Source organism: Endozoicomonas sp. GU-1, from assembly GCF_027366395.1.
Taxonomy (GTDB): domain Bacteria; phylum Pseudomonadota; class Gammaproteobacteria; order Pseudomonadales; family Endozoicomonadaceae; genus Endozoicomonas.
This window is the reverse complement of record NZ_CP114771.1, coordinates 3056585-3114255: the sequence shown is the minus strand read 5'-3', so window position 1 is coordinate 3114255 and position 57671 is coordinate 3056585. Positions and strand designations below refer to the sequence as shown.

The window sequence follows — 57671 nt, the reverse complement described above, 5'->3', positions numbered from 1 at the left end:
TGGGGGTGAGACGACGCAAGACCAAAATCCGGGAACCAGTAAAGAATCGCCTGGTACTGCTGCCTCAACTTTGCAATCGACCAGTTCTGCAACACCAACGTCAACACCAACACCAACACCAACACCAAGGCAATCAAGCTCTCAGCTGAAAAATACACATACTACGTCGCAGGCTCCGACAACTTCAGAATTGCCTAGCTCTGCAACTCAAATGACAGCGCTGCCAAGTCCCGGGCCGACCAGCTCACTGGCTTCTTCGCCGTCTTCAGCAGTTTCACAATCAGACAGTTCTGCAACACCGTCGCCATTGCTATCAAGATCAAGTTCACAGCAGGAAAGGTCACTCACCACTTCGTTGTCTCCCACAACTTCAGAATTGCCCAGCTCTGCAACTCAAATGACAGCGCAGCCAAGTTCCGGGCCGACCAGCTCACTGGCTTCTTCGCCGACTTCGGCAGTTTCACCATTGACCAGTTCTGCAACGCCATCGCCATTGCTATCAAGATCAAGTTCACAGCAGGAAAGGTCACTCACCACTTCGTTGTCTCCCACAACTTCAGAATTGCCCAGCTCTGCAACTCAAATGACAGCGCAGCCAAGTTCCAGGCCGACCAGCTCACTGGCTTCTTCGCCGTCTTCAGCAGTTTCACAATCAGACAGTTCTGCAACACCGTCGCCATTGCTATCAAGATCAAGTTCACAGCAGGAAAGGTCACTCACCACTTCGTTGTCTCCCACAACTTCAGAATTGCCCAGCTCTGCAACTCAAATGACAACGCTGCCAAGTTCCGGGCCGACCAGCTCACTGGCTTCTTCGTCGGCTTCGACAGTTTCACCATTGACCGGTTCTGCAACGCCATCGCCAGTGCTATCAAGATCAAGTTCACAGCAGGAAAGGTCACTCACCACTTCGCTGTCTCCCACAACTTCAGAATTGCCCAGTTCTGCAACTCAAATGACAGCGCTGCCAAGTTCCGGGCCGACCAGCTCACTGGCTTCTTCGCCTGCTTCGACAGTTTCACCATTGACCGGTTCTGTAACGCCATCGCCAGTGCTATCAAGATCAAGTTCACAGCAGGAAAGGACACTCACCACTTCGTTGTCTCCCACAACTTCAGAATTGCCCAGCTCTGCAACTCAAATGACAGCGCTGCCAAGTTCCGGGCCGACCAGCTCACTGGCTTCTTCGTCGGCTTCGACAGTTTCACCATTGACCGGTTCTGCAACGCCATCGCCAGTGCTATCAAGATCAAGTTCACAGCAGGAAAGGTCACTCACCACTTCGTTGTCTCCCACAACTTCAGAATTGCCCAGCTCTGCAACTCAAATGACAACGCTGCCAAGTTCCGGCCCGACCAGCTCGCTGGCTTCTTTGCCATCTTCGGCATTTTCACAATCAGCCAGTACTGCAATGCCAGCGCCGTCAAGTTCTAAGCTAGCCAGCTCATTGGCTTCTTCGTCGTCTCCGACGACTTCACAATTGGCCAGTTCTGCAACGCCTACGGCAAAGTTATCAAGCTCACAGGTGAAAAGTGCAGTTATTTCGTCGTCATCACCGATAATCTCAGAGTTGACCAGCTCTGCAACGCCATCGTCATCGCTCTCAAGTTCCCAGCTGCCCAGTTCTCCTGCTTTATCGCCAACACTAACAACTTCAGAATCGTCGAGTTCAGCTGTTTCGCCTTCAATTTTCTCAACATCACCACCGACCACTCTAACCATACCGCCGGGTTGCAGGGGGGCAGAGATTCCTGTTGGAAGTAAGGCTGACCTGGCCAAAATCGGGAAGAAAGAGGAGCCGTGCTATCCACCCAATGGTAAGTATAAACAGATCGCTAATATTGATGCTGGCAAAAACCATTCACCTATCCCGGAATTCACTGGTGAATACAACGGTAACGGCAAGAGCATTAGCAACCTGAATAACTGCCTCTTCCAGCAGGTGGAAAAAGGGGGAATAGTACGTAACGTGGTGGTTACAAAAGCTCGTGTAGATATAAAAGTCCCGGAATTTACCGGTAATAAGGGCGTAATCGCCTGTGAAGCCAGCAAAGCTCTGCTGAAAAATAACACCGTGGAACATTCTAAGTTCAAGTTGGAAGGAAGAGGCGGCTCGGGAAATATTGGAATGCTGGCGGGAGAGATCAAAGACAACTCAAAACTGGAAGGCAACCAAGTCAAGCACTCGAAAATGAGCGCATCAATAAGTGGAGCTTATAATTATAATGTAGGAATATTAACCGGAAAGGCCATAGGATCCGCTTCCCTGGACAATAATTCGATTGACAATTGCACTATCATCACGGGAAGTGACAAATGGAAAGATTCGAATAGTAATCGTTACACTGGCACTGGCTTGATGGCTGGTAAAATGGAGAATAAAGTCACTGTCAAAAACTCGAAACTTACCAATAACAAGCTGATCGACAACACGCGATTTGTCTACGCCGGTGGTGTTGCGGGGCAGGCGATAGGCCGCACAAAAATTAAAATTAAGGGTACTTATGCCTTCAATAACGAAATACTTTCCAAGGAAAGAGCGGAGAGTAAACAAGTCCCAAAGATTGCGGTAGTTGTTGCCTCAGCGAGGCGTTGCGATATTAGCAATACTACTGTTATCAAAAACCATCTTGAGTTAAATGGGTATTCCACCGCAAGTGACGGACCCGCTTCGGGAATCGTAACAGCAAAATGTAAGCAAAGCACGATCCAACATACTCTGGCCGAACATAGTCAATTGGACTCCAAAGGTCGGGCAGCTGTTGCCACTGCATATCTTGATCATGGGTGCACGATCCATAACACCACTGCCAGAAATGTGACAATTAAAGCTTGGAACAAATACTATAGAGAATCTGCTGCGGCGATTGCTGTGGCCGAGTTAGGAAAAGACGCGGGCTCCAAAAATGAGATTAGCCAGACAACCGCTATCGATTGTCAGATATCAGCAGTTCACGAAACGGATGGTTATAGTTATGCCGCAGTGGGCACTGGCTATGGAGATGAAAGTGGCAATGTGCGCATCATCGATACCACTGCCTGCAACACTACCATCAAGGGTGCTCACGCTGGCATAGCCGCTGGCCAAAAGGCTCGTTCATCTACTAGCACCCGTGCCTGTAACACCACAATCAACAACAACCAGCCGAAAAATCTTGATTGCCCTAAGGCAAACTGCCCAAGGCAAATTACTGACGCGCCACCCACACAACTCACCACGGCCACCACAACTGGCAGCAATAAAACAACAACTGACTTTTTTAATCCATCTCCGGAAACACGGGTCAACAGCACTGCAACCACGGCTACCAAGCGCAGCCCTTATTACCCGAACTACTCATCGAGCGCAAAATCATCGTTATCGGTGAGTCTGTCAAGTCCACAACTGGCAAGTACACTTACTTCGTCGTCTCAGACCATTTCAGGGTCGGCCAGTTCTGCAACGCCAACTTCAGCGCTACCCGACTCACAGCTGGAAAGTGCGTTAAATTCCTCAACGGCTTCGGCAATGTCAGAATCAACCGGTGTGACGACGTCATTACCAATGACGCCAGGTTCAAAGACGGAAAGTGTACTGACTTCGTCGTTGGCTCCGACAATTTCAGCGTCAGCCAGCTCTGCAACGCCAACTTCAGCACTACCAGGTTCACAGTTGGAAAGTGCATTAACTTCCTCGACGGCTCCGTCAATTTCAGCATTGACCCGTTCTGTAAGGCCATCAATGTTAAGTTCACAGCTGGCCAGTCCAACTTCAGCTGGCGACGGCCAGACAACAGCTGAGGTGTTAGCTCCGTCTCTGGAAGCACGGGGCAATAGCACTGTAACCCGGGCTACTACAGACAGCTCTGACTATCTGAACTACTTATCGAGCGCAAAATCACCGTTATCGGTGGGTCTGTCAAGTCCACAACTGGCAAGTACACTTACTTCGTCGTCTCAGACCATTTCAGGGTCGGCCAGTTCTGCAACGCCAACTTCAGCGCTACCCGACTCACAGCTGGAAAGTGCGTTAAATTCCTCAACGGCTTCGGCAATGTCAGAATCAACCGGTGTGACGACGTCATTACCAATGACGCCAGGTTCAAAGACGGAAAGTGCACTGACTTCGTCGTTGGCTCCAACCATTTCAGCGTCAGCCAGCTCTGCAACGCCAGCTTCAGCACTACCAGGTTCACAGCTGGAAAGTGCATTAACTTCCTCGACGGCTCCGTCAATTTCAGCATTGACCCGTTCTGCAAGGCCATCACTGTCAAGTTCACAGCTGGCCAGTCCACCGGCTTCTTCATCGGTTAACATAACCGATAACGTCGATACTTCATCCCTCCTTCTTAACACCGACGAAGTGGATGCCGGCATTCCGTTACCTACCCTGGCCGGAGGGGTTGTAGCGGGCATTCTCACCGGTGGCGTTGTGCTGTATACCTGCTACGAGTGGTACCAGGGCTATAAGGCAGGGTTAAGGGGCAAAAAGTTAGCCCTGCGGCCCATTACCCGGATCAAAGATGCGATTTGCTGCCATTCACCAGCTATGGGGAAAAAAGCGGATAGCATGGAACTGGTTTCTTTGCGGTCGATTGATGTCTGACAGTGAATCCAGAACCGGCAGCCCGCCATCAAACGCCAGACTAATGCGGATAAACATTGAAAGCATACACGCATCCCGTCTGGTACGAGCATAGCACCCGTCCGGGCGACCCCATGGTGAGGGTGGCAAAAATTAAGGATAAACATTCCGTTTTGTGAGGTGAGTCTATTCTCGGACTGCCTCCTGATTATCCAACGGTTGACGTTGCAGTGGGATGATGCGGTTGAACTTCCCATTCGGGTAATGTCTTTCTCCAATCCTTAAGTTTCAACGGATCCCAGACATTGATTTTCCAGTACACTTTATTGCTTATCCATAAACAGAGTTTCATAACGTTGATCATGAAGTTTTTGAGTTTGGCTTTAAAGCCTTCCCAGCGAGCACGACGGCTGGCGTATTGCTCATAGGCTTCGCCTGTTTTGGCTAAATCTGCCCTGCTTGCCGTTGCCAGCTTTCTGCCAAGTTTGGCACCAACCACCAGAAAGTTATTCAACGAGCGGTAATAGGGAAGTGATGTGGCGGCATCTCCGGCGATGCAGATAAGCTTGCCGGATGGCGTGACATGGTGAACTTGACGGGCATGAAAAATAGACAGGGTATGGGGCGTCAATTCTTCAGTGTCAGCAATGAGGGTTTCCTGGCAGTATTGCTGCTTTATCGCCTGCCAGTTTTTTATTTTTTCTTTCAGGCTACCCCTTACTTTACTGTCGGAGAGCTTTGCCGCATGGCCAAGGTTGTAGCCAGACAGACTCTCGAACTCTTCTTTTGAAATAAAAAAGTCGATGGTGACCTCATTGGTCTGTTCATTGAGTGGGCGAATTCTCTCTTCGACCGGTGATAACATCAATTTGAAGGTTGCATAAACATAGCGGGAAAGATTGAGCCAGCCACTGGCCAGCTTTTTCGTTGGGCCCTTGACCTGGTATTTTACCCTGACTCGATATTGCAGGTCTTTTTTTGAGGTAAACTCACTGTCTTCATCGGTTGATGACAGTTCGGAGAAGAGAATATCTTCTCCCTGGTAGCCGGGGTTATCGGCCATTGTCAGTAACGCTTTTCTACTTTTTGAATGTGCGCCATCGGCACAGACAAGGGCATCAAACAGGGCTTCTCCTGAGGTAAACGTTACTTTACCATCGCCAATGGCAACCACTTCATAATCACTGCCAGCGTGCAGGGTAATGCCCATTTGTTGGGCAATTGACTTCAAATCGGTTTCAAGCTCTTTACAACTGATATGACCATGCTGCCTGCGGATTTTATCTCTAAGCTGCGCCATTCCCGGTGTTAACACCGGATGGTCATAACTCTTCAGTGATCTGAAGCATTGATCGTCAATGTGAACTGTGTGATTTCGAGCGTATTCTGCTCTCTTTTCAAACATTTCTATATCCGTATCAGGCTGGCCTGCCTTCAGTTGCAATGCATTGTAAAGGGCAACAGGGCCCATGCCCACGTAGGCTACTTTGAGGGCTCGATGATTCAGAGGCTGGCCTGTCCCTGGTATTTGTTCACTGGACTTTTTCCTGTTGTTCGCTAACTCCTGTGACACCGCTATTTCAGGTGCTGGTAAAAATAAACCCGGATAGCGCTCATCCACGCCTGATGTAGCTTCCCTGATCATGACTTCTCAGCTCCTTCTGTGAAATAACTATTTGATAAAACTGAATTATCTGTTTTGGATTATGAAGTACGATGGTTCATAAAATCGAACTGTTAAAGATTGGACACTTTTTTTAGAAAAACGTTCGTTTTAATTTTTCCCATTCAATCGATAGACATCATTTTCTTCAATTGAGAACAATGTCTGGTCGGCCCACCCGGGCGGCCCCACCTGGGCGGCCCCACCTAGGCGGCCCCACCTGGGCGGCCCCATTGCAATACCAACAGGCCAAGACTTGCCAGCACACTCTGGGCAGCACCTTCTATAGGGAGGAGATAATGGCGGCATTGGAACTAATGTCAGTGGTGTGTGGTCAAAAGAGGTTAGCGAGACTCGAAAACTCAAGACTATCAGTGGAAAATAGGAGAATTTGCCATGGAATGCAGAAGTCATTCGCCAATCCGTCTTTCTATACCAGCCGGTGCTGACAACCAGCCGATGGGACAAGCCCTGACAGCCATCACTGGTGAATTAAATGGTATGAAAGTACAAGATGCCAGCTCACAAGCTATGTCTTCCTCAACTTTTGCAAGTCAGCCCGCATCCGGAACTGGTCAACCATCGACAGTTTCCTTAGCAGACAGAAGCTCGATTGTGCCTGTCAGCGAATCATCGACAAGAACCTATCCATCGCAACTCGATCGTTTTCTTGATGGCGGTCCATTCCCGGAACTGTCCAAAAAGGAAAAAGACGAGATCAGAAAGGAAAGGCTGGCTTTTAGTAGTATGGTGCGCAAAAAGGAATCAAAGTTTGGCGAATATCATTTAGCAGGTTTTCCGTACTTACCAATTAGTACCAAACACACGACCTACTTGATTCCCACCGACGATATCAAAACTTACCTGGTGATTGCCGAGCATTACAAAGATCTGCGCTTCGCAATTGACTTCGATGAGAAAGAACGCGCTATAGAAGCTCAAGACAAACTCATGGTCTATTTGAATGATCCCCGTTGTCTCAAAATGAGTGTTGCGAAAGCAGCCCGCTTTCAGGCCGAAAGTGCAGCAAACTTTATTGCGCCTGAAGTTGTCAAAAAAATTCTGGACAGCAAGCTGGATTATTTTGTTGAGGCGCTCGCCGATGAAAACAAACGACCAAATGTCATTTTTACTCTCCTCACCCTACAAGACAAACTGAATGATGCCAAGAAAGAGGTGGATGAATGCTTTGAGTATCCAAGTGTGTGGGATGATGATGATGAAGATGAAAGCCCCAAGCTGTCTATTCAAGTGGGCCATTCCAGGCTGATTATACAGAATGAACCGGCCCAAAAAGCCAAACAGGCTTTGTGCCATATGCAGGAGATGATCTCTCATCTTTTGCAACAGGATTATGATCAAGCCAAGATCAGCCAAAAGTCAATAAAGCTCAAGCAAGAGAACTTCTACGTCGAATGATGGCAATTTCGAAAGATATCTGAGCTTATGGTTTAGCGGCTGCGATCAGCCGCCAACCATCCCACCAACAACTCCGTCAATAACCACCACATTTCTGCCGCACCATTGGAACAACAACCACAGGCTCCTGGTTCGGCGGGAGTACCTTTCGATTACGGATAGGCCCCGGACATCATTTTCAGTGACTCTATCTCGTCTGCCCAGAGTGTTTCATCAATGGTTTCCAGAACCATGGGAATGCCATCAAAACGGCTGTCAGCCATGATATAGCGAAATACCTCCCAACCAATCTCACCCTGGCCCAGGCTGTGGTGCCGGTCTTTTCGTGAGCCCAGTGCGCCTTTGGAGTCATTCAGGTGCATGCCTTTCAGGTACTGAAAACCAATGACCTGCTCGAACTCGGCAAACGTTTTCTGGCAGGCGTCCTGTGTGCGAAGGTCGTAACCGGCAGCAAAAGTGTGGCAGGTATCCAGACAGACACCAACACGGCTTTTGTCGTCCACCTGATCAATGATTTCGGCGATTTCGGCAAATTGCCACCCCAGGTTGCTGCCCTGGCCTGCGGTATTTTCGATCACCGCAATCACGCCCTGCGTTTGCTCAAGGGCCATATTGATGGACTGGGCAATTTTACTCAGGCAGTCCGATACCCCGATTTTTCTCAGGTGACTGCCCGGGTGAAAGTTCAGTCGGTCAAGACCGAGCTGCATACACCGTTCCATCTCATCAATAAATGCCAGCCGGGACTTCTCCAGGGCTTCGGGCTCCGGATGACCCAGGTTGATCAGATAACTGTCGTGGGGAAGAATTTGTTGCGGTGTGAAATGGTATTGCTCACAACGCTCTCTGAATAACTCGATGCTCTTCATTGACAGCGGTTTGGCCTTCCACTGTCTTTGATTTTTGGTGAACAGGGCAAAGGCGGTTGCACCTAATTCATGAGCATTCACCGGGGCATTTTCGACACCACCGGCCGCACTGACGTGTGCTCCTATGTATTTCATTGATTGGTACTTCCTGTGGGTTTTATGGGATAAGGAATTGTCCTGAAATAACTTCCACTTTTCTACAGACTACCAGCTTCCCGCTTCCCGAAAAATTGGAACCGCTTGTGCTCTTGCGGGCAGCGGGTGGCGGGAAGCGGGCGGCGAGATTTTCCCGGACAAATCCTAATTGCAACTGTAGGCACTATTCCCGGGCATTCATCTCTTCTGATAACCATTGCATATATTGAGCCCGGGTTTCTGTCAGCTCATTCGGCAGGTGATGCCGGGCACCCTCCAGCCATAGGACTTTGGGCGAGCGATATAGTTGCCCTAAAGCCTGAATGTTATAGGGGCCGTCCACTGTGGTGTCATCCGTGCCCTGAAGGATCAGCGGGCTTAACGGGATTTGCTCTTTGGATGACTCTATTGTTCGAATCCAGCGGTCCAAAGCAGAGACCCACTGTGTGGGTAACACGGTTGGTGCCAGTGGATCATTGTGCGCTCTGTTCAGGAAGTCTTTATCCCGACAGTTATCTTTGAATTGCCTGGGAATCTGGCGAATAAATGGCCGGGCCAGGTAGAGCTGTAGTCGGCTGAGTTTCCATAACCAGGGCCGAACCAGTGGAGCAGACAGGATAACCTGATCAAAAGGCATCGGCGTGCCTTGCCTGGTATGGTGATGCAACAACTCGGTAATAATGGCACCCCCTGTACTCTGACCGTAGGCAAGCCATGGCCCGGGCAGCATTGACGCGCAGTACTGCATAACATCTGCCAGCACCAGGCGATAGTGTGCAAAGTCTTCAATGGTCGCTGGCTGGCCACTGGAAAGCCCGTGACCGGGAAGATCGTAGGCCAGAACGTTAAAGCCTTCTTCAATAAAGAAGCGGATAATATGCTCAAACAAGCCGACATGGTCATAGTAGCCATGGAGCAGAAATACCGAGCCTTTGGCTTCAGGCCGGGTGTATAGGTGGCAGGCAATGCGGTATTCAGTGCTGTTTATATACCCCAGGCAATGCTGGACATCAGGGAGGCGCTTTTCCAAGTCAATGCGGTAATACTCAAAGTATGCCTGTTCGTGAGGATACGGCGTCAGGCCATGGGAGAGCGGGCGCATATCAGAGATAAGCTTAAGTTTGTCCATTAACTTTCTTCAGGTACTTTCTGGAGGTCCTTTAAGGGAACTTCTATCTCTTTTCTGGCAACAATCTTTTCTTCAATGCCTTCGTCAGTTCGCTGACTTTCAATGAACTGGATAAGAATAATACCGCGGTCCATCTTAACACCTTTGACAAACGTACTTTCAAGGTGTCGGAAAAGAGGGTTGTTATACAGTACCGACTCACCTTCCTTGAAGCTGACGGAGTCTGGCTTCTCATCCGGAATGCGGCCATTGTATTTCCAGACAAATGCCTCAATCTGGTCGATCAGCTGCTCACCATCAGGTATCGGCCTGGGTAGTAGCTTGCCCATATCCTTTTCAGGCAGTCGCCCTTCGTTGTAGAGCTTTTGACTGATCTTGTTAAACCGGACCACCTGGGCGATGCCCCGGGTTGAACGGATTTTGTGAAAAGAGGGAAGGGCATCCTTGTCTAAGTGGATGAACAGATAGCCCGGAAACAGGGGGAACGCGAGTGCTTTTTTCCAGGATGAGAGGACAATAGGCCTCAAAGCCCTGGTGCTCAAGGTTATCCTGAGCACGAACCTCTTCCCGGTGTTTGGCTTTCAGCAAATACCATCCCTGTTGCAAAGCCGCTTGTTCAGATGACATAACAAATCCTTTTGACGACGTTTACTGAAAATAACCAACGGGCAGGTAGAGTGCCTCGAAGCGGTTCCCTGCAATGTGTGAACTTCATCATCAGACATTCAGCCAATGCGGCAAGTTGCCGGGTTGTCGTACAGTTAACACGACCCTTATCTAACGGGGGAAGCGCACGACAGTAGAAGCCAGTATATATGCTGAAGACAAGAACTATGCCAGTAAAAAGCACGATGACGCTGGCCAGCAGGTGGTTTCTGCATTCAATAGAATCAGCTGATCTAAAGGTGTTCGACGAGAGCATTCTACAGGACTCAGTTATTCAGACAATACTCAATCAGCAGTAGAGCCCTGTATCGAAAGACTATTTTTTCAGGGAAGCAAGTAAACAGGGTGGGCAAGGTGGTAAAGGTACCGGAAGAACATAGATGGTCTTCCGGTATTGATCGATCAGCGCTTGGCTGCTGCTTCGAGCATGGCTACTGCAGGCAGAACCTTGCCTTCAACAAACTCAAGGAAGGCACCGCCACCGGTGGAAATGTACGACACTTTGTCTTTAATGCCGTACTTGTCGATAGCGGCCAGGGTATCGCCACCGCCAGCGATGGAGAATGCGTCTGAGTTGGCAATGGCCATGGACAGTGAACGGGTGCCCTCACCGAACTGGTCAAACTCGAAAACTCCCACCGGACCATTCCACAGGATGGTTTTTGCTGCCGTGAGAACGTCGGCAAACAGCTTCTGGGTTTCCGGACCAACGTCAAAGATCATGTCGTCATCTTCAACCTCATCCACCGACTTGATAATGGCGGTCTCGTTCTCATCGAATTTCTTACCGCAAACCACATCCACTGGCATCGGGATATCACACTTTGCCATCAGGGCTTTGGCCTGAGGGATCAGGTCTGCTTCGTAGAGGGACTTACCCACATTTTTGCCAGCAGCTGCCAGGAAGGTGTTGGCAATACCACCACCCACGATCAGCTGGTCACAAACGCCGGACAGCGACTCAAGCACGGTCAGCTTGGTAGAAACCTTGGAACCACCAACGATTGCCGTCATCGGACGTTCTGGTTTATCCATAGCCTTGCCCAAAGCGTCCAGTTCCGCCGCCAGCAGCGGACCGGCACAGGCAACAGCGGCAAACTTGCCAACACCATGGGTGGAAGCCTGGGCGCGGTGTGCGGTGCCGAAAGCATCCATCACATAGATATCACACAGAGCGGCCATTTTGCGGGACAGGGCTTCGTCGTCTTTCTCTTCGCCGACATTGAAACGGCAGTTTTCCAGAATAACCAGCTCTCCGGCTGCCACGTCAAAACCACCGTCAACCCAGTCTTTGACCAGGCGAACTTCCTTACCCAGCAGGTTGCCAATGTAGTCTGCCACCGGCTTCAGGGAGAACTGCTCTTCATACTCACCTTCAGTCGGGCGACCCAGGTGAGAGGTCACCATGACATGAGCACCGGCTGCCAGAGCCTGCTCAATGGTTGGCAGAGACGCCAGAATACGGGCGTCACTGGTGACCTTGCCGCCTTTTACCGGAACATTGAGGTCTTCACGGATCAGCACGCGTTTGCCTGCCAGATCCAGGTCGGTCATTGTTAAAACGTTCATTGGGAGCCCTCTTGATATTCACTGATGGCTGAGTTTCTCAGGGGCAAGCACTGTTTATTAATACTTGCCTTGTAGAAATTGCCTGGGGAATAGCGAAAAAACGTCGGGGACAATAGCACATAAATGACACTTCAGGTATGCATTGACACGCTCTTATGACCTGAATCAAACGGTGATCCAAGAGTTTCCAAAGGGTCACAAAATTTACCGTGGATGTTGTTTGAAAACGTTAATGGTGCGGTGATAGCTGGCGACAACTTATGGCGTTACAGGACTTCAGACTTTACAGGACACCAACACTGAGCTTCCACCAAAGTAAAAGGCAGGTGTCGGCGATACAGCAAATTTCTGCGGGATTACCCGGTGATCTGATGTGAGTACGGCAATTATCTCGGGTTTCATCATTGGGGATGGTTGAAATTACCAGTTTATTCACTTTTTGTTGAACTTTTTGTGCTTTGGGAACTCTAACGCTGCTGTGTTTGACTCAGTCTATAAACAACAACTTATCAGACCAAGGGAGTGATAACGATGTTACGTGCTGACTTTTCTTCCCCCTCAACAACGTCAGCTTTTACAGCCGCCTCTGGAAATTCTGATGGATTTTCTGATGAAAAAAAACATACACAGGCCACAAACATAAAATTTGGCGATAGATTCAGAACCATTTGCCCTGTGTTTTCTAAATCTCTTTTAGATCGGGTCAATTTGGAAATAAATCATGACGATAGATATTTCTGTTCAGAGCTTGTTAATAATTTTCTGGATGGCCATCGTGGAGTAAGATATATACATTCAAGCAATATATTTGAAAGTCTGGATTTTACTATTAATTCTGAAAATCCTTTGTTCACCGCCCGTTTATGCTTTGAAATGCCAATTCATTTTGATGAAAATAGTCATTTGATGAACAAGGAGGTATTTCAGGCCAGGTTGACTACTTCATCGGTTGCAATCCGGGCTCTATGCTCAGAAGCATTGGATATAATGGCCGATGAATTTCAGTGGCGGGATCGTTCGGTAAACGTTGTGGGTATTTACCTGATCCGTTACCCGTTAATTCCCTCAAGGGGGATAAAAGGTATGCGCTGGCATAAAGATCCCGGCAAAAAAAGCATGGTCGTTCAATTGAATGACAATACCAACGCAACCAAAACGGGTGTGAAGTATTCAGGAGGCGGGCTTAATATTGGCAAAAAGTCACCTGGTTCAAAAGTAACATTCCCTGTTAAAGGCACTGTAGAGAATTATCCTTATGGCCCTCATGACGAAGAAATCGGGAATGCCGGGCATATGTTTTCCAATGATCAAGGTGATCTGATTCACCAGCCTGAGGATATCGTATACCATAGCGAAAATAGTGACGATCTGGCAGAAAAACGCATCATAGTGGTATTAGTTGACGATTAAGGCATTCGAAAACAGTCTTAAGTCCGACAGGCTCCTGGGAGCCTGTCCGAGAATAGACTGCCCTACTGCGGTTGCGATAAATTGGTCTAAAAATTCCTGCTTCTTCGTCAAATAGCCCCGCTATTCTCCTCAGAAGCAGAAATTTTTATCCTCAATTTCTCGCAATCCTCGCTACGGGCGCTATTCTCGGACAGCCTCCTAGCCAGTAACCCGCAACATCCAGCATCCGATTGGCAAAGCCCCATTCATTGTCAAACCAGCATAGTAGCCTGACCAGACGGTTGGCAGAAACCTGGGTTTGTGTACCATCAACGATGCAAGAGCGGGCATCATGGTTAAAATCCACCGAGGCGTGGGGCTCGTTGGTCATACCCAGTATCCCTTCAAGACGACCAGAGGTGGCCTGTTCCAGAATATGATTGATTTCTGCTGCTGAGGTGTTTCTGCTGACCTGAACCGTCAGGTCAATACAGGAAACATTAATGGTGGGAACCCGCACGGCACTGGCTGTAAATCGCCCCCTGAGTTCAGGCAGCAAACGGTTAATGCCTTTGGCAAGTCCTGTATCAACCGGGATGATGGAGTGCAGGGCGCTGCGGGTCAGACGCAGGTCGTTCTGATGATAGGCATCAATAACCGGTTGATCATTCATGGCGGAATGGATGGTGGTCATGGAGCCATAGTCAATCCCAAGGGCGTCGTTTAACGTTTTGAGCACAGGCACAATGCAGTTAGTGGTACAGGATGCACTGGAAACAATACGGTGCCTGGCGTTTAACTGCTGTTCATTGATACCGTAAACGATGGTTGCATCCACGTCCGGTTTTGCTGGCTGGGAAAAGAGCAGACGGGAAGCTCCCCCGTTCAATATGAAGATTTGCGGTAGCCCGATCATTAAACGAGCCTGAGCATTCCAGTAGCAGGTCGATGTTCAGGTCTTGCCAGTTGATTTCCTGTGGATCTGGCTGGTTAAACACCCGAATGCGGTCATCGCCGATCAACAGGTGGCTATCGTCTGCCAACACCCGGCCCGGAAAACGGCCATGGGTGGTATCATAGCGGGTCAGGTAGGTCAGCGTGTCAATATTGGCCAGCTCATTGATGGCGACCACTTCCATACCATGCACAGGATGATCACGAAAGCCATTTTCATAGAGTGCACGCAGCACGCACTGGCCGATTCGCCCATACCCGTTAATGGCCACCCTGTAGGTCATCGTTTGTTTGTTTCCAGCGGTTGTTAGCGCCGGGTATTGTACCGGAAAATATCAGGAATGTGACCAGTCTCTGAGCACCTGACCCGGGTTTCAGCAAACAATTATTCTTTTTTTTATAAATGAAACTTTTCAACATTCACTCAATCTAAGGGGGCATTATTAATAGAATTAAGGAATATACCTTATGATCTCCGGTAACCCAATACCGGCTCAAAATGTCTTGGGCACTGCTCAAGATGATCCGGCATCTACTGGTTCGGGCAGCTGGCTTGGTCGCGCTATTAACGTACTTAAAGCGGTGACCTGTTTTGTCTCGGGAGTAGCTGCTGTGGTTGCCCTGTCCACTGGCTTCTGTATTACGGCTGCGGTATGCGGAGCGATTTTCGCGGTGTCTGGATTATCCCTGCTGTTTGGCAATAGTCATAATAACATGGAACCATCAGGGGAAAGCCTACAGTCGCTGTCAGATGATCCTGATGATACAGGCGCAGTCGAACTGTGTAGCACTGATCAGTCAGAACCGGTCAGTCAGGTGGTCACCCGCAATACCTATACTCCGTCCCATTATACGACAAGCACTGTTTACAGGGGTGCGCCGACACCGGTGAAGACAATGAGTCCACCGACGGTGAATGACAGCACCAATAGTGGCAGGGGCCTCCTGCCCAAGGCTGAACTGGTGAGGTGTAACAATTTACTGGACGATGGGATCAGAAATGTCCATGTGGCTCTTGATGCCATGAGGCTGTACAGCTTATCAGCCGACAGCCCGTCACTTTACAGGAAGCACATAGGTACTCTTAGAAGCAGTGAACCATTTGATGAAAATTTATTTTTGCTTATGGCAAAACGTTTAAAGGCGGATGAATCGGTTATTGATGGTCACCAGCAACTGGATAAGGCTGTCAAGATTGATTTGCTGGAGAAACTGGTTGAACAGCTGAAGGATGTGCCCAAAGTGCAGCTGGGGCATGTTAAAACTCAAATGGTCAATCTGGAAAACCTTAAAGAAGATCTGCAACGCCACTCCCCGTTACTCAACATTAGTTCAATACCTGATCCGGTACCAGAAAGTAACGTGTCACATATGAAGCGTCATGTGGATGCCCTGGATTCAGTGTTGGCCAACATTAGAAAGCGCTCGCTTGCTGACCTTATCGATGCTGATGACTCATTGCATGAACGGTTGTCAGAAGCGGATGCAGCGATTAAAAAATGTCGAAATATTTTAAATGGGACTGATCGTAAATATTATTGAAGTGGGCCATTTCAGGGACCCTGAAATAGCCTGTTTGAACAAAATCATGGCTGCCATGGGGAGGCCGTGCCTTACCGAAAAAGATCACAAATGAGGTCAATCTCCTGGCATTCCTCCAGCTGGGGCTTGTTGCAGTAACAATTATTTTTTTCGTAAATGAAACTTTTTAACAGGTGCGCACTCTAAAAAGGACATTCTAAGACAATAAAGGAATATACTTTATGATCTCCGGAGCCCCGATAACCCCCCAAAATAGCTTGGGAGCTGCTCAAAATGATCCGGCAACTACTGGTTCTGGCAGCTGGCTTGGTCGCACTATTAAAGTACTTAAAGGGGTGACTTGTTTTGTCTCGGGAGTTGCCGCTGTAGCTGCCCTGGCTACTGGTTTTTATGTTGTAGCTGCGGTATGCGGGGCGATTTTCGCTGTGTCCGGGTTATCCCTGCTGTTTGGCAAAAGTCATAATAAAGTGGAACCATCAGGGGCAAGCCCACAGTCACCGTCAGATGATCCTGATGATTCAGGCGCAGTCGAACTGTGTAGCACTGATCAGTCAGAACCGGTTAGTCAGGTTGAACTGTGTAGCACTGGCCAGTCAGAACCGGTCAGTCAGGTGGCCACCCACAATACGCATATTCCTGCCGATCCTTTGACAAACCCGGTTTACAGGGGCTCGTCGGTGCCGTTGCAGCCAGTGAATCCGCCGACGGTTAATGTCAGCACCAATAATGGCGAGGGCCTAATGTCCACAACTGAACTGTTAAGGTGTGACAGTGAGCTGCATGATGTTGTCAGAAATGTCCGTTTTGTTCTTGAGGCCATGAGGATGAATAGCTTGACAGGACTCAGTGGTTCTGATTACGGGCAACGAATAGTTGATCTCAGGGCCAATGAACCATTTGATGAAAAATTATTTCTGCTTCTGGCAAAAAATTTAAAAGTAGAGAAATCGGTTATTGATAGTCACCAGCAAACGGATAAGGCTGTCAAGATTGAGTTGCTGGAGAAACTGGTTGAACAGCAGGAGGAAGGATTACAAGCGCAGTTGCAGCATGCTAACAATCACATGGTCAATCTGGAAAACCTTGAAAAAGACCTGGAACGCTATTCCCTGGTACGCAGGATTAATTCCATACCCGATCCGGTCCCGGAAAATGAAGTGGCACAAATGAATCGTCACTTGGATGCCCTGGATACACTGTTGGCCGACATTAGAAAGTGCTCGCCGCCTGGTTGCTTTATTGACTCCGATGGTTTTTTGCAGAGACGGTTGTCAGAATTGGAGGCAGTGATTAGTAAATGTCGAAATATTTTAAACGGGACTGATCGTAAATATTAATGAAGTGGGCCATTTCTGGGACTCTGAAATAGCTTGTTTGAACAAAAATCACGGCTTTCATGGAGAAGGCCGTTCTAAACCGAAAAATACACCAATGTGGTCGATCCCTTGGTATTCCTCCAACCGGGGCTGTTCAGGTAAACAATTATTTTTTTCATAAATGAAACTTTTTAACAGCTGCACACTCTAATAAGGAAATTCTAATGCAATAAAGGAATATTTTATGATCTCTGGAAACCCTACAACTCCCCCAAACAGTTTGCGAGCTTCTCAAAATGATCCGGCATCTCCTGATTCCGGCTCTTGGAAGGGGCGAGCGATCAAGGTACTTAAGGCAGTGGGCCTTGTTGTCTCGGGGGTAGTCGCTTTGCCTGTCGTGATTCTGGCGACAGGCGTTTATCTTGTGGCAACGTTATTGGGGGCAGTTTTCGTTGTACCAGCAATACCCTCGCTGTTTGACAATATTAATCAAGCTGAGGATGCTTCAGAGTCCGATTCCCAATCACCGGCAGATGATGATAAAGAAGAAGTTCTCGGTTATATAGGTACTTGTCCGATAACACGTAACTCAACTTATGAAAGTATCTCTGCTCATTTCAGGGAGCATGATTATGTTATACCGAACTTCATTAATACAACGAGGTCAGAGAGGGGCAATGAAAGCCCCGGTAATCGCTATAAACCGGGTTTAGCTGACCTGGAGACGTGTAAGACTAAATTGCGCCGGGGGCAAGATGAAGTTGATATAGTTCTTAAACGCATATTTCTCCATTGCTTAACAAACTTTCCCGATCTGACTCATCCCCGGGAACAATTGGATATTTTAAAAACTAAAGAACCATTTGATGACGAGCTCTTTCTGGAATTGGCACAAATTTTACGCGTAGAGCAATCGATTATTAATGGTCACCAGCGTATTGATAAATCTGAAAAGATTGCGTTGTTAGAAAGGGAGTGTATACAGCTGGAGGAAGTGCATGAGTTGCAACGGAATAGTATTTGTAAACTAAAGACGGATTTCGGGAACATTTATCAGAACCTGCATGCCTTTGTTCTACCAGACAGGTTAATTAGCGAATCTGATTCGGCTTCAGATATTGATATAGCAACAATGAAGGAGCATGTGGATGCTTTTGATTCGCTATTATCCCGCATTAACAAAAGTGCCATTGCTGAACTGATCCGGGTTGATGAAGAACTGAAACGCAGGATGTCAAAAGCAGCTGAAGCTGTCCAGAAATGTAGAAATATTTTTCACAAACTACACCGTAAATGGTCGTGAGTGGTCTATTTCAGTGTCCCTGAACCAGAGAAAGTTCAGGGACCAATTCTCGGACAGCCTCCCAGGCATTCCTCCAGCCGGGGCTTGTTGCAGCAGCAATTATTTTTTTTCATAAATAAAACTTTTTAACAGCTGCACACTCTAATTGGGGCATTCTAAAGGAATATAATTTATGATCTCTGAAGCCCCGATAACCCCCCCCAAATAGGGAGCTGCTCAAGATGATCCGGCATCTACTGGTTCTGTCAGTTGGCTTGGTCACGCTACTAAAGTACTTAAAGCAGTGACCTGTTTTGTCTCGGGGGTAGCCGCTGTGGCTGCCCTGTCCACTGGCTACTATGTCGTGGCTGCGGTATGTGGCGGGATTTTCGCGGTGTCCGGATTATCCCTGCTGTTTGGCAACAGTCACAATAACGTGGATCCATCAGGGGCAAGCCTGCAGTCATTGTCAGATGATCCTGATGATACAGGCGCAGTCGAACTGTGTAGCACAGATCAGTCAGAACCGCTCAGTCAGTTGGCCACCCACAAGACCCATACTCCTGCCGATTATACGACAAGTGCTGTTTACAGGGGCGCGCCGACACCGGTTAGACCGGGTTTAGCTGATCTGGAGACGTGTAAGCTCGAATTGCACCGCGGGCAAGGAAAAGTTGGTACAGTTCTTAATCACATATTTACCCATTGCTTAACAAATGCTCCCGATCTGTTTAATCCCAGGAAACAATTGGATATTCTAACAAATAAAGAACCATTTGATGACAAGCTCTTTCTGGAATTGGCACAACTTTTACGCGTAGACCAATTGATTATTAATGGTCACCAGCGTATTGATAAATCTGAAAAGATTGCGTTGTTAGAAAGGGAGTATCAACAGCTGAAGGATGTGCCTAAGGTGCAACAGGATCACACTCTTAAACTAATGGCGGATCTCGATAACATTAAACAGAACCTGAAATCCTTTGTTCTACCAGTCAGGTCAATTCGCGTACCAGATCCGGTTTCAGATATTGAGAGAGCAATAATGAAGGAGCATCTGGATGCTTTTGATTCGCTGTTATCCCGCATTAACCAAAGTATCATTGCTGAACTGATCCGGGCAGATGAAGAGCTGCAACGCAGTATGTCAAAAGCAGCTAAAGCTGTGCAGAAATGTAGAAATATTTTTGCACAAACCACACCGTAAATGTAAGCGAGTGGACTATTTCAGTGTCCCTGAACCAGAGAAAGTTCAGGGGCGATTCTCGGTCAGCCTTAACCTACCGTTACAGGCGCTTCTATTTCTCCTTCTTTCTTTACCAGCAACAGTGAAGCAACAGAGAGTACTCCGCAACCAGCCATCACCGCTGCCATGGGAATGGCTGTTCCATTATGCAGGTAACCGACCAAGGCAGAGGCAATCCCCCCCATGGTAAAACGCAGTGCGCCTGCCAGGGCGTTTGCTGTTCCTGCCGATTTTGGGAAGTGGGCCAGGGCCAGGGCGTTGGAGTTAGGACCCGTTAAGCCAATACAGGCGATATAGCAGGCAATTGGGATCATCAGTCCGGGTAGGCTGCCAAAGCCGGTAACCGTGTTAAGCAGGAGCAAAAGTGCAGAGACCGCTGCGATCAGGCTGCCTGAGCGCAGAATCGTAAACAGTTTGAACTGCTCAACCAGGCGGATATTCACCATATTGGTGATCCCCATGGCCAGGATATTAATGGCAAAGAGCAGCCCATACTGTTCAGCGGGGATGCCAAACAGCTCAATGTAGACGAAGGGAGAGCCGGAAATAAACGCAAACATGCCACCAAAGAAAAAGGCATGGCAGAGAATACAGCCAATGGCTTCGCGGTTTTTCAGGATGTTGGCGTAGTTCAGTGCCAGTTGTACTGGTGACACCATAAGCCGGTCTTCATCTGGCAATGTCTCCTTAACCCGGAAAAAGGCCAGAATTAATGACAGGCAGGCGGTTATCGCCAGAAAGATAAACAGGCTCTGCCAGCCAAAGAACTTGAGAATCTGCCCGCCCAGCAGTGGCGCAGCCAGGGGTGCCACCGTCATGACCATGAGAATGGAGGACAGTGCTTTGGCTACCTGTTCCCTGGGGAACAGATCCCGGATCATGGCCGGAATCGTCACCATAATGGCCGCTCCGGCCATTGCCTGCAGTACCCGGACAATGATCAGCTGGGTGGCACTGGTACACAGGGCGGCCAGAATATTGGTCAGGATGTAGAAGATGATGCCCGGGAACATGACTGTTCTCCGGCCGAACCGGTCCGATAACGGGCCACACACCAGCTGGCTTATGGCAAAGCCAATGGTATAGGCACTCAGTGTGTACTGTATCCGGCTTAATGGCTCCCCCATGCTTTTTGCGATGGTAGGCATGGCGGGCAGGTAGAGGTCAATGGCCAGCGGCCCAAGTGCTGTTAGCGCCCCCAGGGTCAGAATCAGGAATAAGCGCTCACCCCTGTCCTCTCTTGTTACCAGATGAGTTGACGTTGTCATTTTTCAGGCTCATATTTTCGGGCAGCCGGGAGTTTGGGTTTCAAGAGGTTTTTGTCCCGAAATGGCGGTGGCTGCATTTATATAAAAATTGTCTGATTTAACAGCCGAACCGCTGTAGTGCCTTAAAAATGCACGACACTGGTTTTTTTGTTTATGAGGGAACGTCTTGTCCGCTAAAGCAATGGTTGGTAACGGACAGGTAACGGCATCAATTTATAGTTTATACGGCTATAAATAATTCTTTCATAAAAGCATTAAGCGATAAATAGAAAAGTACACTTGTATAAATAGTACTTACCATGCATTTACTGCCGGTTGCTTCTCTGGTGATAATGTTTCTGCCGTCACTTTCCTGTGATCCGGGTGCTGGAAGTGATTGAAGCTCATGCGATAGCCGCAGCTTAATTGAATTTCACCGGTTGCAAGACATTGGTATGGCGTATTTTCCGCCAGCAACTCTTCTGGTCGCCGGGCATTAAAACCGATCAGATCCCAGCAGCCCGGGTTCAGCTGTTTCAGCAGTATGGCGACAATCGGTGAGTTGGCCAGATCAAGGTTGGTGGCAAAACTGACGTATGAGCTGTTTTTATGCGGTGTGATATGGATGGTGGCATAGCGGTTGCCCCGAATCGCATTCAGGGAGTAACCACAGGGGGTAAACAGCCAGTCGCTCAGGGCAAAGTCCGGAAACAGCCGGTTCAGTTTAAGCAAGCGACGGATGTCTTTAATCCTCTGGTGCTCACAGCGCAGGCTGTCAGCATTTTCCCCCCGGATATGGTACATCAGCAGTTCGCTGGTGGTGTCATCAGGCGCTGGTCCATAGGGCTTGTCCAGATGGAATACACAGTTATGATGGCCATCCGGATAGCCCAGACGAAAGGCACAGCCGGGCACCCGCTGGCTCAGTCGGTCAACGTCGTCCATAAAGGAAGTCTTCTGAAGATGGGGCTGGTACTCATTTTTGCGCTGGAATCGGGCGCAGCGGATATGCTCCAGAGGGGTCTGTTCAAAGAAGTAGAGGGCAGCATCCACCAAAGTAGTGGTGCCACAGGTAAGCATCAGAAACCGGTCATGCCAGACAAACAGACTGGACTCCGACAATAGATAAGCGTCACAGTGTTCGTTGCTGAGTATGGCCAGGATGTCGGCCCGGGCTCTGGCCACCATCTGTGCCCAGAAGCTTCTGCCCAGGGCCCTCAGGGAAATCCATTCCGGGCTGGTGACTATCTCTATTTTTTTTTCTGAGCCTTCAAAAAACATCACGGCAGGCTCCCTCCGATAAACTCCAGATAGGTGTAGCCCCGGAGCCCTGATTCCAGTTCCGCCAGTATGGCCCGCTGTTGCCCTGGTGGGAGGTTTTCCCTGACCAGCTGCCGGTAGGTGCGAAGAAAGCTTTCCGGCTGCAGGTTGACATAACGCATCACCTTTTCCACGGTATCGCCCGCCTGGTACCCGGTGACGTCCACGTCTCCCTGCCCATTGATGTGGACCGAGGCCACATCGGTATCCCCGAACAGGTTATGCATATTCCCCAGAATTTCCTGGTAGGCACCCACCATGAAGATACCGATCAGGAACGGGTTTTCCGGTTGCCATTGAGGCACTGGCAGGGTGGTTTCTATGCCCTGGCCGTCTACGTACTGATTAATGACGCCGTCGGAGTCACAGGTGATATCCAGCATGACTGCCCGGCGGCTTGGCGGGCGATCCAGACCGGACAGGGGCATGACCGGAAAGATCTGATCAATACCCCAGGCATCGGGCAGGGATTGAAACAGGGAGAAGTTCACATAGAATTTGTCCGCCAGTTTGTCACTGAGTTCATCAATCAGTGGGCGATGCGCCCGGACGTGGGGGGGAGAGCCGGGCTTTCAGTTCGTGGCAGAGTCGCAGGCTGGTGTTTTCTGCCCAGGCCCGGTGCTCAAGCCCCAACAGTCCCATGGCAAACTGGGTATGGACTTCTGCCAGGTCAGCCTGGCTGTTGTGATAAATCTCGGTCAGGGCACGTTCACCCCGGCTATGACTCAGGTCTTGCCAGGAACTCCACATATTATGCAGCAGAAGGGGCGCATCCGCGGTGGGGGGCGTCAGTACTTCCGGTTCATAGCTTTCCACCCCCAGGATATCGGTGATCAGCACTGCGTGGTGTGCCACCAGGTGTCGGCCCGACTCGGAAATAATACCCGGAACCGGCAGGTCGTACTGCTGGCAGATATCGCCCAGGGTGAAGACGATATTGTTGGCGTACTCCTGCAGGCTGTAGTTCATGGAGCAGGAACTCTGACTGCGAGAACCTTCGTAGTCCACTGCCAGGCCGCCGCCCACATCAACAAACCGGATCGGCAAGCCCATACGGTGCAACTGGGCATAAAGGCGGCCACATTCACTGACGCCCTTGCGCACATCCTGGATATTGGCGATCTGGGAACCCGGGTGGAAGTGCAGGAGCTGCAAAGACTCCTGTTGCCGAGCCTGCTTTAACCGTTCCACCGCATGGAGTACCTGGCTGGCGCAAAGACCGAACTTGGATTTTTCCCCACCACTGGCCTGCCACTTGCCTTTGCCCTGAAAAGCCAGACGTACCCGCAGGCCCAGACGGGGTTGAACACCCAGGCTGGCCGCTTCACTGAGCACCATGTCCAGTTCGGTGAGCTTTTCCAGAACAATAAAAACCTGATGACCCAGCTTTTCCCCCGATCAGGGCCAGGCGAATATACTCCCGGTCTTTGTAGCCGTTACAGATAATCACTGAGCTGGCTCGTTTGGCCAGGGCCAGAACTGCCAGCAGTTCCGGTTTGCTACCCGACTCCAGGCCCAGCTGTGGCTGTTTGCCGGAGGACTGACTGTTCAAAATATCTTCCACCACCGTCCGCTGCTGGTTGACCTTGACCGGGTAAACGGCCAGGTATCGATGGTTGTAACCGTAATCACGGATGGCCCGGTTAAAGGCGTGGCACAGATTATCCAGACGCTGATGGATAATCTGCGGAAAACGCACCAGCACCGGCAGGGAAACGCCCTGACGGTTCAGCTGACTGGCAATGGTGCTCAGTTCAACCGGTGGCATGCCCTTGATATTGACCGTGACATGACCCTGATCGTTCAAATCAAAATGATTCTGGCTCCAGAAACGGATGTTATAAGTAGAGCGTGCTCCATCAACGTCCATTCTGTTGCTACCTGTTGTACTGTGGAAATAATGAAGGTCGCCAGCGGTTAGCTCCTCGGGCTCATAGCCAGTTTTCGTCCAAAAACACAACTGATTGAAGGATCAAGTATTTTTGACTTAAAAATAAGTGAGGCCATACTGCCATCTGGTGGATAAACCTCCCAGGGCCAATAAACATCAGTAAGAGCTATACAGGGAGGGCCCGAATGCGTAAAAGAACAAAGTGTAGTATGGAACTCCATTACGTACCTCATGAAATCTGCACTCAGATTTCTGGCATATCGCAATGGCTTGATGCTCATCCTCAGTTCAATGCTTGGTCTTATGAATATCTGAGTTCAGGTGACAAAAAGAGCACTGGCAGGGTGGGTTGTCAACAGAATCCGTTCTGCGTGAGGCACTGTTAAAAACGTATTTGGACAGGTAGTTACGACTATCTGTCGTCTGTTTTGGGTAATGAGGTATGGATCCCCGGGAACCAAATGTTCAGGGGAAGCTTTGTGGAATCGAAGATAGGGTTTAAAGGTGAAAACCTTTTATCAGTAGTAGCTGATTTCAGCGTCGTTTATTTCTACAAAAGTCCCTGAGTCTCTGGTCATTATTTCAGATGCCTGATCCAATGCACCAATAGCAGCAAATGCGCCTCCTGCCCTAACAAAGCGACAAACAGACTCTACTTTAGGACCCATGCTACCAGCGGCAAAAGGAAATTTTTCAAATGCATCCGGTGTGGCGCTGCGTATTTTCCTTGAGCCAGGTTGGCCATAATCTGTTTCTACGGCAGGTACGTCAGTAAGGAGAATCAGCCCATTTGCGCCCAGTCCTTCTGCTAAAACAGCAGAGGCCCTGTCTTTATCAACCACCGCTTCGACACCCAGTAATTTGTTATCAGCACCACGGGTTACGGGTATTCCTCCACCGCCACCACAGATAACGGTAATCTCCCCGGAAGAAACGATATGTTTCAGGCAGGGCATTTCAAGAATCTCTTTTGGTTGTGGGGAAGGAACGACGCGCCGGTAATAATGACCGTCGGCCTTAATGGTCCATTCGGGGTTGGCATTACTGATCACTTCTGCCTCTTCACGGGTATAGACAGGGCCAACAAATTTGTCGGGATGCTCAAAGGCAGGATCATCAGCACTGACAATAGTTTGAGTGGATACAGTACAGACTTTGCGACCGGGCATAAAATTCCTGAGTTCCTGCTCAAACATAAAGCCGATCATGCCCTGGGTTTGTGCTCCCAGTGCATCAAGTGGATATGGGTTTACCTCTTTGTAGGCCTGGTTCATTAACGCCAGCAACCCAACCTGTGGGCCATTGCCATGGGTCAGGACAACCTGGTGGTTCTTGGCAACGTTAGCAATAGATTCTGCAGCCATTCGGATGTTCTCTCTTTGCAGATGGGCTTCCAAAGGTTGGTTTCTCTGCAAAATAGCATTGCCACCAAGGGCTATAACAACAAGCATGGTTAAACCTCTGTCAGGATTTACTGGTTAATGAAAAAGGAGGCACAGGACTGCCGGTTGAGAAGGCACCGGGGGTAAACAGGGTATTGTCTTGCCTGGCGGGTCAGGTGTCGGGTGTTACTCATGGAAGGTGCCATGCCAGATGATTCGAAGAAAAGCCTGAGTGATCTGCCCGGCCTTTGATTTACACCGCCGGAACCTGCTGGGTAATGCAGTGAATATTCCCGCCACCGAGCAGAATCTCCCTGGCATCAACTCCCACGACCTCATAGCCGGGATAGAGATCCTGCAACAGAGCCTTTGCCTTCTCATCGTATGCCGGATCCAGCAGTGGCAGGATAATCCGTTGATTGGTAATCAGGAAATTGGCGTAAGAACCGGCCAGACGTTCTCCGGCACTTCGTTCCATACCTTCACAGATATCAATGCCACCTGCTTCATCATCCTGTATATAAAGGGGGCCCGGGATGTGCATTTTATGAATTTTCAACTGACGACCATGAGCGTCTGTTGTTTCACACAACCCCCGCCAGGCTTCCTGGGAAATCTCATACTGGGGATCATTTTCATCATCACACCAGGAGAGAATCACCTCGCCGGGGCGAACGATATGAATCAGGTTGTCAACATGTCCATTGGTTTCGTCGTTATACAAGCCTCTTGGAATCCAGATAACTTTTTCGATATTCAGATAATCTGCCAAAACCTGTTCAATGTCTGATTTGCCCAGGTCAGGATTGCGGCTTTCATGGAGGAGACACTCCTCCGTGGTATACAAAGTACCCTCACCATCCACATGAATGGAGCCACCTTCCAGAATAATCGGGGCCCGATAGCGATCATCGCGGTTGATTTCGCAGATTTTCTGAGCCACCTGATCATCACGGTCCCAGGGGAAGTAAAGGCCATCCACCAGGCCGCCCCAGGCATTAAATTCCCAGTCAACACCACGGCGCTCCCCCTGGTCATTGACCACATAACTGGGACCGATATCACGCATCCAGGAGTCGTTGGTGGTCATTTCCACCACGCGGATATTTTCCGGTAGCATCCGTCGTGCATTGTCATACTGCGCTGCAGATACCGCCATGGTTACCGGAGTCACTTCAACAATGGCTTTGGCAACGTTAACAAACACCTGTTGTGCAGGTTTCCCACCATAGCGCCAGTTATCGGTACGCTCTGGCCATGCCATCCACATTTCTGCGTGCGCCTCATGCTCGCCAGGCATCCGGAACTTGTCTTTTTTGGGTGTGGTTTGACAGGTAATACTCATCGCTGTACATACTCTTATTGAATTAATGTTGCTGCCGTCTTCAGGTTACACAGAAGCGGAATGCATTCGTTTGGTTGCAGTACTGAGAACCCATTCGCCAATCCCTACCGTGATGGTGATGCCGAGGGCAACCGGAATGGAGTAACCCCAGTCGACAGTGCCATGGCCAATATCCGGAAAAATGAACAGCAACACCGCCTGGGCAATAAAGAGAAAACACAGTACGCTCAGGAATGCCTGGATCCTGGTGCTGCCGGGTACCTTATAAGGACGTTCACGATCCGGATCGCTGACACGCAGCTTGAAGTAGGCCGGAAACATAAACAGGTAAGGCAGCAGGAAGATGCAGGAAGAAAAAGCAAAAATAGACCAGAACAGTTCATCACTTTCACCGGTGGTCAGGCCATAAAGCAGGATCACGACAGTCGACACGGTACCGGTAATCGTATTGGCCCCAATGGGAGTTTTGTAGACCGGATGCTCCCTGGCAACAAATCCGGGAAGCTCTCCCGCCTGTGCGGCTTCCATTGCTGCACGGCTGGCCCCCATGGTCCAGGTGGTCATATTGGCAATAAAAGTCAGCAGAGCCAGAGAACCAACGCCGTATACCATAAAATGACCAAACTCGCTGTCACCAAACAGAGTTTTCAGGGTAGAGACAATACCGGCAACCAGACCAATCTCTTCAACCGGCAATGCCAGCAGGATGCCGAGGGTTCCAGAGATATACAGCCCTGTCACTATCGCTGCCGAGATCAGGATAGACTTGGGAATGTCTTGACGTGGATCTTTTATTTCACTGCCCATACAGGCAATAAGCTCAAAACCCATCAGATTAAAGATAATGACCGGCAGGAAGCCGAGACCGGAATCCAGCGATGGCATCATGGAGTTCAAGGTAAACTCATTGGCAACACCATGCTGGCTTGAGTACCAGTACCCTCCCACACCCAGGACCAGGATCACGGTTACCTTGAAAAGGGCCCCCAGGTTGGTTACCCAGACACCGGCATCCACGGAAATATTACAAATCCAGATGGTCAGCCAGGTTAAACCAATACAGATGGCAATTTGCCACCAAAGATGCATGTCCGGAAAGAACATTTCGGCAAACATGCCCGCAAACATGATGTACACTGCTGGCATCCAGAGTCCCACATTGATCCAGTAAAACCAGGTAGTGCGGACAGCCCACTTAAAACCAAAAGCTTTTTTTACCCAGTCGTAGATGCCGCCCTCACCAGGATATGTGGTACCCAGTTCAGACGAGATCAGGCCGTAAGGAATGACAAAAAGCACCATGGTGATCATCCACCAGGTAATGGAAGAAGGTCCTATGGATGCACTGGCCGTCAAACCATCGACCACCAGTACTGCACAAACGCTAAACAGGGTCAGGCTGGGTAATCCCATTTTTCCTATTGTTTCACTGGTCATTATTGCTCTCTCCGCAAGCCTTGAAGAAACAGAAAAGGCGACGATGTTGGATTTCAGGAATCTAATGAACCTGAAAGCCATATGGCCGTAAACTCAATGGTCAAAGTAAAACCTGATGAACTCCGGAAGACGAGACGTGGTACCCTGGGCGGCTGGAAGCAATAAGGAGCGTTTTTGCCATACGCTCATCTGCTGCCATCAATGGAACTTGGTATAAAAATGCTTTCAAACTGTTGATGCAGAATGTTTTGAAAATCCTGATTTACACGACATTCATTTTCTAATATAGACTAGAAAAATTACACGACAATAAATTTATAGACTAAAATCGCAACAGAGCTAAAACACATGTTCACACAACACATAAGATGTTCCGGGCCTGAAACCAGCTGATTGCCCGGGACAGCCTGCTGAAAGAAATGTGCCGTTTGGAGTAGTAAAAAGCACTCTTGGAAAACGATCATTTATTTCCCCCCTTGCATACCCGTGCAGAACAACCCCGGTGAATAATCAGGAGTATCCTGTTATGAAAATGCCATCGTCCAGTGCCACTGAACTGACCAAGCCAGAACTCAAGCACTTCCTGACAACACAGGACTATACACGACAGGAACTGACCGATATCCTTGAGCTGATGAGCATGTTTAAGGAAGCCCGCAAGGCAAATGCGGTACCACAGCTATTTGCCGGCAAGTCGGTTGCCATGATTTTTGAACAGCCTTCCACCCGTACCCGGGTCTCTTTTGAAACAGCCGCCATTATTCTGGGTGGTGGTGCCTTATTCCTTTCTCCAAAAGATATACACCTGGGCGCTAAAGAAAGCTTGTCAGATACCGGGCGTGTACTTTCCCGTATGTGTGATGTCATCATGGCCCGGGTCGATGATCACAAAACCGTCGCAGGCCTGGCTGAGTACTCCACCGTGCCGGTAATCAATGGCCTGTGCGACTGGCTGCACCCAACCCAGATCATGGCTGACCTGTTCACCATGCAGGAACACCTGCCAGCAGGAAAAAAACTGGAAGACCTGACCGTTGCCTTTGTCGGCGATGCCACCAACGTATGTTCTTCCCTGATGTTTGCCTGTACCAAGTTTGGTATGCACTACAAACATATCGGTCCCAGTAAATATCAGGCTCCTGAAATGTGGCAGGAGATCGCCAGAGAAAACATCAAGCTTTCCAATGGCAAACTGACCGTGACCGATAATATCGAAGAAGTGGAAGGCTGTGACATTATTATTGCCGACAGTTTCTACTGGTTTGGCCAGGAAGCCGAAAAAGAAGAGCGTCTGAGTACGTTTATGCCAACCTATGTCGTCACCGAGGATATGATGGCCAAAGCAGGAGAAAACAGCATCTTTATGCACTGCCTGCCTGCTAACGACCAGAGGGAATGTACCCGTGAAGTGATGGAAGGTCCGCACTCTGTGATTTTTGATGAAGCAGAAAACCGACTGACTGCGCAAATGGCATTGCTGGTTTATCTGACGCACAAATCAATTAAAAAACCCACTGAAGAGACGCTGGCCTACCACAAGGATCGTATCGAAAGCTTCCTGAGCCGGCTTTAATCGGAGTTCTCTGGTAGAAATAAAGCCGTTGTTTTTGGAGCCAAGTTTACGGGATTTTTTATTATCGGCGTAACGGATTGACTCACCAACAGTTACCTGTCATTCATCAGCTCCTGGAAGGGGAAGCGTTGCCGCTTTGCTGTTTTTCCGCCACTGCCTCTGCGATGGCTGTCTCAATGTAGCGTGGCAGGGCGAAAGCAGCCAGATGAACCTCTGGTGTGTAGTAGCGAGTGGTAATGTTACTGTGGGCAAAGCGTGCTTCGAGTTCGACCAGGGGGATATGGCGGGCTTTAAGGTCATCGGTGCCCCAGGCAAAGGTCATGATGCCACAGGCGTAGGTGGGAACGGCGGCGCTGTAAAAATGCAGGTCCGATACATAGCTGGCCAGGCGATGGGCGGTGGTTGTTACCTCATTCAACTGCATAAACGGTACCCCGTTTTGGGCAACGAAAATGCCTTTATCAGTCAGCAGTCGTTTGCATCCCCGGTAAAATTCAGAGGAGAACAAGACTTCCCCCGGACCGATAGGGTCGGTGCAGTCAGAGATAATCACATCGAAGCTATGGTCGGCGATCCCGTGATTGTTGACGAACCGAACGCCATCCTCAATCACCAGGTTAACTCTCGGGTCATCATAGGCCCCGGCACAATGGTTCGGCAGCCACTGGCGACAGAGATCGACCACAGCACGGTCAATTTCCACCATGGTGACCTGTTCAACGGATCGATGCCGGAGTACTTCCCTGAGCATACCGCCATCGCCACCGCCAATAATCAGTACGCGCTTTACCTTGCCATGGGCCAGAATGGGCACATGGGTCAGCATTTCATGGTAGATAAACTCGTCTTTTTCGGTGGTTTGAATCACGCCGTCCAGGGCCATGATGCGGCCAAAGAACCGGTTCTCAAAGATGATCAGATGCTGGTGTTCGGTGTGATCTTCAAACAGCAGCCGGTCAATCGAAAAATTCTGTCCATAGCCTGAATACAGTGTTTCCTGATAGGTATCTTCGCAGTGCATTGTTGCCAATCCTGTCGATAAATAAAAAGAACCGCAAATACTCGTTGTATGCCGATGAATCTGTTGAATATTGGACCAATAGCCAAAGGATTGGCAGCGGGCCTGATGGGGAAACGGTTGTTCACGGGTATGGACTTTGGTTATTCCCTGTTGCCGCAAGGCCCACCCAGAGGAAATAAGACGACATTGTCAGATTGAAATATTTTATTTTAAAAAAGCTGAATTAAACTTGCTTGGGTACCGAATGGCAAGTTGCGATAGTGAGGAAAAAGGCCAATAGCGTAGTACATGGTGTCAATGAGTTTGACAGGTTGTCGTGTCTCCGCACTCCGTTCGTCCTGAGTGCTGAGCTTGTCGAAGCATCGAAGGACCCATAGGGCCTAAAGGTGAAAGCTCCGAACTCTGATAGATCGTGCCAAGCACCCTTCGACTCCGCTCAGGGTGAACGTAGATTGTACACGTCAAACTCATTGAAATGGTGTAGTAGATGGTCGTTTTCAACGATGAGAGGACAGCCATCCCTTTAACGGGATGGCTGAATGGATTTAACCGAGCAGTTCTTCAGCGATTGCCACGATATTGTCAACAGTAAAGCCAAAGTATGGGAACAGGTCTTCTGCCGGAGCGGACTCACCGTAGGTGGTCATGCCAATAATGCGCCCATCCAGGCCAACGTACTTGTACCAGAAGTCAGCAGCAGCGGCTTCAATCGCAATACGTGCAGGCACTTCCAGGGGCAGGACGGACTGTTTGTACTCAGCATCCTGGGCATCAAACACATCCGTCGATGGCATGGAGACCACACGTACTTTATGTCCCTGGGCGGAGAGAACAGCCTCAGCGTTCATAGCCAGTTCTACTTCTGAGCCGGTAGCCATCAGAATCAGCTCAGGCGTACCTTCACACTCTTTCAGGATGTAACCACCTCGTTCAACCAGGGCGATCTGCTCATCGGTTCTGGCCATGCATGGCAGGCCCTGACGGGAGAAGATCAGGGCACTGGGGCCATCAACACGTTCGATGGCATGTTTCCAGGCGACGGCAGATTCTACCGTGTCACATGGACGCCATGCATTCATGTTCGGTGTCATGCGCAGGCTGGCGATTTGCTCAATAGGCTGGTGGGTTGGACCATCTTCACCCAGGCCAATGGAGTCGTGGGTGTAGACCAGGATTGAGCGCTGTTTCATCAGCGCGGCCATACGGACAGCGTTGCAGGCGTATTCCATAAAGACCAGAAAGGTTGCGCCGTAAGGAATGAAACCACCGTGCAGGGCAATACCGCTCATCATGGCGGTCATGCCGAATTCACGGACGCCGTAAAACAGGTAGTTGCCATCAGCATCGTCACGCTTGATGCCTTTGGAGCCGCTCCACAGGGTCAGGTTGGAGCCCGCCAGGTCTGCCGAACCACCAAGCAGTTCCGGGAGGATCGGGCCGTAAGCGTTCAGGGTGTTCTGGGAGGCCTTACGGCTGGCGATCTTTTCACCTTCCTGTTGGCAGGACTTGATATAAGCCGATGCCTTTTCGGCAAAGTCAGCGGGCAGGTCACCTTTCTGGCGACGGGTAAATTCTGCCGCAAGCTCCGGGTATTCGGCCTGATAGGCTGCGAACTTTTCATTCCAGGCGGTTTCTTTGGCGGCACCGGCTGCGGTGGCATTCCACTGGTTGTAGATGTCAGCAGGCACTGCAAACGGTGCGTGTTGCCAGCCGAGACGCTCGCGGGTCAGCTTGATCTCGTCATCGCCTAACGGAGCGCCGTGGCACTCCTCTTTACCGGCTTTGTTGGGTGAACCGAAGCCGATAATGGTTTTACAGCAGATCAGCGTTGGTTTGTCCTGTTCGGCGCGGGCGGCTTCGATGGCGGCTTTGATCGCTTCAGGGTCGTGACCGTCAACCGCCGGAATGACATGCCAGTGGTAAGCTTCAAAGCGCTTGACGGTGTCGTCGGTGAACCAGCCTTCCACTTCACCATCAATGGAGATGCCGTTGTCATCGTAAAATGCCACCAGTTTGCCCAGGCCCAGGGTGCCCGCCAGGGAGCACACTTCATGAGAGATACCCTCCATCATGCAGCCATCACCCATAAAGACGTAGGTATGGTGGTCAACAATATCGTGACCAGGCTTGTTGAACTGAGCGGCCAGTGCCTTCTCGGCGGCGGCCAAACCAACGGCATTGGCGATGCCCTGGCCCAGGGGGCCGGTGGTGGTTTCAATGCCCGGTGCATAACCATACTCGGGATGGCCTGCCGTTTTGGAGTGCAGCTGACGGAAGTTTTTCAGGTCATCAATGCCCAGATCGTACCCGGTCAGGTGCAGCAGGGAATAGATCAGCATGGAACCATGGCCATTGGATAACACAAAACGGTCACGATCCACCCACTCTGGATTGGCGGGGTTGTGATTCAAATAGTCGCGCCACAGCACTTCAGCAATATCAGCCATCCCCATGGGGGCACCGGGATGACCGGATTTGGCTTTTTGGACGGCGTCCATGCTGAGGGCGCGAATGGCATTGGCAAGCTCACGACGTGAGGACATGGGAATCTTTGCTCCTGGGAATCCAGTCTGGTTAAATTCGCGCGCTAGTTTAGCGAAACCGGCAGCATTCTTCATCCATATTGGTTTACTGAGATGCAGAGAAATAATCTGCTATTGCGGCCTGTGAGATGGAAAACAAGGCAGGCCTATTATTGAAGTGATTGAAACGCTGAACTATCACCGGTGCGTGGTGTCAAATCTGCACGTGTTTTGTACGTTGAATTCCGGAGGCTTTATGAGCCCCTTAACTGGTACCCAACCGCTCCCCAGGGACAGTTTTACCACGCCAGAATCAAAGAAGAAGAAAGCTGTCGATAAGAGAGCCATGTCGATAGCGTCAAAGCAATCTTTGCCACAGAGTAACCAGAGAGCGCTGTCAGATTACAATATCAAGGTTGACGGTAAAAAAAATGCCATAACTGCTGGTGCAGAAGGAAATATGCATGATGAAAACTGTGCAAAATGCCGGATGGCCGCTGGCCAGCAGAATAACTCCAATACCTGTGGCAGTAAACAGGAAGTGCTGCATGACTACCGTCAGGATGGCATCTGGTCCTGGGATCTGAATGGCGTGAACATTGCCGGTTATCCTCAGTGTCCTGTGCCTGGTTGTGCAGGCCATATTCCGGAAGGAGCGATGCTGATCGGAAAGCACTGGAAATGAAAGACAGGCTGCACAATCCGGGCATCAGTTGGTCTGTTTTATGGTTCCGTTCGCTCATGGTAATGTCTGCCCAAATGCTTGATGGCGATCAGCCACAGGGCAATGGCCAGTATAAAAGCTCCTGCCAGCCAGGACATGGCAAGGCTGAGGGAGCCAAAAAGGGTAATTAAAATCTGTTGAAAAAAAGAGCTGCCTGACTTGCCAACCCGACTCACCACTAATTCAATAGCTGCTTTTCCCTTGTACTTTCGCTCAGCATCAAGAGGTACGAAAGTGATCTCTTTGGTGGCATCAAACAGCGTATATTTTGCCGACTTGCCGAGGGCATGGCAGTACATGCCGATCTGCAAGCCGATCATGGTCAGATCCATATAACAAATGCCGAAAAAGCTGACCTGTGATTTCTGATACATGGCCAGGAGAAAAAAAGGCAGGGCCGTGGCTGTCAGAATGATAGGGGTGGCAAACGCTGCTGCCCACCAGCTGATCTTCAGCAGGGTTGGCGTTAGCAGACCACAGATCAGACTGCCTATGCCGCTGATCATGGCCACCTTGCCCATAAACATCGAGTAGTCTGCCTCACAGGGGTACAGCTGCACCAGCTGGCTTTTCCAGGCCAGCTCAACCATGTTAATGGCGATGCAATAAGCCAGCATAACCAGCGCAATGCTGGCCAGGTACGGGCAGCGCAACAGATATCGTGCGCTGGCCAGCAACGGCAGGTTGGTTGGGGTGTGTGTCTTCTGGCGGTTGGGATCTGTGAGGTTTTTCGACGTTAAGTGGCAGCAGTATTCATTGAGCAGCAGAATCAACAGCCCGAACAGCACGAACAGAAGTGATAAGATCTCCAGGCTATCCTGCCAGCCTGAATCCGGGGCCATAACGCCCCTGGAAACGCAGTAGTAAAGCATCGGGCCGGAAATAATGGATGCGCTGCTGCCGATCATGGTGATCAGGGGATATTGCCGGGTGGCACTCTGGGCATTGTGGAAATCATTGACGGCTGTCCAGAAGAGGGTGCAGATCACCGCCGATCCCCAGAGCTCCGCCACGGCAAAGAACAGCGTAAGGGGCCAGTAATAGACCATGCCGACAATAAATTGCAGGTTTTCATGGATAAGTGGGGACAGCAGGGCAAGCGCTGTGGTGGGGGCGAAAGACTCCAGGTTTGGATAGATAACCATGGAAAACAACGGCATCCAGATCAGAAAAGGGATCAACGCAACGGCAAACAGGGTACGTTTACTGAGTCGGTTAGCCAGAAAGCTGTAGGTGATTAAAAAAATAAAAGCGACAGGCATGACAACCATCAACTTGATGAAGGGGATGGCTTCCGCACCAAGCCGGGTAATGAGCAGCGACTCTTTCAGGTTCCAGAGTATGTCAAAGTTGAAGGTGCAACAGGACAGCATGGCAATTTGCAGATAAAGCATCGAATTGGAATTACCAGCAATGCTTCTGGATGAATTTTTAGTCATATACAGCGTGTTTCCTACCTCCCGTTATTGCTTCCAGATACTGATGCTCAGCAGGCTGTCGTCATTCAGGCACAGAAAGTGCTGGGTAAATATAGTGCAGAGATTGGATTTCTTGTGTCTATTGATTGTATATAAAAATATTTTGATATAGATTTTGGCTCTTGCTAAACTTCTCCCATTCGAATATCTCGGTAAATGAGTCAATGATTTACTGTGCTTAAGTGATTGGAAAGGATGACGTGTGTTGACGGATGCTTTTGAGCAGCTGGCCACGGTGAGCAAAGCCAGTGGCGATGTTCTGAGATTACAGATTCTGAGGGTCTTGAGCACAGAGTCTCTCGGTGTGCTGGAGCTGAGCGGTGTGTTTGCCATGCGTCAGCCAGCCATGAGCCATCATTTGAAGGTCTTGTCTCAGGCCGGTTTAGTCTCAACCCGCAAAGAAGGCAACACGGTTTTCTACCGTCGGGCCCTGCCTACATCGGCAGGTCATCTCGAAGGGGTAGTCCGCTCATTGTTTCAGGCGGTGGATGGTATACCGCTACCTCAAGATCTTGCCGAACAGCTTCAGGCCATTCGCCTGCAGCGGGCGGAACTGTCCCAGGCATTTTTTGCCCGCAATAGCGAAGAATTCCGTCAGCATCAGGAGCTGATTGCCGAGCACCAGCTCTATGCTGAAACGGTGGCAGACCTTATTGAGACTACCGATTTTCCTGAACAGAGCCTGGCCCTGGAGCTTGGTCCCGGTGAGGGAAATTTTCTGCCAACACTCGCCTCTGTGTTCAAGCTGGTTTACGCACTGGATAACTCGGAAAAAATGCTGAGTTACTCCCGGATGCTGGCCAAACAGCAAGGCATTGGCAATGTCACTTTTGTTCATGGCGAGATCCAGTCGCTGAGCAACATGACCAGCGCCTTTGACTGTATCGTCATCAATATGGTGCTGCATCATGTGCCCAGCCCGGCGGACATCTTTAACTGGTCTTCCCGGCTATTGAAGCCCGGTGGGAGCCTGTTTATCAGTGAGCTCAGCCATCATGACCAGGATTGGGTTCGGGAGTCCTGTGGTGATCTGTGGCTTGGTTTCAGTGCTGGCGAGTTGGCTCAATGGGCGGATAAAGCGGGATTAATCAGCGGTGAATCCCAGTATCTGGGGTTACGCAATGGTTTTCAGATCCAGGTCCGACGTTTCTTCCTTGCCGGATAAACGATGACCTGGTTAACGCCTCAATAGAACGTATTTTATGAACAGATGCTTTCATGGAATCAAAGAGGCGCACACAATTTTTTCAAGAGGGTAAAACGGCTATGTCTGAGTATTCGCTATTCACATCGGAGTCGGTATCTGAAGGGCATCCAGACAAAATTGCTGACCAGATTTCTGATGCTATTCTGGACGCCATCATCAAGGATGACCCGGAAGCACGGGTTGCGGTAGAAACCATGGTGAAAACCGGCATGGTGATTGTGGCCGGTGAAGTGCGCACTACAACCTATGTTGATATTGAAGAGCTGGTTCGTAACGTCGTCACCAGCATTGGTTATAACCATGGAGACCTGGGCTTCGATGGTGAGTGCGTTGCGGTTCTGAATGCCATTGGCAAGCAGTCTGTGGACATTGCCGTTGGTGTTGATGAAACCGATGAGCGTGAGCAGGGTGCTGGTGATCAGGGCCTGATGTTTGGATATGCTACCAATGAAACACCGGTGCTGATGCCTGCGCCCATTTACTACGCCCATGAGCTGGTTAAGCGCCAGGCGCAGTTGCGCAAGAATGGTGTGTTGCCCTGGTTGCGTCCTGACGCCAAGAGTCAGGTAACCATGCGTTACGACCAGAATGGCAAGGTGCAGAGTGTCGATGCCGTTGTGCTTTCTACCCAGCACTCTCCGGATGTCTCTCTGGATGAAATTCGTCGTGAAGTGCTGGAGCAGATTATCAAGCCTGTATTCCCGGAAGGCTGGCTTCATGAAGACACCAAATACCACATTAACCCGACGGGTATATTTGTGATTGGCGGGCCTGTTGGAGACTGCGGTCTGACCGGACGCAAGATTATTGTGGATACCTACGGTGGCATGGCCCGTCATGGCGGTGGTGCCTTCTCCGGTAAGGATCCATCCAAGGTTGACCGTTCTGCCGCCTACGCCGGCCGTTATGTCGCCAAGAACATTGTTGCCGCCGGTTTGGCGGATCGTTGTGAGATTCAGGTGTCCTACGCCATTGGTGTTTCTGAGCCTACCTCAATTTCCATTAACACGTTTGGCACCGGTAAAGTGTCCGACGAGCGTATCGTTGAACTGGTGCGTGAGTATTTTGATCTGCGTGCCGGTGGACTGGTGAAGATGCTGGATCTCAAGCGTCCAATCTATCAGTCCACGGCAGCCTATGGCCACTTTGGCCGGGAAGAGGCCGAGTTCACCTGGGAGCGCACCGATAAAGCGGAACAGCTGCGCAAGGCTGCAGGCCTTTAATTTTTCCTTCTTCAGGCAGCCGACTGGCTGCCTTTTTTACCTGCTTTTCTCAATACTCTTTCCTTTCCTCTGTATTGTTCTACCTTGCCAATAAAGCGAATGCGGCATCTATATCAAAGTTTGTTGATATAGGTTGGTGCCACTGCTAGACTGCACAATAATTCGGATAATACGCAGAACAGGATACATTTTATGAGTGCTAACCCTGAGTTAACTGCTGATTTGCACAGCGCCACCAAGGTGCCGGACTACCGGGTGGCTGATATTTCCCTGGCGGACTGGGGAAGGCGCGAGATTCAGATTGCCGAAGGTGAAATGCCGGCACTGATGGCGATCAGAGCCAAATACCGTGATTCGCAGCCACTGAAAGGCGCAAAGATCATGGGCTGCATTCATATGACCATCCAGACTGCGGTACTGATTGAAACGCTGGTAGCGCTTGGTGCTGAGGTACGCTGGTCCTCCTGCAATATCTTCTCTACCCAGGATCACGCCGCCGCCGCCATTGCCGCAGCGGGCATACCGGTATTTGCCTGGAAGGGTGAGACCGAAGAAGAGTTCTGGTGGTGCATTGAGCAGACGGTCCTCGACGGTGCCGGTAAGCCTTGGCAAGCCAACATGGTGCTGGACGACGGTGGTGACCTGACACTGCTGTTACACGACAAATACCCTGCACTGCTGGACAACATTCACGGCATTTCTGAAGAGACCACCACCGGGGTTCACCGCCTGCTGGAGATGCTGGAAAAAGGCACCCTGAAAGTACCGGCAATCAACGTTAACGATGCGGTCACCAAAAGTAAGAACGACAACAAGTATGGCTGTCGCCACTCTCTGAATGATGCCATCAAGCGGGCTACCGACCATCTGCTGGCGGGCAAGAAAGCGCTGGTCATTGGTTACGGTGATGTGGGTAAAGGTTCCGCCGCTTCGTTGCGTCAGGAAGGGATGATTGTCAAGGTCACGGAAGTGGATCCGATCTGTGCCATGCAAGCCTGTATGGATGGCTTTGAAGTGGTTTCACCCTATATTGATGGTGTTAACGATGGTACCGACGCTGCTATCAACCGGGAGCTGCTGGCCACCACTGACCTGCTGGTGACCACCACGGGTAACGTACATGTCTGTGACCGCCACATGCTGAAAGCCCTGAAAAATGGCTGTGTGGTTTGCAATATTGGCCATTTTGATACCGAAATAGACACGCAGTTCATGCGGGATAACTGGACCTGGGAAGAGGTCAAGCCGCAGGTTCACAAGATCGTCCGGGATGACTCTTGCAATGATCACCTGATACTGCTGTCCGAAGGGCGACTGGTAAACCTGGGCAATGCTACCGGACACCCGTCGCGTATCATGGACGGTTCTTTTGCCAACCAGGTTCTGGCCCAGATCCATCTTTATGAAGCAGGTTTTGCTGATCTGCCAGCCGATCAAAAGCCAGACAAGCTGGCGGTATCCGTACTGCTCAAGAAACTTGATGAAGAAGTCGCTGCCTACATGGTGGAAGGCTTTGGTGGTGTGATTACCCGGCTGACTCAAGGCCAGGCTGATTACATTAATGTACCTGTTGATGGCCCCTTCAAGAGCGACGATTACAAGTACTAAATGTCTTTTTCGCTGGCTGATGTCTCTTCACCAGCCAGCGACCTCTGCTGGTGACTACCATGGCAAATACAATAACCAATAATACTCCTGTCAGCTTTGAGTTCTTTCCCACTAAAACAGAAGAGGGTGCCCGGAAACTTGAGGAGAATGCCCTCAGCCTGGCCAGATACCAACCGGAATTTTTCTCGGTGACCTACGGTGCTGGTGGCTCAACACGGGACAGAACCCTTGAAACCGTGCTGTCAACGCAGAACCAGACCCGCATAGCAACCGCTCCTCACCTTTCCTGCGTTGGTGACTCCCGGGAGCAGATCAAAGAGTTGCTGAACTTTTACCGTGACCAGGGCGTAGAGCGTATTGTTGCCCTGAGAGGCGATCTGCCTTCAGGTATGGGGCGTGACAGTGGTGAACTCCGCTACGCCAATGAGCTGGTGGAGTTTATTCGTACTGAAACCGGGGATCACTTTCATATCGAGGTTGCTGCTTATCCGGAAGTTCATCCGCAGGCACCCAATATGGAAAAGGATCTGGCAAACTTCAAGCGTAAGGTGGATGCCGGTGCGGACTCGGCGATTACTCAATATTTCTTTAATGCAGACAGTTATTTCTATTTCCTGGAGCGTACCCGGTCACTGGGCATTGATCTCCCGGTGATTCCCGGAATCATGCCGATCACCAACTATAGCCGCCTGGCTCGCTTTTCCGATGCCTGTGGTGCCGAGATTCCACGATGGATTCGCAAGCAACTGGAAGCCTATGGCGATGATATCAGCAGTATTAAACAGTTTGGTGAAGAGGTGGTAACCCGGCTCTGCGAGAGGTTACTGCAAGGTGGTGCTCCGGGTTTGCACTTTTATACCCTTAATCAGGCGGTTCCCTGCCAGGGTATCTGCGATAACCTGGGCATTTTGGCTGATTGATGGCATGAGTTATGAGTTGTGAGGGAAATGTGAATGGTATTATTATTCCTATTCCTCCGTAACTCATAACTCTCAACCCAGTGCCCCTCCATGAGAAACCCTCGTATTTATTCAGCGCAGCCGCTTCAGGCTGACAGCGCCATCGAACTTTTTGAAAATGCCGCCAATCATGTTGGCCGTGTTTTGCGCATGAGACCCGCAGAGCCCCTGGTGCTGTTTAATGGTCAAGGGGGAGCCTGGCAGGGAACCGTAGAGAGCGTTAGCAAAAAGTCGGTTACCGTTTATCTTGAGTCGTTTATCGAGGGTAATGCCCAGTCCCCCCTGACTATCGAGCTGGGTCAGACACTCAGCCGAGGTGAGCGTATGGATTATGCCATTCAGAAGGCAACGGAGGCGGGTGTTACCGCCATTACCCCATTATGGAGTGAGCGTTGTGAGGTGAAGCTGAATGCAGAGCGTCTGGATAAACGGGTCAAACACTGGCAACAGGTGGCTATCAGTGCCTGTGAACAGTGTGGCCGTAACATCGTACCGACCATACATACGCCCGTTAAGCTGGAAGACTGGCTCACCACCCGGGCGACTGAATTGAACTTTGTGCTGCATCATCGAACCAGAGAGAAACTCAGTGGTTTTGCCCAGCCAGAATCGGTATCTCTGCTGATTGGCCCGGAGGGTGGATTAACCGCTCAGGAAATTGAGTTGGCTGAGGACCACCGCTTTAACCCGCTGGCTTTAGGCCCCCGTGTACTGAGAACGGAAACTGCACCGGTAGTGGCGATTACGCTGATGCAGTACCTCTGGGGAGACTACTGAATAGTACTTACAGGATCCGTATATGTAGTAAAAGTAATGGCTGGTCAGCGCCGGTAAAAATCCTAATAATTCGCCGTCCTTTTCAGTAAGAGCCTTTGGTTATGAAAAAGTCGCTTTTCAGGCTCTTTGCTTATCTGGTCCCTGGCAAGCGGCCTATTCAGCTCTGGACAGTTTTGGAGTAGATGGTTCATGAAAAAGATGGCGATCAAAGCGCTGGCTATTGCTGTTTTTGCAGCATCACTGACTGGCTGTATGGGTCAGATGGGCACCTCGGCGATGGTGACCAAAGCTAACCTCTCGGTTGTCGACAACCGTTATGGTCGTGCCGGACTGTTCATGCTGCTCAGCCCGGTTTACGGCATTGCCGCCACTGCAGACTTTTTCATTTTCAACACCATCGAGTTCTGGACCGGCACCAACCCGATTACCGGTAAGTCGCCAGCGGTTGTTGATATGCCTGCTGATGCCATCTTCAAGGTCAACCACAAACTGGATAAGTCCATGACTGATGTGCCTCTGAACGGTATTACTTCTGCTTCATTCAAGCAGGTTGATGAGAATACGGTGGAAATGCACGTGACGTACACTGACGGTCAGCAGGCCATTATGCGTGGTGAAAAGTCCGGTGAGGAAGTCAGCTTCTTCATGGATGGAGAATTTGTTGCTACCGCTCAGAGGCTGTTTTAAAACTACTTAAACCTTCGTAGCATTATGCGAATCATGCATATATAAACGAAGGCTTCTGAACTCCTTGGCAGCTGTTCATAGTCTTTAGATAAACGTCTGGATCCTTCAAACCAGCCAAAGGTTCTCTCCACAACCCAGCGCCTGGCTTGAACGACAAACTTTCCCCGTGGGCGTTTTGTGATTTCAAGTTCCCTTTTGGGTTTGAAGCGATAAAACCACTCTTCAAGGTAACCCCGGTAGCCACAATCAGCCCAGACTTTCCGGATGTTTTTAAAGTATTTCTTAAGGTGAGCCAGTATGAATTGACCTGCAAAACTATCACTAAATGCGGCTGCGTGTACCCATACCACCAGAATCAGGCCAAGAGTATCAACAGCTATATGACGTTTTCTGCCTTTTATTTTCTTCCCGCCATCATAGCCTCGATCCCCCCCTTTTACCGAGGTTTTCACGGATTGGGAGTCAATGCTTGCTGCTGTTGGTTGTGGCTCTTTGCCCGCCTGAATTCGCACCTGGTCACGAAGAGCATCATGCACCTTCTTCCATGTGCCATCTTGTTTCCAGATTCGAAAATAGGTGTAGACAGTACTCCATGGTGGAAAGTCAGAAGGCAGCATTCGCCACTGACAGCCTGTTTTAGTGAGATAGAATATGGCATTCAATATCAGACGATAACTCCAGTCGCGTGGTCGCCCATTTTTTGGAGTATCATAGCCAGGGTCAGGGAATAGAGGCTTGAGGATTGCCCACTCGTCATTGGTCAGGTCGGATGGATACATAATTATCCTCCTTAAACTAATCAGATACTGTAGTTATAGACGACGTTGAGTTTTTTATCCTGAGTTAATGGTCAGTAACTTTTACAACAGTCTCTCAAGGCAGGGGGGAGTGCACCAGAAGTTGAGGTAGTCGATGATATCCGTGCATCTGACTCACGCACTGGTTCCAAACGGCGTCCGGGAAGCGGTCAGTATTTTCTGCGTCAATCGGATCCTAAAAAAACAAAGAGTGATGATGGACCCTCTCCATAAAGTGTATTCGCAACAGTTGCAGAGCATAGTGGGAGGCCCATTGCCGGGTCCCCTGAAGCATGAACTGTTCGGGCTGCAGCTGAAGACTGGAAACTGCTTTCATAAGGCAGATGGGCACCTCAGCTATGGTGACCAAAGCTAATGTGTCAGTTGATGAGAATACGGTTGAAATACGCAACTAACCCACTTCTCTCTGCTACTGACTTTCTTATTACCGAAAAAGATCAGTGCCCACCTTATCAGAAACCTCCAGCTATCCCCTGTTTAGGGTCCTGTTTCAGCAGCTGTCTTCGGCATCGCCTAAATTAGTGCCCCAAAACCATTTTTATAGCAAAACTTCATGCAACTCGATGGGATATATGGGTGTTTATCACTATACATGCAAAGTTGATGGTGTGAAAAAATGCCGATGATTTTTCGCTGGGCTTAATATTGAGCCCTTGTCTTGATACTGGTCTTAACAAAAGTATTTATTCCATAAACAGTCAGCCCAGTGAGCAAACGTTTGTACGGTCATTGGGTTGAAATAAGGAAGTCTTGATGGCTCATTTGATCGACGAAGTTCTGTTTCAATCAGGTAACAAGTTCAAGAATCGTATCGTCATGGCTCCGATGACGATTCAATCCGCCTTTTTTGATGGCGGCGTAACGCAGCAGATGATTACCTATTACGCCGCTCGCTCTGGCGATGCAGGTGCTGTAATTGTCGAAAGTGCTTTTGTGGAAAATTACGGCAGAGCATTCCCCGGCGCACTGGGTATCGATACTGATGGCAAAATTGCTGGCCTGAAGCAGCTGGCGGATGCCATCAAGGCCAAAGGTTCAAAAGCTATTCTGCAAATCTACCACGCTGGTCGTATGGCAACGCCTGAGTTTAATGGTGGCCATAAACCGATCTCGGCCAGCCCTGTCGCTGCTCTGCGTGATAATGCGGAAACCCCGCTGGAAATGACCGAAGAGCAAATCGAAGAGATGATCGAGTTGTTCGGCAATGCCGTGAATCGTGCCATTATCGCCGGTTTTGACGGTGTTGAAATCCACGGTGCCAACACTTACCTGATCCAGCAGTTTTTCTCGCCACACTCCAACCGCAGAAATGACCGGTGGGGTGGCGATATGGAAAAACGCACCACATTCCCGCTGGCTGTTCTGGCCAAAACCAAGCAGGTGGCACAGTCTCATAACAAGGCTGATTTCATTGTCGGTTATCGCTTCTCACCTGAAGAGATTGAAGAGCCGGGTATCCGCTTTGAAGATACCATGTTCCTGTTGGATAAACTGGCGACAGAAGGCCTGGATTATTTCCACTTCTCTATGGGCAGCTGGGCACGTAACTCCATCGTAAACCCGGAAGACAAAGAGCCACTGATCAACAAGTATCGTCAGCTGCAGTCTGAGGCGGTGGCCAGCGTGCCGGTGATCGGTGTGGGTGGTATTGCCCAGACTGGCGATGCCGAAAAAGCACTGGCCCAGGGTTATGATATGGTGGCCGTGGGCAAGGGCTACCTGGTTGAACCTACCTGGGCCACCAAGGCTCTGAACAATGAGACCTGCGCCGAGTTCGCCGATATCGCTCAGCAGGAAGCCCTGCTGATCCCGACGCCGCTGTGGGACATCATGGATTACATGATTGTCGACAGTGCGGCAGAAGCGGAAAAACATCAGCGCATTAAAGAGCTGCAAGGTATTGAGATCCGTTTCCAGCCAGGAACTTATACCGCTTATGGCCGTGGCCACAATGGTGACCTGCCGGTGACGGTAACCTTCTCTGAAGATGAAATTCTTGAGATTGTAGTGGACTCTTCCAGAGAGTCAGACGGTATCGCCAACCCGGCCTTTGAGCGTATTCCACAGCAGATCGTTGATGAGCAGACGCTCAATATTGACGTGATCTCCGGCGCAACCGTCAGCAGTCAGGCGGTAATCGACGGTGTTTCCAATGCGGTTGATCTGGCCGGTGGCCACTCCGAGGCTCTGCGCCACAAAGCCCGTAAGGCGGTTGAGTGGATCGCGCAAACCATCGAAGAGAGCGCCGACGTGGTAGTGATCGGTGGTGGCGGTGCCGGTTTGAGTGCGGCACTGACAGCCCTGGACAAAGGCAAGTCAGTTATCCTGCTGGAGAAGTTCCCGGCCATCGGTGGTAACACGGTTCGTACGGGCGGTTGGGTTAACGCTGCTGAACCTGCGTGGCAGGGTGATTTCGCGGCACTGGCGGGTGAAAAAGAGACCCTGATGGCCCTGGCTGAGACGCCAGAGTCTGAGTTTGCCGGTGAATATCTGGACGATTTCCGTACCCTGAAGTCACAGCTGGATAATTACTTCAATCAGCATGACCATGGCAACAAATACCTGTTCGACTCGGTTGAACTGCACCGCATCCAGACCTACCTGGGCGGTAAGCGTACCGACCTGAATGGCGAAACCATCTATGGTCAATACGATCTGGTCAAGCAGCTGACGTCCCGCTCCATGGAGTCCATTGACTGGCTGAGCGAGAAAGGCATCGAGTTTGAGCGTGGCCTGGTGGATATCGCTGTTGGTGCCCTGTGGCGTCGTGCCCACAAGCCGAAGCGTCCAAAAGGCGTTGAGTTTGTTGATAAGCTGCAAAAGCGCATTCTGGAACAGAATGGTCGCATCATCACCGATACCCGGGCTACTGACCTGATCGTTGAAGATGGCAAGGTTGTGGGTGTCAAGGCGATCCAGGCCAACGGTAATGAGCTGATCGTAAAAGCGAGCCACGGTGTGGTCATGACGTCTGGCGGCTTTGGTGCCAATACCCAGATGATCAAGAAGTACAACACCTATTGGAAAAATATTGCTGACGATATCAAAACCACCAACTCCCCTGCGCTGGTGGGTGATGGTATCGAAATGGGTGAAAAAGTCGGTGCCGAGCTGGTGGGAATGGGCTTCGCCCAGCTGATGCCAATCGGTGATCCGAAGTCCGGCGCGCTGCTGACTGGCCTGATTGTACCACCGGAGAACTTTGTCTTCGTTAACCAGAAGGGCAAGCGTTTTGTTGATGAGTGCGGTACCCGTGACAGGCTGGCCGACTCCTTCTTCGACAACGGTGGCACTGTTTACATGATTGCCGATGCCGAGATTCGCAAAACAGCGGCCAATACCTCCGATGAAACCATCGCCCGTGAAATCAGCGAAGGCATCATCCTGGAAGCGGATACGCTGGAAGAACTGGCCGACAAGATGGGTGTGCCACAGGCGGAATTTGTGCAAACCATCAAGCAGTACAACACATGTGTTGAGCAGGGCCACGATCCTGAATTCAACAAGAGTGCGTTCGGCTTGAAGGTGGAGCACGGACCGTTCTACGCCACACCACGTCAGCCTTCTATTCACCACACCATGGGTGGCTTGAAGATCGATACCAGCACACGAGTGATTGGCAAGGATGGTAACGTTATTGCTGGCCTGTACGCAGCGGGTGAAGTGACTGGCGGTATCCATGCCGGTAACCGTCTGGGTGGTAACGCCCTGATCGATATCTTCACCTTTGGCCGTATTGCCGGTGAAAGTGCGGCTGACCTTGTTTAAGGTATAGTGGCGACAACCAAAAGCCTGCCCTGCCCAAGTGGAGTGGCGGGCTTTTTGGTAGTGAACTCTTTCTAGACAAACACAGGCTCATACAAAAGTACCAGTTCATGCAGAAGTACCAGACCCGATTCCAGTTGATGGGAACAGTGATTGATCTGGTCGTTTATCATCAAAATGGTGAGCAGCTGCTCAAAGCGGCCTATCACCAACTTTCCCAATACGCCCGGCGGTTCACGGTCAATCAGCCTGCTGTCAATCAACCAGATAGCGAACTGATGCGCATCAACCAGAATGCAGGCATTGCACCCATCGCGGTTGAATCTGATCTCTTTCATCTGATCAACGTCGCCAAGGCGGCAAGTCAGGACAGGCGCAACCCCTTCAATATTGCTATTGGCCCTCTGGTCAAGCTCTGGCGCATCGGTTTTCGGGATGCCAGACTGCCCTCAGCGGCGGAGATATCTGCACGGTTGGCGTTGGTCGATCCCGGCAACATTGTCTTGAACGAGCAGGAGAGAACGGTATTTTTGCGTCAACCCGGTATGGAGATCGACCTGGGGGCCATCGCCAAAGGCTATTTTGCCGATCAGGTCAAACAAGCGCTGGTCAACGCCGGTGTTGACCATGGCTTTATCAGTCTGGGGGGCAATGTGGTCACCATCGGTCACTCACCCACCAATGCCAACCGGGCCTGGAATGTGGGTATTCAAAACCCTCTGGCAGAGCGGGGTGCCATTATTCGTGCGCTGCCATTGAACGATGCTTCCATGGTCACCTCTGGCATCAACGAACGCTATTTTGATGCCAATGGTCAGCGTTACCACCATCTGCTGGATGCACAAACCGGCATGCCTATTGCCACGGAGATTGCCAGTCTGACCATTATTTCCAAACACTCCGTTGATGGTGAAATCTGGAGTACTGCCGGCTTTTTATCCTCGGCGGATGATGCGTTGCACTATTTATGTCAACAGCCATTGATCGAAGCCGTTGTTGTGACAAAGGATGGCACCGTTAAGATGACCGATGGACTGGTTGACCATGGTCGTTATATTGCTTTGCGGTGAATAGACCATCTACCAGCCAGTTCTGCTCCAGTTCATGTCTGCGGTATGATGAGGCACTACCTGCGGAAATCCCGCCAGCAACCATGACGGTTTAAACACACGTTGCCGAAAAAGCATCCGATTTTAAACAGAAGGAATATTAACTGTACGATCAATTAAAAACTAAGGAACTAATTATTACAGGAATGGTCTTATTACTGCATACCGCAGTTAACCTGGAAAAGTGCATGTTAATAACAACGGCAAGAAAGTGGATGAGCAAGCGTTGGTTAACAAGCTGGAAACGCTTCAGGTCAATACCCCCCCGCAAGATCGGTTACCTGCCCCAAAAAGACGTTACAGTCATCATTCTGACAGGTGCCCACCGGAAAAGTTGCTCCGGTATTTCGGGTCAACCCGTTATTGTGAGTTAATTTCTGATCGCAGCGAGGTTCCGGATAATATCAAAATAATCATCAGTATTGGAAAATGCATGTTTTTTTCCTAAGCGACCACATGAGAAAAATGATGAACGCAAGATTAATTCATTTAGTTGTTAAATTGAACCATTCAGAATAAAAAGAGTCGAAAAAAGCTATTAATGCTCGTTCCGTCAGTTTTTAAGGTTCCGACGTGGATATTGCCAAATTAACTTACAAAAACCTGAACGCTTATCAATCGGGCCTCCAGAACAGGCTGCCAGCGATGGACGAAGTTACCGGCTCTCTCTGCCTACAGGAATCACGACCTGTTCATGTTGTTGGTGGAGAATGCACTCCATCGGACGGTTTCTATGAAAAAAAGCGACTCGAAGACTTCAGGATAGCGCCTCACTGTGAGTTTGAGGGTAAATTGAGATCTTCTGCAGAAGTATCTCTGGATGAGAAGCCAGGTTATGCCAGTACTGCAGAACTGCCGTTAAATTTTATCTGGGTCGGGAGTCTTATTCCTGATAAATACGCTAAAAATATCTTTGACTGGGCCAATGCCTACCCACAGCGGATGACTGTTCTGTGGATTACATCAACTTTGTTAAGTGAGCAGGCCAGGGAGGATATGGTCCGCTTTGAAGAAGTTTGCCCGGAAAATGTCCGGGTTATGGATACTGTTATCAATCCACTATTAAATAACATTGGCTTTGCCGACATCGAGCGCTGGATGTTTAATGGATTTGAAACAATGTCCAAGGTTGAGATAACAAGAACAGCCTGTGCATATAGCGATGTACTCAGGGTGCTTCTGATGTTTTATGGCACTGAGCTGCTTGATGGTATTAAGCAAGGCTCGGGTGATACCGATAAAAGAACCAACCCGTGTGACGGGATGATTTATTTAGATACCGATATTTATTACAACTCCCTGTACAGGATGGATGATCTGTATTTTAAAGGGGTTTTATGCAAGTGGAGATTCCTGGTCCAATTACTGACGTACACCTCGAATGATATTTTTGCCACTTCCCATGCCCGATCAGACTTTTTTGGTTGTTTAATGCACGAGGTGCTGACCAAAACCTTTGCATTAATGAGTCAATATTCCAGCTGTGCAGAGTATGTTCGTCCCGAGCCTGATGATATTAGGTCAAATGAATTGAGTGTTACTGAGTTTTCCCTTGTGCCTGCTGATAAGATGGTTACCAGGCACTATGGAGGATTTGCAGAAAAATTAGAAGATGAAAACGGTGCCTTTTCTTTTCCCCTCAAAGAAACAGTGGGTCATGATGCTTCCTGGATTGATGGTAGCGCTTTAAGCCTCCAGCGTTCAATGTTCAGACCAAGGAGCCTTATGCAGCGGTCCGTTGATTATTTTTGTTCAATTTCGTGATTTCCCAAAAACCTCATTGCGTACAAAAAAATTTTTGGATTATTGAATCGTTTGCGAAGAATAAATATTGCACTACGATGATTTAATCATGCACAGGATCGCGTGAATCGCCATAACCAGTTAGAGAAATAATTCGTATGTTAGCAGTTAATAAGGATAATAATTCCAGTGAAGGTATTAATTCCATCAGTGATAACCTTGGAAATACATGTCCGGATGATACATCTGCCAGTCCCGTTTTCTGGGGTTCGCATGAAGTGAAGCTTACCCAAGTCGACATGATTATCAGATATTTTGAAAATCAAACTGAATTAGTCAAGCGTCAGCTGTGTGAACTTGGACTTCCCCCGTTGGATCGGAAAATTGTCAGCAATTTCATGATCAACAATGTGGCAACAGTGCTTCAAGGTACTGCACCTCAGATCGGGATAGCCGAAATGAGTCCTTCAGCTAATGGTTGTAACAATACGGTAAATGCCCCGAATGCAAATGAAGTGGCATTAACCAATCAGTCAGTTGGCAAGAATCAGTCTTTGCCCGTGCTCAACAATAGTGATTGTGAGGTTTCTTTCCGTCTGTTTGATGCTTTCCAGGCTGGCAATGCTCAACTTGTCATCCAGTATTGTCGGCAAATACTGGGCAGCCCCCGCGATGAGTGGGCAAAGCAAACACTGCTGGAAGCCAGAAACCCTGCTGATATTCCCGGTCTCTACGTAGCGCTCAAAAAAGGTCATACCGACTGCATCAGTGCCTTTTTCGATCAGGTACAATGCAGTAACCTGAACCTTGAGGTGAAGCAGAAACTGTTGGCACCCCAAGTCCCTTCAAACAACACGCCAGGTCTTTTTCTGGCTATGAGAACTGGCCACGCTGGCCTTGCCCGCGCCTATTGCGAATGGATACTATCAACAAATAACCCTGATTGTTGGAAAGAAGAACAGCTAATGGCCATCGATTTATCTGCTACTGACGAGTTAGACAGGCCAGATTCTCAAGCGCCCGCTTTGCACGAAGCCATGGAAAAAAACCACAGTGCGTGTGTTAAGGTTTTTTGTAAACTGGTTTTAGCAAGTAATCTCAGTGTTCAGATCAAAGAGAATCTGATAGCAGCTAAACACGTTGTATGTCCATGGAGGCCGGGTCTCTACAGTGCTTTTTTTAAAGGCAATGCTCACAGTGTGGAAGCTTTTTGCCAACAAGTTCTGGAAGCAAAACTTGACGATAGTGTGAAGCACAGGTTGTTGGCATCAAAATGGCAAGGTGCAACAATCATAAAGCGAGCCAATTCGAGATCTGAAGTATTTCAGAAATACAAAACCACTATAAAAGATAGCAATTTGAATTGTATAGCAAAAGCATCACTAACATCTCGTATTGTACCTCGGTTGAAAATTACTTTTCATCCTGTCCGCCTTTTTCTCAACGTTCGTGATGCAGCTCGGTAGATAAGTTACATAACCAGGGAACTGATTATTAAACGAATGGTCTTACTATCAAATAGCGAACAGTTTTCGCCACTAAGGAGTTGTCCGGAAATAACTTTCCTATTTTCATTGGCTGATTCCGTTCGGACTGAGCTTGTCGAAGTTCGGTGGCACGACCCTTCGATACTTCGACAAGCTCAGCACTCAGGGTGAACGGAAATCGGGAACTTATTAAAAGACAATTTCTAAATTGTGGATAAGTAACTGGCAAATAAGTAACGGTCTGGCTTTTTCGTTTTATTGACAACTTCCTACAGCTAAATCCCTGGAGGATGTCAATTTCTGTTCCACAAGAGAAAGATCCGGAATTGAAGCAGGAACGTCTCTCATAATAATCCGATATTTCTCCATGGGGCCTTTTTCCTCGGCGGAATTCCGTACTTCTTCCCGTACCAGTGTTAATGGCTGTGGAATCCCCTGCACCACCATGGCATAGAATGGCAGGCTATCGTTTTTGCTGGTGCGATGCATAATGGCAATACGATTGGTGGCAGAGAACTCGGCAAATCGTCCCTGGTTCAGTCTTTCAAAGGAAACCACCGGGATCTTGGTACCCCGCCAGTCAAGATCACCCAGCAGCCATTCGGTTTCCGGGTAATTGGCTTCCGGACGACTGTAGTCCTGAATACCGGCGATGCATGTTGAAGGTATCAGCAGGGGGCGCTGCTGCATGGGGATCAGCACGGACGAAATGGGCTTATGGCTTCCGGACATGGTTTCCTCTTCTTTCTGCTACTGTACGGTTGAGACTACTTTTGTGAGGGGCAGGGCTTCCGGAGAAGCCCTGTTATCACGCTGTTTCAACTTCAATCAGTTTTTCAATCGCTTCGAGTAATGGCCCTTCCTGGAAAGGTTTTCCTATGTACTCATTGACACCCAGGCTTAAGGCCCGGTGACGATGTTTCTCACCGGTTCTGGAGGTGATCATGATAATCGGCAGGTCCTGAAGCCCAGGGTCATTCCTGACCGCGCTGGCCACCTCAAAACCATCCATACGGGGCATTTCGATATCCAGCAGCATAATGTCTGGCTTCTGTTCAGCGAGACGGGTCATGGCTTCTACACCATCCCTTGCCGAGATCACCTCGTATCCCTGACGGGTTAGCAGACGACTGGTGACTTTTCTTACGGTCACCGAGTCATCCACCACCAGCACTCTGATGGCCTGATCACTGCTGTCCGGTTCATGCCTTTCCACGGCGTCAGGTTTGGCTTCCTGAATGACCAGCTGATGTTTGCGGTAAAGCGCCGCCGGATCAAGGATGACCACAACCCGACCATCACCAAGAATGGTGGCACCGTTTACCCCGGCAAGACCGGAGAACTGAATGCCCAGACTCTTGGTAATGATTTCCCGGCTACCCACGATAGCATCAACCTGAACCGCTATATTCTCACTGCCTCTTTGCACCATGACGACCGGACACTGGCCGTCACTTATTTTGGGGCTGCCAGTACCGAGAAGAGCGCCCATGTAGATCAGCTGGTGCTCGGTACCATTGCCATAGATGAGTGGTGCCCTGTTTTGGTAGCAATCGGCCAGCATGTTTGCTGACACCATGGAGATGCCATCAATGGCATGCATCGGCAGTGCGTACAGGCTGCTGCCTACTTCCACCATCAACGCCCGGTTAATGGACAGGGTAAATGGCAATCTGAGAGAGAATTGTGTGCCGCGCCCGGCCTCAGACTTAACCTGTATACTGCCGCCCATTTGGCGAACCGAGTTATTCACAACATCCATCCCGACACCGCGGCCAGAAAGGTGGGTCACCTCGCTTGCGGTACTGAATCCGGACTTCATGATCAATTCGATGGCTTCCTGATCCGTTACCGGTTCGTCAGGACTGATCAGTTGCTGTTCAATCGCTTTGGCTTTTACGGCTTCAATATCGATGCCACGACCATCGTCGGATAACTCAACCACCACATCGGCACCATCGCGTCGGATCGATAAGGTAATCTGGCCCACTTCAGGTTTACCTGAATTCTGTCTTTCTGCCGGTGAATCTTCGATGCCGTGACCAATGGCATTGCGGAGCATATGACCCAGCGGAGCAAGCATGCGCTCAAGCATGGTTCGGTCCATCTCACCTTCAGCATTACTGACCACAAGCTGGACGGGCTTGTTCAGGTCATCAGACACCTGACGGACAATCTTGCGCAGCCTGGGAACCAGTCGGCTGAACGATACCATCCGGGCTTTCATCAGCTGCTCCTGGAGCTCAATCTGGGTTCTGGACTGTTGCTGGAGCAGCGTTTCTGTATCCCGGGATTTTTCCTGCAGGGCCTCCCGCAGATCCATAAGGTCAGAGGCGGACTCCACCAGTGAGTGAGAGAGCTGTGACAGTTCTGAGTACTGGTCCATTTCCAGTGGGTCAAAATCAGGGTTATCACCAAGATCGCCCTGGTGCCGGGAGATGATCTGGCTCTGCGTTTCGATATCGAGTCGCCGCAACTGTTCCCGAACCCGCAGAATGGTTCGATTCATCTCTTCCAGGGTTCTGGAGGCATCTGTCGTCTGCTGCTCAATGCGGGAGCGGCTGATGCTGGTTTCCCCGGCAAGATTGATCAGGGTTTCCAGAAGTTCCGGGGGAATGCGGACCATTTCACTGAGTGATGACTGAAGCGTTGTCTCTGACCCATCGGCAGTGGTCTGGGGCACTACCCGGATGGTAGAAACGGGTTCCGGTACCTGACCGGGCATCGGCTTCGGTAGTTCAGGTGCTGGCAGTTCTGACAGGTTATTGACCCATGTATCTTCAGCAAAGGTCCCGGCGAGAGGTTTGGCTGGCGCAGCCTGCCCCAGGTAGTCCGGAAGAGTGTCAGGCTCTTCAGTGGTTGAATGGCTGGTGTTCAGTCTATGCTTCCATTGCCTGAGCTCTTCCAGCATGCGCTGTACGTCAGGGGATGGCTGCCCGCTGCCAGGGTTTTTCAGTGTTGTCTCTATGGTGTCGTGAGTTTTCTGAATCAGCGCCAGAGGGGCGCTTTCAGGCTCACAGCTGCCATTGGCAATGGATTCATAGATATCTTCCAGCCCATGGCTCAGTTCTCCAAGCTCATGAAGTTCTGCCATCATTGCTCCCCCTTTCAGGGTGTGCAGGCAGCGTTGAAGCTCATGAACCGGTTGTAAATCGCTGGTATTGCCCAGCCATGTTTCCAGCGACTGGGCTGAGTCTTCGAGCAGCTCATAAGCCTCTTCGATAAACAACTTATGCAGCTCCGGCTCGGGCTCTGCCCCATTGCGGTACGGAGCAAAAGAGGTGCCTTCTGCCGTGACTGAAGCACTCCAGGACGGCTGGGCTATCGGTTTGAAACGATTATCTTCAGTGAACGATAAGTCGATGTCTTCAACTGCCTCGGTCTCGGCATCAAAATCAAGCAGGGCAGCAAAGTCATGATCATCGAGGCCTTCTTCGAGCGTCAGGTCCGGGTCTGCCTGACTCAATGCCTGCTCAAACAGCAAAGACTCCAGTGCTTCACGCAGAGCGCTGAAAATTGCGTGTGGGGGTTCCGGCGTTTGCTGTGAAGCCACCTGGTTCATCATTTCAACCAGGGCTTCGAAGCCGTCGGTAAATGGCGGCAGTAACTGTTGGGGCAGGCGGGTCTCATGGGTCTCCAGGTAAGTGCAGACATCATGTAACACATCACAGAGCTCTGTGATAGCCGACAAACCTGCTTCATTGGCATTCTCAGCAAGCACTTTCAGTTCAAACTTGAATCGGTCAAGCTCCTCGTGGGACGTACCATTAACCCATGATTTCAGGTGGCTGCTGGCATCCAGTAACAGGTCAAGGTCGCTGGCCAGGAAAAGTGCTGCCTGCTGGCCTGTTGGCTGCTTTACTGGTGCAGGCTCCGGGGCAGACTCATCATGCAAGCTGTTGCTGAGCAGTTGGTTATGAAGCGCACCAAGCCAGTTAAGAAAGCTATCAACTTTCAGCTCCAGAGGGTGGGAGTTGGTTTGCAGTTGTTGCAGTGCGTCTTCAATCAGGTCTATCCCCTGTTCCAGCATGCTGATGACCTGGCTATCAGCAGGCACCAGGTGCGCCCGGAATTCCTTGATGGTCTTTTCAATAGCGGCAACCAGCTCGGCAAGAGGGGTAATGTCTGCCATAAAGGCACTGCCTTTCAGGGTGTGCAGTGCCCGCTGGACAGAATCTGTAATCTGGATATCGCCACCCATTTGATGGCTACTGCCGATGAACTCTTTGACGACACTGAGATGGCTTCTGGCTTCTGTAGCAAAAATGGCCAGTAACTGATGGTCATAGCCGCTATCCAGCTCAACGGTTTGCTCTGCAGTTGCAACGTTACTGATTGCCTCAGTTTCCGGAGGCTCTGTCAGTTCATTATCCAGCTCATCAACGTCGCTATGCAGGGCTTCTTCGGCATTGTCCTCGATAATGTTGCCAAACATCATGGCCGGTTCTTGCTGCTCAGGCTCTACCAGCTCCTCACTATCAACGACAAAGTGGTTTCCTTTCCCCAGGGCATCTGCTTTTTCCATGCACAGCAGAACTTCCGGGGTGAGTTGTTGACTGTCCCTGGCAAAATCATTCACCAGTTCAGGCAGCATGGCGATGACTTCATGGAGTAGCTCAGCTATGGGCTCAGACGCTTGAATCGTGCCTTTGACCACGTTGTTCAGCATGTTTTCCAATGACCATGCCAGCTCACCGATAACGTCAGCACCGATCATGCGGCCGCTGCCCTTTAACGTATGAAAGGCTCTTCTGATCTCATTGGTGGTGGCTGCATCATGGATATTACTGCGCCATTGTGGCAATAGCGCTTTGAGCTGTTGCTGAACTTCTGTCGCTTCTTCGACGAAAACTTCATGGAGGTCGTCGTCATCATCTTCATCCATTGACAGGCTGAAGGTGTCTTCTTTAGAGAGCGTGTCTTCTTTAGGGGGAGTGTCCTTTGGGGAAGAGTGGTGTGACGGTGTCAGATCCCCGGTGATGTCATCGCTGCCCGGGGCGTTATATGTGGTTAAGGCACTATCTGGTGAAGAGGTCGAAACCTCAGAAAGTGAGAACGTTTCTTCAGGAGAGACGCTTTCCAGGTCCGACAGATTTTCTTCATTCGCCGAAAAATCAACCGTCTGTGTCGGCTCACCACTCACTGTTAGCGGGCTTTCAATAGACGCCGCTGCCGGAATCAGGTTCTCCTTGTGGACTATATCGATTGAGTGGGAGTAGGTCGTGTCCTGTTTCCCGGTAGCTGCCTGAGAGGAGCTCAGGCTGTCGGTTGAGAACTCTATGGTTGGGCCGTAGTCTGCTTCTTTTTCACTGGCAGCAACCGCTCCGGTAGCTGACGACAGAGGCTTTTCATAGTGAAACTCAATAACGTCATTGTCAGCCGCTTGCTCCTTCGGGGCCGCTCTCTCTTCATCGGAAAGCAGGTGGGCAGCGAACGGGTTAGCTTTGGCTTCAGGTTTCGGGGTGGATGAAATGGCTGGTGCGGCAGGTTCTGCTTTTGTAATGGATGACTCAAGCCGATCAATACTTTTCCGGGTAATATCCAGCGTTTTTTCGACGTAGGCAGAAGCCCCACCACTCAACTGTTCCAGATAGTATTCAATGCTGGACAAACTATCGGCCATTGCATCCAGCTCATCGAGGCCGGGCTTGAGGTTTTTGTCCAGCCATTGTTGCTGAATATGCCTTGAACAGCGATTGATTAACTCTGCAACACGGTCCAGAGGAATCATGGCAAGACTGCCCCGGATGCTTTTCATCAGGGGTAATAACTTGACCAGGAACTCTGGATTATAATCACTGCCCAGATAGCCCTCCACAGCGCCTTTGGCCTCTTTCAGGTTGTTCCGGGCTTCATAAATTACTTTCTGGTGAATATCGTTTATCTGTGCTGATACAGAACTCTGGCCGGTTACCGATCGGTTGAGGCCCATGAACTGGTTCAGTCCGGACTCCACTTCAAGCAACCGGGCCGCCGTATTGATCAGGGTATCGTTCACTTTTTCGGGTGAGTGGCCACCCGTAAGAATCATCTGCAGATGTTGATGCTCTCTGTGCATGATTTTCTGCAACGATTCGAGGCCAAGCATGCCTAATGTGTCAGAGATTTGCTGGCAGTTGGCCAGTTGATCCCGAAGCCTGGATTGATTGTCCCCGGGTTTCAGCAGGTAGAGATCCAGGGCGTCTTTGATATGAGTGAGCTCTTCCTTGATGGCTTTCACCACCGATGTCGCTGCATCAATGTTGAGCAGCCTGGCATCCTGCGGCTCTGCCTCCAGGGCCTGGTCCAGAGAGTATCGTCGCTTCAGAGAGAGGATAAGCGCATGATCACTGTTGGCTTTGGCGATCCGATAAAGAATCCCTCTCAGTATCTCTTCCGAGGGCGGGGTGTTCAGGCGTTTGGCTTCCTCACTGGCCAGACACTTGAACTCATTGTCCATTTCACGAAGGATTCTGATGGCGTGATTGTCTATGGCAATAGAGCCTTCCTTGAGGCCCTCGGAGAATGCGGTGCAGGCATCCCATAGCGGTGAAATTGGCGAGTCCCAGCAAAGGTTTTGCAGCTTGGCAAATATTTTACTGATGACCGTCAGTTGCTGGTCCCGC

Annotated in this window: 48 protein-coding genes and 2 pseudogenes (2 of these 50 running past the window's edge); 19 read left to right on the top strand and 31 right to left on the bottom strand. The window is 50.0% G+C overall.

Features of this window, described 5'->3' with window-relative positions:
* The 11 genes from O3276_RS12760 to O3276_RS12710 form a co-directional block, all read right to left on the bottom strand.
* Positions 1–19 carry the start of a hypothetical protein gene (locus O3276_RS12760; protein WP_269671692.1) on the bottom strand. It extends 359 nt beyond the left edge of the window, so the window shows 19 of its 378 coding nt (coding positions 1–19); its start codon is at positions 17–19; the stop codon falls past the left edge of the window.
* Positions 20–207: 188 nt separating this feature from the next.
* Positions 208–366, bottom strand: a complete 159-nt coding sequence (locus O3276_RS12755) for a hypothetical protein (protein WP_269671691.1) — start codon at positions 364–366, stop codon at positions 208–210.
* 27 nt (positions 367–393) lie between these two features.
* Complete coding sequence (locus O3276_RS12750) at positions 394–552, bottom strand: hypothetical protein (RefSeq protein ID WP_269671690.1); 159 nt, start codon at positions 550–552, stop codon at positions 394–396.
* Positions 553–579: 27 nt separating this feature from the next.
* A complete protein-coding gene (locus O3276_RS12745) occupies positions 580–738 on the bottom strand; it encodes a hypothetical protein (RefSeq protein ID WP_269671689.1) in 159 nt (52 codons plus the stop codon).
* Between the two features lie 27 nt (positions 739–765).
* A complete protein-coding gene (locus O3276_RS12740; RefSeq protein ID WP_269671688.1) occupies positions 766–924 on the bottom strand; it encodes a hypothetical protein in 159 nt (52 codons plus the stop codon).
* Between the two features lie 27 nt (positions 925–951).
* On the bottom strand, positions 952–1110 hold the full coding sequence (locus O3276_RS12735) for a hypothetical protein (protein ID WP_269671687.1): 159 nt from the start codon (positions 1108–1110) through the stop codon (positions 952–954).
* Between the two features lie 27 nt (positions 1111–1137).
* On the bottom strand, positions 1138–1296 hold the full coding sequence (locus O3276_RS12730) for a hypothetical protein (RefSeq protein WP_269671686.1): 159 nt from the start codon (positions 1294–1296) through the stop codon (positions 1138–1140).
* Positions 1297–1323: 27 nt separating this feature from the next.
* The gene (locus O3276_RS12725) at positions 1324–1722 is read right to left on the bottom strand and encodes a hypothetical protein (protein WP_269671685.1); all 399 of its coding nucleotides are present in this window, start codon (positions 1720–1722) and stop codon (positions 1324–1326) included.
* A 1222-nt stretch (positions 1723–2944) separates the two neighbouring features.
* On the bottom strand, positions 2945–3088 hold the full coding sequence (locus O3276_RS12720) for a hypothetical protein (protein ID WP_269671684.1): 144 nt from the start codon (positions 3086–3088) through the stop codon (positions 2945–2947).
* 323 nt (positions 3089–3411) lie between these two features.
* Positions 3412–3813: a hypothetical protein gene (locus O3276_RS12715; protein ID WP_269671683.1), complete on the bottom strand. Its 402-nt coding sequence runs from the start codon at positions 3811–3813 to the stop codon at positions 3412–3414.
* Between the two features lie 123 nt (positions 3814–3936).
* Positions 3937–4356 (bottom strand): hypothetical protein, encoded by a 420-nt coding sequence (locus O3276_RS12710; RefSeq protein ID WP_269671682.1) that lies wholly within the window; start codon positions 4354–4356, stop codon positions 3937–3939.
* Between O3276_RS12710 and O3276_RS12705 the strand changes: the two genes are divergently transcribed.
* Complete coding sequence (locus O3276_RS12705) at positions 4343–4585, top strand: hypothetical protein (RefSeq protein WP_269671681.1); 243 nt, start codon at positions 4343–4345, stop codon at positions 4583–4585. The genes O3276_RS12710 and O3276_RS12705 overlap by 14 nt on opposite strands.
* A 187-nt stretch (positions 4586–4772) precedes the next feature.
* Here the strand turns inward: O3276_RS12705 and O3276_RS12700 are convergent, their stop codons facing one another.
* Positions 4773–6209 (bottom strand): hypothetical protein, encoded by a 1437-nt coding sequence (locus tag O3276_RS12700; protein ID WP_269671680.1) that lies wholly within the window; start codon positions 6207–6209, stop codon positions 4773–4775.
* 414 nt (positions 6210–6623) lie between these two features.
* Between O3276_RS12700 and O3276_RS12695 the strand changes: the two genes are divergently transcribed.
* Positions 6624–7646 carry a hypothetical protein gene (locus tag O3276_RS12695; RefSeq protein WP_269671679.1) on the top strand — a complete coding sequence of 341 codons (1023 nt, stop codon included), beginning with the start codon at positions 6624–6626 and terminating at the stop codon, positions 7644–7646.
* Between the two features lie 152 nt (positions 7647–7798).
* On the opposite strand, the gene nfo is transcribed toward O3276_RS12695, so the two are convergent.
* From nfo to O3276_RS12675, 4 genes and pseudogenes are all read right to left on the bottom strand, one after another.
* Positions 7799–8650, bottom strand: a complete 852-nt coding sequence (gene nfo, locus O3276_RS12690) for a deoxyribonuclease IV (RefSeq protein ID WP_269671678.1) — start codon at positions 8648–8650, stop codon at positions 7799–7801.
* A gap of 184 nt (positions 8651–8834) precedes the next feature.
* On the bottom strand, positions 8835–9779 hold the full coding sequence (locus O3276_RS12685) for an alpha/beta hydrolase (protein WP_269671677.1): 945 nt from the start codon (positions 9777–9779) through the stop codon (positions 8835–8837).
* Positions 9779–10406, bottom strand: a pseudogene (locus O3276_RS12680) (transcription termination/antitermination NusG family protein). Before O3276_RS12680 ends, O3276_RS12685 begins: the two are co-directional and overlap by 1 nt.
* A gap of 441 nt (positions 10407–10847) precedes the next feature.
* On the bottom strand, positions 10848–12014 hold the full coding sequence (locus O3276_RS12675) for a phosphoglycerate kinase (protein ID WP_269671675.1): 1167 nt from the start codon (positions 12012–12014) through the stop codon (positions 10848–10850).
* A gap of 531 nt (positions 12015–12545) precedes the next feature.
* Between O3276_RS12675 and O3276_RS12670 the strand changes: the two genes are divergently transcribed.
* Positions 12546–13424 (top strand): hypothetical protein, encoded by an 879-nt coding sequence (locus O3276_RS12670; RefSeq protein WP_269671674.1) that lies wholly within the window; start codon positions 12546–12548, stop codon positions 13422–13424.
* A gap of 151 nt (positions 13425–13575) precedes the next feature.
* Here the strand turns inward: O3276_RS12670 and O3276_RS12665 are convergent.
* A pseudogene (locus O3276_RS12665) lies at positions 13576–14641 on the bottom strand (type I glyceraldehyde-3-phosphate dehydrogenase).
* A gap of 184 nt (positions 14642–14825) precedes the next feature.
* Between O3276_RS12665 and O3276_RS12660 the strand changes: the two are divergent.
* From O3276_RS12660 to O3276_RS12645, 4 genes are all read left to right on the top strand, one after another.
* Positions 14826–15899 carry a hypothetical protein gene (locus tag O3276_RS12660; protein WP_269671673.1) on the top strand — a complete coding sequence of 358 codons (1074 nt, stop codon included), beginning with the start codon at positions 14826–14828 and terminating at the stop codon, positions 15897–15899.
* 221 nt (positions 15900–16120) lie between these two features.
* Positions 16121–17236 carry a hypothetical protein gene (locus O3276_RS12655; RefSeq protein WP_269671672.1) on the top strand — a complete coding sequence of 372 codons (1116 nt, stop codon included), beginning with the start codon at positions 16121–16123 and terminating at the stop codon, positions 17234–17236.
* Positions 17237–17459: 223 nt separating this feature from the next.
* A complete protein-coding gene (locus O3276_RS12650) occupies positions 17460–18518 on the top strand; it encodes a hypothetical protein (RefSeq protein WP_269671671.1) in 1059 nt (352 codons plus the stop codon).
* A 313-nt stretch (positions 18519–18831) separates the two neighbouring features.
* Positions 18832–19704: a hypothetical protein gene (locus tag O3276_RS12645; RefSeq protein WP_269671670.1), complete on the top strand. Its 873-nt coding sequence runs from the start codon at positions 18832–18834 to the stop codon at positions 19702–19704.
* Positions 19705–19772: 68 nt separating this feature from the next.
* Here O3276_RS12645 and O3276_RS12640 read toward each other — a convergent pair whose 3' ends face one another.
* From O3276_RS12640 to O3276_RS12615, 8 genes are all read right to left on the bottom strand, one after another.
* Positions 19773–21011 (bottom strand): Bcr/CflA family multidrug efflux MFS transporter, encoded by a 1239-nt coding sequence (locus O3276_RS12640; RefSeq protein WP_269671669.1) that lies wholly within the window; start codon positions 21009–21011, stop codon positions 19773–19775.
* A gap of 294 nt (positions 21012–21305) precedes the next feature.
* A complete protein-coding gene (locus tag O3276_RS12635; protein WP_269671668.1) occupies positions 21306–22271 on the bottom strand; it encodes an adenosylmethionine decarboxylase in 966 nt (321 codons plus the stop codon).
* The gene (locus tag O3276_RS25495) at positions 22271–22801 is read right to left on the bottom strand and encodes a hypothetical protein (RefSeq protein ID WP_332328101.1); all 531 of its coding nucleotides are present in this window, start codon (positions 22799–22801) and stop codon (positions 22271–22273) included. Before O3276_RS25495 ends, O3276_RS12635 begins: the two co-directional genes overlap by 1 nt.
* Before the next feature lie 34 nt (positions 22802–22835).
* Positions 22836–23648, bottom strand: coding sequence for a type III PLP-dependent enzyme domain-containing protein (locus tag O3276_RS25490; protein ID WP_332328100.1), 813 nt, complete (start codon positions 23646–23648; stop codon positions 22836–22838).
* A complete protein-coding gene (locus O3276_RS25485; RefSeq protein WP_332328099.1) occupies positions 23635–24180 on the bottom strand; it encodes a type III PLP-dependent enzyme domain-containing protein in 546 nt (181 codons plus the stop codon). The genes O3276_RS25490 and O3276_RS25485 overlap by 14 nt, the downstream gene beginning before the upstream one ends.
* Positions 24181–24719: 539 nt before the next feature.
* Positions 24720–25652: a carbamate kinase gene (locus O3276_RS12625; RefSeq protein ID WP_269671667.1), complete on the bottom strand. Its 933-nt coding sequence runs from the start codon at positions 25650–25652 to the stop codon at positions 24720–24722.
* Positions 25653–25836: 184 nt separating this feature from the next.
* Complete coding sequence (gene aguA, locus O3276_RS12620) at positions 25837–26928, bottom strand: agmatine deiminase (protein ID WP_269671666.1); 1092 nt, start codon at positions 26926–26928, stop codon at positions 25837–25839.
* Between the two features lie 45 nt (positions 26929–26973).
* The gene (locus O3276_RS12615) at positions 26974–28365 is read right to left on the bottom strand and encodes an APC family permease (protein WP_269671665.1); all 1392 of its coding nucleotides are present in this window, start codon (positions 28363–28365) and stop codon (positions 26974–26976) included.
* Positions 28366–28891: 526 nt separating this feature from the next.
* Between O3276_RS12615 and ptcA the strand changes: the two genes are divergently transcribed.
* On the top strand, positions 28892–29938 hold the full coding sequence (ptcA, locus tag O3276_RS12610) for a putrescine carbamoyltransferase (protein ID WP_269671664.1): 1047 nt from the start codon (positions 28892–28894) through the stop codon (positions 29936–29938).
* 106 nt (positions 29939–30044) lie between these two features.
* Here the strand turns inward: ptcA and speE are convergent, their stop codons facing one another.
* Together speE and tkt are read right to left on the bottom strand one after the other, a co-directional pair.
* Entirely contained in the window at positions 30045–30959 is a 915-nt protein-coding gene (speE, locus tag O3276_RS12605; RefSeq protein ID WP_269671663.1) for a polyamine aminopropyltransferase, read from the bottom strand.
* Between the two features lie 545 nt (positions 30960–31504).
* Positions 31505–33502 (bottom strand): transketolase, encoded by a 1998-nt coding sequence (gene tkt / locus O3276_RS12600; RefSeq protein ID WP_269671662.1) that lies wholly within the window; start codon positions 33500–33502, stop codon positions 31505–31507.
* 235 nt (positions 33503–33737) lie between these two features.
* On the opposite strand from tkt, the gene O3276_RS12595 reads away from it, so the two are divergent.
* Positions 33738–34166 (top strand): hypothetical protein, encoded by a 429-nt coding sequence (locus O3276_RS12595; protein WP_269671661.1) that lies wholly within the window; start codon positions 33738–33740, stop codon positions 34164–34166.
* A gap of 38 nt (positions 34167–34204) precedes the next feature.
* Here the strand turns inward: O3276_RS12595 and O3276_RS12590 are convergent, their stop codons facing one another.
* Positions 34205–35644, bottom strand: coding sequence for an Npt1/Npt2 family nucleotide transporter (locus tag O3276_RS12590; RefSeq protein ID WP_269671660.1), 1440 nt, complete (start codon positions 35642–35644; stop codon positions 34205–34207).
* Between the two features lie 244 nt (positions 35645–35888).
* Between O3276_RS12590 and O3276_RS12585 the strand changes: the two genes are divergently transcribed.
* From O3276_RS12585 to O3276_RS12560, 6 genes are all read left to right on the top strand, one after another.
* Positions 35889–36848, top strand: coding sequence for an ArsR/SmtB family transcription factor (locus O3276_RS12585; RefSeq protein WP_269671659.1), 960 nt, complete (start codon positions 35889–35891; stop codon positions 36846–36848).
* A 101-nt stretch (positions 36849–36949) separates the two neighbouring features.
* Complete coding sequence (metK, locus tag O3276_RS12580; RefSeq protein ID WP_269671658.1) at positions 36950–38113, top strand: methionine adenosyltransferase; 1164 nt, start codon at positions 36950–36952, stop codon at positions 38111–38113.
* 192 nt (positions 38114–38305) lie between these two features.
* Positions 38306–39721, top strand: coding sequence for an adenosylhomocysteinase (gene ahcY, locus O3276_RS12575; RefSeq protein ID WP_269671657.1), 1416 nt, complete (start codon positions 38306–38308; stop codon positions 39719–39721).
* Between the two features lie 59 nt (positions 39722–39780).
* Positions 39781–40641, top strand: coding sequence for a methylenetetrahydrofolate reductase [NAD(P)H] (metF, locus tag O3276_RS12570; RefSeq protein ID WP_269671656.1), 861 nt, complete (start codon positions 39781–39783; stop codon positions 40639–40641).
* A gap of 90 nt (positions 40642–40731) precedes the next feature.
* Positions 40732–41457: a 16S rRNA (uracil(1498)-N(3))-methyltransferase gene (locus O3276_RS12565; RefSeq protein ID WP_269671655.1), complete on the top strand. Its 726-nt coding sequence runs from the start codon at positions 40732–40734 to the stop codon at positions 41455–41457.
* 189 nt (positions 41458–41646) lie between these two features.
* Positions 41647–42144 carry a DUF3332 domain-containing protein gene (locus O3276_RS12560; protein ID WP_269671654.1) on the top strand — a complete coding sequence of 166 codons (498 nt, stop codon included), beginning with the start codon at positions 41647–41649 and terminating at the stop codon, positions 42142–42144.
* A gap of 2 nt (positions 42145–42146) precedes the next feature.
* Here O3276_RS12560 and O3276_RS12555 read toward each other — a convergent pair whose 3' ends face one another.
* Positions 42147–42923 carry an IS5 family transposase gene (locus O3276_RS12555; protein ID WP_269671653.1) on the bottom strand — a complete coding sequence of 259 codons (777 nt, stop codon included), beginning with the start codon at positions 42921–42923 and terminating at the stop codon, positions 42147–42149.
* 792 nt (positions 42924–43715) lie between these two features.
* Between O3276_RS12555 and O3276_RS12550 the strand changes: the two genes are divergently transcribed.
* The 4 genes from O3276_RS12550 to O3276_RS12535 all read left to right on the top strand — a co-directional run bounded on the left by O3276_RS12550 (position 43716) and on the right by O3276_RS12535 (position 51045).
* Positions 43716–46730, top strand: a complete 3015-nt coding sequence (locus O3276_RS12550) for an NADH:acrylate oxidoreductase (RefSeq protein ID WP_269671652.1) — start codon at positions 43716–43718, stop codon at positions 46728–46730.
* Positions 46731–46837: 107 nt separating this feature from the next.
* Positions 46838–47797, top strand: a complete 960-nt coding sequence (locus O3276_RS12545; RefSeq protein ID WP_269671651.1) for an FAD:protein FMN transferase — start codon at positions 46838–46840, stop codon at positions 47795–47797.
* Positions 47798–48409: 612 nt separating this feature from the next.
* Positions 48410–49600, top strand: a complete 1191-nt coding sequence (locus O3276_RS12540; protein WP_269671650.1) for a hypothetical protein — start codon at positions 48410–48412, stop codon at positions 49598–49600.
* 137 nt (positions 49601–49737) lie between these two features.
* The gene (locus O3276_RS12535) at positions 49738–51045 is read left to right on the top strand and encodes a hypothetical protein (RefSeq protein WP_269671649.1); all 1308 of its coding nucleotides are present in this window, start codon (positions 49738–49740) and stop codon (positions 51043–51045) included.
* 276 nt (positions 51046–51321) lie between these two features.
* Here O3276_RS12535 and O3276_RS12530 read toward each other — a convergent pair whose 3' ends face one another.
* Entirely contained in the window at positions 51322–51798 is a 477-nt protein-coding gene (locus O3276_RS12530) for a chemotaxis protein CheW (protein WP_269671648.1), read from the bottom strand.
* 76 nt (positions 51799–51874) lie between these two features.
* Positions 51875–57671 carry the 3' portion of a hybrid sensor histidine kinase/response regulator gene (locus O3276_RS12525; protein ID WP_269671647.1) on the bottom strand. Its footprint extends 557 nt past the window's final position, so only the last 5797 of its 6354 coding nucleotides appear in the window; its start codon lies beyond the right edge, outside the window; the stop codon is at positions 51875–51877.

Excerpts from the sequence above, each read along its gene's own strand:
- O3276_RS12725 (WP_269671685.1), bottom strand. The coding sequence starts at position 1,722 with ATGGTTAGAGTGGTCGGTGGTGATGTTGAGAAAATTGAAGGCGAAACA.
- O3276_RS12710 (WP_269671682.1), bottom strand. The coding sequence starts at position 4,356 with ATGCCGGCATCCACTTCGTCGGTGTTAAGAAGGAGGGATGAAGTATCG.
- O3276_RS12700 (WP_269671680.1), bottom strand. The coding sequence starts at position 6,209 with ATGATCAGGGAAGCTACATCAGGCGTGGATGAGCGCTATCCGGGTTTA.
- O3276_RS12695 (WP_269671679.1), top strand. The coding sequence starts at position 6,624 with ATGGAATGCAGAAGTCATTCGCCAATCCGTCTTTCTATACCAGCCGGT.
- nfo (WP_269671678.1), bottom strand. The coding sequence starts at position 8,650 with ATGAAATACATAGGAGCACACGTCAGTGCGGCCGGTGGTGTCGAAAAT.
- O3276_RS12685 (WP_269671677.1), bottom strand. The coding sequence starts at position 9,779 with ATGGACAAACTTAAGCTTATCTCTGATATGCGCCCGCTCTCCCATGGC.
- O3276_RS12675 (WP_269671675.1), bottom strand. The coding sequence starts at position 12,014 with ATGAACGTTTTAACAATGACCGACCTGGATCTGGCAGGCAAACGCGTG.
- O3276_RS12670 (WP_269671674.1), top strand. The coding sequence starts at position 12,546 with ATGTTACGTGCTGACTTTTCTTCCCCCTCAACAACGTCAGCTTTTACA.
- O3276_RS12660 (WP_269671673.1), top strand. The coding sequence starts at position 14,826 with ATGATCTCCGGTAACCCAATACCGGCTCAAAATGTCTTGGGCACTGCT.
- O3276_RS12655 (WP_269671672.1), top strand. The coding sequence starts at position 16,121 with ATGATCTCCGGAGCCCCGATAACCCCCCAAAATAGCTTGGGAGCTGCT.
- O3276_RS12650 (WP_269671671.1), top strand. The coding sequence starts at position 17,460 with ATGATCTCTGGAAACCCTACAACTCCCCCAAACAGTTTGCGAGCTTCT.
- O3276_RS12640 (WP_269671669.1), bottom strand. The coding sequence starts at position 21,011 with ATGACAACGTCAACTCATCTGGTAACAAGAGAGGACAGGGGTGAGCGC.
- O3276_RS12635 (WP_269671668.1), bottom strand. The coding sequence starts at position 22,271 with ATGTTTTTTGAAGGCTCAGAAAAAAAAATAGAGATAGTCACCAGCCCG.
- O3276_RS25490 (WP_332328100.1), bottom strand. The coding sequence starts at position 23,648 with ATGGTGCTCAGTGAAGCGGCCAGCCTGGGTGTTCAACCCCGTCTGGGC.
- O3276_RS25485 (WP_332328099.1), bottom strand. The coding sequence starts at position 24,180 with ATGGACGTTGATGGAGCACGCTCTACTTATAACATCCGTTTCTGGAGC.
- O3276_RS12625 (WP_269671667.1), bottom strand. The coding sequence starts at position 25,652 with ATGCTTGTTGTTATAGCCCTTGGTGGCAATGCTATTTTGCAGAGAAAC.
- aguA (WP_269671666.1), bottom strand. The coding sequence starts at position 26,928 with ATGAGTATTACCTGTCAAACCACACCCAAAAAAGACAAGTTCCGGATG.
- O3276_RS12615 (WP_269671665.1), bottom strand. The coding sequence starts at position 28,365 with ATGACCAGTGAAACAATAGGAAAAATGGGATTACCCAGCCTGACCCTG.
- ptcA (WP_269671664.1), top strand. The coding sequence starts at position 28,892 with ATGAAAATGCCATCGTCCAGTGCCACTGAACTGACCAAGCCAGAACTC.
- speE (WP_269671663.1), bottom strand. The coding sequence starts at position 30,959 with ATGCACTGCGAAGATACCTATCAGGAAACACTGTATTCAGGCTATGGA.
- tkt (WP_269671662.1), bottom strand. The coding sequence starts at position 33,502 with ATGTCCTCACGTCGTGAGCTTGCCAATGCCATTCGCGCCCTCAGCATG.
- O3276_RS12595 (WP_269671661.1), top strand. The coding sequence starts at position 33,738 with ATGAGCCCCTTAACTGGTACCCAACCGCTCCCCAGGGACAGTTTTACC.
- O3276_RS12590 (WP_269671660.1), bottom strand. The coding sequence starts at position 35,644 with ATGACTAAAAATTCATCCAGAAGCATTGCTGGTAATTCCAATTCGATG.
- metK (WP_269671658.1), top strand. The coding sequence starts at position 36,950 with ATGTCTGAGTATTCGCTATTCACATCGGAGTCGGTATCTGAAGGGCAT.
- ahcY (WP_269671657.1), top strand. The coding sequence starts at position 38,306 with ATGAGTGCTAACCCTGAGTTAACTGCTGATTTGCACAGCGCCACCAAG.
- metF (WP_269671656.1), top strand. The coding sequence starts at position 39,781 with ATGGCAAATACAATAACCAATAATACTCCTGTCAGCTTTGAGTTCTTT.
- O3276_RS12565 (WP_269671655.1), top strand. The coding sequence starts at position 40,732 with ATGAGAAACCCTCGTATTTATTCAGCGCAGCCGCTTCAGGCTGACAGC.
- O3276_RS12560 (WP_269671654.1), top strand. The coding sequence starts at position 41,647 with ATGAAAAAGATGGCGATCAAAGCGCTGGCTATTGCTGTTTTTGCAGCA.
- O3276_RS12555 (WP_269671653.1), bottom strand. The coding sequence starts at position 42,923 with ATGTATCCATCCGACCTGACCAATGACGAGTGGGCAATCCTCAAGCCT.
- O3276_RS12550 (WP_269671652.1), top strand. The coding sequence starts at position 43,716 with ATGGCTCATTTGATCGACGAAGTTCTGTTTCAATCAGGTAACAAGTTC.
- O3276_RS12545 (WP_269671651.1), top strand. The coding sequence starts at position 46,838 with ATGCAGAAGTACCAGACCCGATTCCAGTTGATGGGAACAGTGATTGAT.
- O3276_RS12535 (WP_269671649.1), top strand. The coding sequence starts at position 49,738 with ATGTTAGCAGTTAATAAGGATAATAATTCCAGTGAAGGTATTAATTCC.
- O3276_RS12530 (WP_269671648.1), bottom strand. The coding sequence starts at position 51,798 with ATGTCCGGAAGCCATAAGCCCATTTCGTCCGTGCTGATCCCCATGCAG.